Here is a 41,267-nt window from a genome sequence, read left to right as displayed (position 1 = left end):
TGGGCTGTTCGCCCATTAAAGCGGTACGCGAGCTGGGTTCAGAACGTCGTGAGACAGTTCGGTCCCTATCCGTCGTGGGCGCAGGAAATTTGAGAGGAGCTGTCCTTAGTACGAGAGGACCGGGATGGACGCACCGCTGGTGTACCAGTTGTCTTGCCAAAGGCATCGCTGGGTAGCTATGTGCGGACGGGATAAGTGCTGAAAGCATCTAAGCATGAAGCCCCCCTCAAGATGAGATTTCCCATAGCGCAAGCTAGTAAGATCCCTGAAAGATGATCAGGTTGATAGGTCAGAGGTGGAAGCGCGGTGACGTGTGGAGCTGACTGATACTAATCGATCGAGGACTTAACCTTATAAAGTTAAGAATTGATATGAATGACTTTACCTTCTGATTACATTATCTAGTTTTGAGGGAACAAAATTTTTTGCGCAAGCAAAATAATTATCCCTAATTAAATAGTCTGGTGGCGATAGCGAGAAGGTCACACCCGTTCCCATGCCGAACACGGAAGTTAAGCTTCTCAGCGCCGATGGTAGTTGGGGGTTTCCCCCTGTGAGAGTAGGACGTTGCCAGGCAAATGAAAGAACAGCTGATTAAAGTAAGCAGTTCCGATACTGTGGAGAAAAACTAAATTAACAGGTCAAATAACACACTAAAACGTACTATATTTAGCACTATAACCAACAGTATAAATTGTAACCAAAAACGCTTGAGCATTTTAATGCCCAAGCGTTTGTTTTTTATATGGCTTTGTTCAACTAAACTGCCGTTAGTTGAAGATGCTTTCTTTGTGATAGTATCGTATTATTTAAACTTCTTTGAATATATAAATTCTGTAATCGGAACTGTAACAAAAGTAAGACCTACCACAATAACCAGTGGATAATTGTCAATTTCATTGAAACTGCCTGTTCCTTCAGAAATAAATAGTATTAAACCAGATAAAATCATAAGAATATAATAACCTATTTTGGCACTTTGGGTTTTAATATGTCTATCTAATTCATCCTTCTCGCCACCACCTTCATGATCACCCCAATTCATCCAATTAAAAAAATAGCTTAAAGCTAAAAAACTAAAGAATATACCAGCTGAATCTACAGTTCCAAAGCTAACCCATTTGTATAAGGTCGAGCCTCCAATTGTTAGAAAAACAGCAAAGACTAAAATAGCGATAATACTTTGGGTTTTATTCATGACTTTTTCCCCCATTCATAGAAATAAATAATTCTTCCATTGCGACTCCTAAAGTCCTTGCGATATCAAATGCTAACTGCAAACTTGGGTCATATTTGTCATTCTCGATAGCGTTAATCGTTTGCCTACTTACATTACATAATTCCGCTAATTTACCCTGTGAAAGACTCTTTTTTTCTCTGTACTCCTTAATTCTATTTTCCATTTCATTTGCCTCCACATTTAGAAGGTGTAAAAAACCTTTTACACCTATATAATAAAATAAGGCAATGGATGTGTCAAACATACTTTACACACTCATTGCCTTAAACGTCTATATTTCATTTCTTTTTTTCTTGTACTATTCTGCCCGTTAGTTTAAGTACGTTCTTTCACAAACTATATATTCATTTTAACATAAAAAGGAAAAATCACATTGACAACAGCTATTGACATTATACTATTTGGGGTGCGTTTTGTATGCTAATTCAAGCGTTAATATCAAATAATAGTTGATATATATGGAAAGAAGAAGAGACCAATCATATGCGATTTGGTCTGTTAAAAGGTATGCTATTTCGTATGTTTCTCCACCGAAACGGAACTATTTATGATTAAAGGTTGTTCATTTGTTTTTTAGTAAAAATGGTTTGGCTTTATTTCCTTTCTACGTGGAATATAGTGAGCGCTTGAAGCTAGTTCGAACCTTCTCATAAAAAAATTAATAGTATCCTGAACACCCCCCGCGGGAACAGGGGGAGGGTCGGCTTACCCATTAACTAGTAGAAAAAAACCATAGTCACTGAACCCCATTCTCTACCACTAACTTCAAATCCTCTAAAAAATATGGCCAAAGGTTGGGACGTCGCCTCACAGCTAGAGGATGATAGGCGACGGTTGTCTTGTATCCATGGACAGTATGTATTTTGCCTCTTAACGATTTTACATCCACATCTGAATCTTGAAAGAAGGATTGAACAGCGATGTTTCCTAGGCAGACAATGAACTTTGGCTGTTTTGATTGGAGCTGTTGTTTTAAGTGATTCATGCAGATTTTCCTCGTTTGTTCTTTATCATAGGCTCGAATGGGTTTTCTTTTTAATATATAGGTTACATATAAGTCTTCGACCTTCAGGCCAACCTGGTTGGCGGCTTCTTGCAATGTTTGCCTCGTCCCACAGACGAACGGTTTATTGTCCCGGTCCTCCCGAGCTCCAGGGTTGTCTAATAAAATTAGAATAGGTGCTTCCGGTTTGCCTTCACCCCATACCATTCGGGAACCATGTTTATAAAGACCGCATTCAGTACAATTTTTCAGGTGTTCTGGTGTCGGCTCTTCTGGCCATAATGAGGCACAAAAATCAGGCATAAGATCTCCTCCTTCAATCACAGTGTAGCTATTGGTATTATGCCCAATATTTAGTTGCATTTGCTTCTCTTTCCACGAAGCATTTCATAGCCGTTTTCGTTTGTCTTGGGTTGTTGACCATACTTTTGTTGATTAAAAATATAGGTGGATATATACATAATTTAGTTTTTATTTTGTACTTCTAAATTTTAAATTTATATCTTGAACCTAACGTAACGTAATGTTTTATGATAAGGATAAGATAGGAATCATGAGAGGAGTAACGATATGACAAAGTCTTATTCCATTGGTGAGTTTGCAAAACGGACGGGTGTAACGGTTCGGACACTTCACTACTATGATGAGCTTGGTATTTTAATAGCATATCGAACAGAGAACGGTCGAAGGATTTATAATGACTCCCATTTTGCTACGATGCAAAAAATAGTCACGTTAAAATTTCTTGGATATTCATTAGATCAAATGAAAGAGCTGCTTATCCAAAATAGGTGGAATCTCGAGGAGTCTCTACAGTTCCAGAAAAAGATTATGGAAGAAAAGCTTAGACAAACTGAAAAAGTAATCACAGCATTGAACCATGCCATTCATCTTGCCGAAACCCAAGAGAATATTGATGCTAGTATTCTTGCTTCCATCATTCAAGGAATCCAATTTCAGGATGAGCACAAAGAGTGGTTAACAGGAATCTACACGAAAGAGAAGGTAGAAGAAATTTTTAGTATATCACCTGAAAAACAACAAAACTTCGAATCTGAATTTGTAGCCATACTCTCTACTTTAAAGGAGAAATGTGGAGGAGATCCTAATGAAGATGAAGTTCAACTGCTAATAAAAGAGTTAATGTCTATGCTCCAAGAGATTGTTGGTGAGGATTTGCATTCATTTTTTAAGAAAGCGGATGACTTGGGCTTAGGAGCAGAAGAACCACTACAACTGATGCCACTAACATCGGAGGAGGAAGAGTGGGTAAGGGCAGCGATTAAAATCTATTTAACTCATGTTGGGATTGAATTGGGAGGAGAACAATGATGAACATTAGTGAATTGTTGTTAACAATCGTCTTACTTTTACCTGGTGTTCTGATGATGGCTATTAATGAAAAGAAGTTGTACTGCGATCTGATACCAGACATTGAAACACCATCCTTTGGCCTGCGTTTATTAAACCATATCATTCTAGCTTTTCCGTTTGCATTAATAGGTTTGTTTTTCTATAAGAAGGTAGGTTTCCAGGTATTCTCCTTTGAAGGGGTGAGCGTCCTATCCCTTATCCTTAGTCTCCTTTGCGCTTTTCTACATGTGGTTGTTTACTATTTTTATTTTAAAAAGAATGTGGCAAGAGAAACGTATAAACAGGTTGAAAAAAGTAGGCGACAATTGGGGATTTGGACGCGGACCTTTTATGGAGGGATTGTGGAGGAGATGATCTTTCGTTTTGGTTTGATGACTTTTATTGTGTGGATTTGTAATCTCTTTATCTCAAATTCTGTGGTATCTATTTGGATTGGAAATATTGTAGCTAGTATTGCTTTTGCACTGGCCCATCTTCCGGCGGTCTATCAGATGAAAGTTCGTGTTACTAGACCGATGCTGATCTATTCTACTAGTATGAATCTACTCGTCGGTCTACTTTGTGGTTGGCTTTATTGGAAGGAGGGCCTTGCAGCAGCTATCCTTTGTCATATGCTGTTCCATTTAGTCTGGTATGTGTTTGAAAAGTTCGACAAGAATGCACAGACTCAAATCGGGAGAAATGGAGGGACTACTCGTCCGATTTAGATGTTATCTTAATTTTGGGTAGGTTAATGCCACTTTCTTTATCTTTCTGTTTTTACCATGTATCCTAGATATAATGACCAAATGGAGGATCTCATCATGAAGAAAATATTTGCGGATGTCATTCAATATCGGGGTTCACATTATGATTTTGGTTTTAACCAGGGAGAAAGGTTGAGGGATTCAATCCTCGTCCATAACCGGGAACGGCAATGGAAAGTACGAAAAGCGCTCTTTAGAATTGATGTGGACGAAACCGAACAAGTTTTTCAACGGCTGGCACCGATGATTTGGGATGAATTTTTAGGATTACAGGAAGCCCTGGAATGGCCGATGGAAAAGGTTTTACAAGAATTTGGCGGATACAGGGTAAATATGACCCGGTCGGGATGCTCGATTTATGTAGGTGAGGGGTACATGATTCGTAATTATGATTACCATCCAAAAACATACGATGGTCGCGCCGTCCTTTTTCAACCGGCGGATGGGGGATATGCAACGATTGGTCTGACTCAGAAAATCACTGGAAGATCAGATGGCATGAATGAAAAAGGTCTTGTGATGGGTTATACGTTTATGAACCGAAAACGGCCGGGAAATGGGTTTATCTGTCATATGATTGGCAGGCTTATCCTTGAACGTTGCGCTTCTGTTGAGGAAGCGGTTGATTTGCTAAAAGAGGTTCCGCATCGTGGTTCTTTCAGCTACGTTCTATATGATGCTGAAGCTAAGGTGCCCTACATCGTGGAGACATCGCCAAGACGAGTGGAAGTGCGGCAAGATTATGCTTGTACGAATCATTTTAAAATCATGACAGAGGAAAATCGTCATGTGCTGGACGATTCTAAAAAAAGAATGCAGATTATAGAGGAAAATCATGAACAAAGCGGTTTAAGCGGAGATGAGGCCTTTAAGCTTTTAAATGACACTGAAAAAGGGGTATTCTCCAAACTTTACGGCAGCTGGGCAGGAACGATTCATACATCGGCGTATTTTCCACAAACAAGGGAAGCTTGGATTGCGCTTGGTGGAGATCAGGAACCAACAAAATTTAATTTTTCCAAGTGGTTGGATGGGGAAAACCTCACGCCTAACAGAATTGAGGGGCTAGTTGATACCGATATTCCATTCGTGAATATGGAACCAGCCGACTGGTATCAAAAATAAACGTTCATCGTAACTATTAATATGAGGGAAACAATCTTTTAAAAGAGGTGTACATATGAAAACATTAAATGAATGGTTTAACCAAGGATTGACCACAAACGAATATATATCAAGCATGAAAGTGAACCAAGAGGGTTTACTGAAAGTGTATAATTCAAGTGAACTTGAGAAAGATCAAAAAGTGTTTCTAAATAGTCTTCAAGACAAGGGACTGAGGGCGTTAATTCTTACCGCTGACTGGTGCGGGGATGCGATGGCCAACATTCCTTTGTTCATGAGAATTGCCAATGAGGCCCTTATTGATGCGAGGTACTTTATTCGTGATGAAAACCTTGAATTGATGGATCAGTACTTAACCAATGGAAAATCGCGCTCGATTCCAATTATTGTTTTCATCGATCAAGACGGAGAAGAAGTGGCCAAATGGGGACCGAGGGCACCAGAAGGGCAAAAGCTGGCCGATGAATTATTTGGTTCTTTGCCAGCAAAAGGTACACCGGAATTTGAAGCAGAGTTTAAAAAGGCAATTCCAAACTTCCAGAAAAAATTAACAGAGGACAAGGACTTATGGGCGGCTATTGCGAGGGATATGATTGCGACGATAAAAGAGCAATTCGCTTAAACAATTAGTGGTTTGTTAAGGTAGTTTAATTCTCTGTTTTTATGCTTTATAAATTTGATTAGAGCAGAAATCAATAGTTAAGTTTACGAAAATCGGTATTTTTATAGAAGGAATGGTCCAATTTTCTAACCGGACCATTCCTTCTATTTATTTGCAAATACTACTGAAACGAATGCCTTGCTTTGAAGTAGTATTCGTTTGCTAATAAGTAATTTACTTGTCGATTTTCTCAGCTTTTTTTTCTATATCGGCCCAATAGTTTAGGAAGAAGCCTTTTTAAAGAAGGCTTTTCACATTGCCTAATTCACTGTAGGTACTACGGCGGCGAGGAACCCATATACATATAGAAAAAACGAATGGGAGTAGATTGATTGGAAAAACAACATTCCCGCTATCGTTGGGTTGTCTTTGGTTGTGTCTTGTTTACGTATTTATTTATGTCGAGTCAGCGAACGGCTCCGGGATTGATTACAAATGAAGTGATGCGGGATTTTCAGGTGACTGCTTCGACGATTGGATTACTGGCCAGTATCCAATTTTTTGTTTACACAGGTTTGCAAATTCCGATGGGAATCTTGGCGGATCGATATGGGCCTAATTTCTTTCTCATTATCGGCGCCTTTCTGACTGGGATAGGTACCATCATCTACAGTCTCGGCACCCATGAATATATCCTATTCTTTGCAAGGATTCTGACGGGAATTGGGGATGCAACGATCTGGGTGAACATGGTATTAATTTTGAGCCAGTGGTTTACTGCCAAGGAATTCTCGCGTTTCATTGGGTTTGCCGCGATGACGGGAAGTCTTGGTTTTTTATTGGCGACCGTCCCCTTCGCTGCTTATATTGATTTCCTTGGTTGGCGCCCAGCTTTCTTTTCCACTGGTATTTTATTATGCTTATGTGCGGTCCTTCTGTATTTTATTCTTGTGAAAAAACCAAACAAACCCTTATTTGAAAAGGGGGAAGTCAAGCGGGAAAAGACGCTTGTCTTGCTGCGGAAAATTGTTTCGAATCGACAAGCATGGGCGTTATTTCTTTGTCACTTTGGGCTAGTCGGCACGTATGTAGGGTTTATCGGTTCGTGGGCTGTTCCTTACGGGATGAGTATGTACGGAATGACTCGTACAGACGCGAGTGAGCTCGTTTTGATTGGTTTAGTTGGGGCGTTGATTGGTGCGCCTTTGGCTGGTTGGATTTCCAGCAAGTTAGGTATGATTAAACGCCCTTATATCTTTGTCCATCTTCTTATCGTCTTATGTTGGTCTACCTTTCTATTCACGAATGCAAATCCACCAGTCTTTTTTCTAACGGTGCTTTTCTTTGTGATTGGTCTTGCTTATGGAGCGAATGCGTTAACGTTCGCTGCTGTGCGCCAATCGTTTCCGGCCCATGAATCCGGCATCGCCACTGGATTTGCGAACACAGGTGGATTTCTAAGCGCCGTGCTGCTTCCAAGCATCTTTGGGGTGATATTGGATCATTTTCAGGGATACTACTACGGTTTCATCACTCCAGTCGTTTTCTCTATCATTGGTTTGATTGGCGTACTGATGGTTAAAGAGAAGCGTCAGGAGGAAAGTAACAGCCCAGGCTAATAGAATTTAAATTAAAAAGGTGGAAGCGTTCACTTTGGAATGTCGGTGTCTGAACCTCGACTCAGTAAAGCGTTGCTGTGCCGGGGATCAAGCACCGTCTGTGAACAGACAACCCCATACATACTATAGACCGAGGCGAAAACTCGGTCTATTTTCTATTGCAGCATCCGAAGGAAGCATAAGAACCGTCCCCTTGCTTCCTGTTATAATGGTGTGGTAAGAATAGCTAGGAACTTAAAAGGAGTGTGTTGACTATGGTTGGTGTTGAGTTGGATTTGGTTGTGAAGGATAGCTTAAAAGCTTTGGAATTATATGAAGGTATATTTGAGATCGAGCGTGTGGAGGTTTCAAACTTGCCTCGGGGTGAAAATGAAGCGGTGTTTACCTTATATGGCGTTCGCTTTCATTTATTAGATGAAAACCCAGAATTCCATTTGATTGCCCCTAGTCCTGACGACCCTAAAACGAGTTGGGTGAATGTGACTGTTCCAGACATTAAGGAGACCTATGAAAAGGCAATGGGGTTAGGGTGCACAGAGATTCAAGCGGTGACTGAACTCCCAGACTATGGAGTATCGAACGCGATATTCATGGACACCTTTGGTTATATCTGGATGCTGCATCAAGTCCATAAAGAGGTAAGTCATGAAGAACGGATCCAGCTTTGGGAGGAAAAAAAGAAGAATTCATAATGGGTGCGAGAGATAAGTACTCTAGCCATGTTTAAAATAGGAAGCGGTAACACATTCGAAAAAAGGAGGGAACTTTCATGAGTAATTATGGCAGTCTGCATGAAAAAGAAGGAAGACAAGTATTGGTTTTTGAACGCAATTATCCCTTTAGTCCTGAAAAGGTATTTCGTTTTCTAACTGAGCCTGTTTTCTTCACTCAGTGGTATCCATTTGCCACTGGAGAGATGGATCTTCGTGTTGGTGGAAAGATCAAGTTCGATGATGGGGAAGGGTCAATCTATGAGGCAGTTATTACTGAGTTCAATCCTCCCTATTCCTTTTGTTTTCTAGAGGTTGATGATTTATTAGAGGTCAGCCTACATGGAACGGAAGAAGGGTGCAGTTTGAGCTTTCGTCATACCTTTGATGACCCTGCAATGGCGATATATGTAGCTGCAGGATGGCATAGATGTTTAGACGTACTTGGTCAATTGATTCATGGTCGTACAACGGTATGGGAAGATAATGCACTTGAACTACGTGAATATTACCAAAAGAGTTTGTAGTAGCTTTATTTGTTAACTTACATATATGTCGTCCAGCACGTGTGTCTGACCGTAAAAGGGTACTGTGTCGGGCTAGATAAGTTGGACAGGTCCTTGTCCCAGTAGGTAAGTATTTGAATGAACATATATGCCGTTTATAGAAGTGGAGTGCGTTCAGGTCATTTTTAGGAGGAGAGGAGTACCACCAGTATAAGGGGAAGGAGTTCTCTCCTGATTAGTAGTTATAATAAACGCTTCTCATGTCCCAGTAGATTCTTGCTGGGATCATGAACCTGTCCCCCATTATTGAAAGATGATAAAATGAGATTAACGATAAGGAAGGGGAGAGTGACAAGATGGATCTATATAAAAATGAACAAATGCCAGTAAAAGATTATTTCAGAATCCGTGAGAATTCTGAGCAACTGTTTGAGTATATAGATGGTTTTGTCTATATGTCACCCTCACCATCTACGAGACATCAGCGAATATCGAGCAAACTTCATATCAAACTGGGCAATTTTCTTAGAGGGAAGTCTTGTGAGGTTTTTCATGCTCCGTTTGATATTGAACTAAAGAGAGAAAATATCGAAGGAACGAAAATCGTTATCCCTGATCTAACGGTCATCTGTGACAAAGCTGGCTTTACAGAATCACGCTATATCGGAGTACCTAATTTTATTATTGAAATTCTTAGCCCGACCAATCAATCTCATGATTTAATTACAAAGCTAAACATTTATATGAATTATGGTGTCCAAGAGTATTGGATTGTGAACCCAATGTTAAACTCTGTAACCGTCTATTCTCTTGACGAAAAAAGGATGTATGAACAACATGATATGAAAACGGAAAGTGGAAGAGTCAAATCGAAATTTTTATCGGGGTTTAGTGCGGATCTTCAAGAGATTTTTTAAAGACGAGAGGCACTTTACTTAATCGAGTAAGCATTGATTGAAGGTATCTGGAAATGTCAGTGTCTGCCCCCGGTGTAGTAAGAACCTATAAGAACCATTATGTTCATTGTCCCTAACGCCCTGCCGTTAAAAAGACTGGCAACATATATTGTAGTAGCCTGTCTAAGACGAAGGGAGGAGAATGAGCAATATGGACAGCAGACGCAGAAGAAAAAACATGGGCTATAGGTATTGAGGGCCTGGTCGCAGTGGGCCGGGGGCCCCGACGAATGAGGTAGATGCATGCTGTAAGTTGCATGATGATTGTTATCGTAGATATGGTCCATCGAGAAGATGTGATCATTTATTTCTTAACTGTCTCCAACCCAAGATACATCCATACAGCAGAACGGGAAGGCATGCGAAATTGTTTTACAACTTCTTTCGACTCAAAGATATGTTTCGCCTCTAGTAAACCTTAAATTCTTTTTCCTCTTCAAAATGAATAATAGCCACAGGGACAAGGGTCTCCCCTTGTCCCTAAAATGAATAAGTGTTCCGAGCATTCCATAATAGATACTCGTTTATTCCTAGTTCATTTCCGGCATGAATTTGGTCTTGTACTTCTTTAAGGCTATAGGGAACTTTCATGTCAAAGTCTTGATACCAAGGTCTGATTTTAGCTACGGTTTTTCCTTGTGATTGAACTTTTTTATTCTTTTCAATCGCGTCTTTTAGCCCTTTTTTTATCAGTTGATAGGGATCGGCCTCTGGATTAGCAATCCCGTAGGTTCCCTTGGCATAGTGCGAAGGATACATCATCGGAGAGATGACATCGACATGTTGAGTCATCGTTTCCCACTTTTGCCCGATGCCCATATCGTCTTTTACGGAAGTCGTCAGCCCAAACACATCCGCAGATATTGTCACGGTTGGTGTTTTCACTTTCGAGTAAGAGTATTTTAAAAAACCTCCAATTGCTGCCTCTTTTGTTTTAAACGGGGAAGATGCAAAAATCACTTCTTTATCGATGTTTTTATAGTCTGGAAAGCGTACATAATCCCATTGAACTTCATCAAAACCTAACTTGGTGACTTCTTGAGCAATCGAGATGGAATAGTCCCAAACCTCCTTGCGATGTGGATCCACCCACATGACCCCACTTTTATCCTTCCATAAAGTGTTGTTTTTGCTTTTTATCGCCCACTCCGATTTTTTCTTAGCGAGATAAGGGTCCTTAAATACCACAATTCGGGCAATCGTATAGATGTCTTGCTTCTTTAAAATTTGAACGACGGATGCCAAGTCTTGTATAGGGGCGTTTTGATCACTTTTGATTTCGTTGACAAGAGGCAAATCGGAATCATATGTGATCCTTCCTTCATCATCTTTTATATCAATCACCATCGTATTTAGTCCGGTATTCGCAACCAAATTGGTTAAATCATTAAATTTTGATTCGGTGCTAACCGACTTTGCTGTTAGATAAATGCCTTTAATTGGTTCAGTTAGGGAAAAGGGAAATAGCAAGTTTATGTTTAGCATCGTGACTAAAGATAATACGGTTAGAACCTTTATCATAAACATTCTCCTTTAGATTAAGAAAATTAATTATTTTTACATAGCTTCTGCCTCTTTTCCTATTCCTATGTCTGCGGATTCCTAACAAGTTTGCTTAATAGAACCTGAGGAAAGGACATAATCGAAAGGGATTAAAAAACGATTGCCTAAGATTAGAATGAAGAACCAATCACTAGGCAACTTTCTTTACACTTTCTTTATACTTTTCTAGTCAAATTATTTAAACCTAGCATTTATTCTATATCTATCAGCTTCGAAAGGATGATCGTGATGTCGGAAACGATTCTTAAAGCAAAAAATATTTCAAAGATTTACGGCAAGCATAAAGCACTCGATAAAGTATCGATTGAAATAAAACGGGGGATGATTTACGGCTTAATCGGGGAGAACGGCGCGGGAAAGTCGACGTTCATGCGCATCGTTATGGGGTTAATCACCATCGATGAGGGCGAGATTGAATTGTTCGGGGAAACGGGCACGAGAGGGTCGCAACAGGCACGTATAAAATGGGGCAATCGTACCTTTTGAATCCATAACAGAACAAACCGCAGAGTATATACGTAACATGGGGACAGATACCTATCTTTTAAGGAATTTGCATTCATGAACATTTTTTGTTATTCTTTGGGAGAATTATTCTTGTCTGTTCGGAGGGCTCGTAAAGTTTAAATACTTTTGGCCTGAAGACCTAAACAAGGATAGTCCATACACAATGCGTGCACAGCACCAAGGAGGAAATAATTAAATGGAACAAGGTACAGTAAAATGGTTTAATGCAGAAAAAGGATTTGGATTTATCGAGCGCGAAGGCGGAGACGATGTATTCGTTCATTTCTCAGCTATCCAAGGCGAAGGCTTCAAGTCTCTAGATGAAGGCCAAAAAGTTACATTTGAAGTAGAACAAGGTCAACGCGGACCCCAAGCTACAAATGTTCAAAAAGCATAACCAACATAGATTCAGAAAGGCTCTCTTTGAGAGTCTTTTTTTATGCGATTTTTTGCTTCCAGCTTCTTGGCTATGCAAATAATTAAAAATAGAAGCAAAAGGTCCGTCCCTTTGCTTCTACAATTGATTTAATCATCATCCCCGTCATCTGTTTCGATTTCTAATACGATTATCTTGCCGGTATAGGCATCGATCTCGATTTCGGCTTTTCTATTTCCATTCACAATTTCTATTTCATAGCTATGGCGGCCGTCGTCTTCATCCAATTCCAATTCTACGATGCTTCCAGGGAATTCTTCTAAAGCGATTTTCTTAGCTTCTTCATTGCTGATCACCGTCTGAGTGGCAGCATCATTTTTAGTTGTTTTTTCACCTTGGTCATCATCGCTGCCATTTACAGCGGTATCATTGGTGGGAGCTGCATTCTTATTGTTTTCGCCACTTTCAGCCTTATTTTCGCCTTGGCGGTCATCATCCTGGTTATTTCCAGCAGTGTCCGTTACGGTTTTTGGGGAAATCGCCTTTTCTTCAAGCTTTAATACTTCACCTGTGTCGGCATGAATTTGTAGTTCGTATTCCTTGTCTTCTAACATGACTTCAACCTCATAAAAGGTGATGTTATCGTCTCTTTCCAATTCTAATTCGTTGATCGTCCCTGGATACTGAGAAGTGACTTGTTTCCGTATTTCTTCCTTAGACAGTTTCGGTTCGGCATTGACAATCTCTGATTGAAAAGCGGTGAACCCAATGATACCTGCAATAGATAATGCTCCAAAAGCCATAATGATTTTTTTCTTCATTTTTATTCCCTCCTGTTGATATCTTACTCTCAGTATATCCAGGGTTTATGAAAGGAGGATTTGATCAAGATTAGAATTTGATGAGAAAATGAGAAACATTTTTCATTTACTCTTCGGTTAAAATTGGGAACTTCACGGTGAACGTTGAGCCGGAATGAAGTTCACTTATTACAGATATTTCTCCATCATTCGCTTCGGCAATGGATTTTGCTATCGCAAGCCCCAATCCAGTACCGCCGGTTTCCCTGTTCCTAGCTTTATCAATTCGATAAAAACGGTCGAAGATATGTTTCAAGTCCTGTTGTGAAATTCCTTTACCATAATCCTGAACTTCGACAACCGCCTTTCCAGCTTCCTCAAATAGCCGGACATCAATGGTGTCTTGACTATATTTCAAGGCATTATCCATTAATATATAAAACAATTGCTTCATCTGATCATGGTCTGCTTTCACCATCATCGTATGATTCTCTTTTTTAATCTGGATGTCTCTTTCGGTTATGCCATCAAAGGTTTTCACAATTTCATCGACGACCTTCACCATACTGACCGGCACCTTTGATTGAAGCTGTTTATGTTTTGCCAGTGACAGCATCTGCTCGACTAGCCTATTCATTCGGTTTGCTTCAGAATCAATGGCAAGGACGGACTCTTTAATTAATTCAGGATTTGCATTCGCTCTGCGCTCTAATAATTGGGCATAACTCTTAATGATTTGAATCGGGGTTTTGAGTTCATGGGAGGCATCAGAAACAAACATTTCCTGTTTTTCATAACTGACTTTTAGATAGTCAATCATCTGGTTAAAAGTGAGTTCCATCTCATGCAGCTCATCTTGTGATTGATGATGAATGTCAATCTTTTGCCACTTCCCATGGGTCATATTGTCATTCATCGTTTTGATTAGATTTTGTATTGGCAACAGCAAAAATCGGCTTAAGAATGAACTGCCAATCATAATAGGAATCAGGACAATGAGAGACAGGATGGTCAGCACATAAAATAAAATGCGCAAAGTTTCATGCAAGGAAACAAGTTGATTTGAAACTTGAATCGTCACAACATCACCAGCATAATCGCCTGATCTCCAAATAATCGGCTGTTCAACAACTGCTATGTCTGGCGCATCCTTCTTGGAAATCACTTGCTGTGATTCTTGCTGTGAGAATTTCCAGGGAAGGGTCGTATAATCCAGGGAACGGGTTTGCTCAATATATCTTACTTCATTTTCAAGAATAATCCGGATCGTCCCATTTGCAGGGAGGTAGGCCTCCAGCAATTCACTATGGTCAACATTTGGATTTTCATTTAATGCTTGAGTCACATCATGAATCACCAGTTCGAGTTCGTTCAGTTCTGTATTGGTGCTCACTTTGTAAAAGAAATAGTAAATTGACAGGTTCACAACCAAAATAGTCACAAGCATGAACAAACTTGAAGACAGCAGAATTTTAGTTTTCAATTTCATGAATGAATATCCTTTATCGTATACCCTATACCACGGACCGTTTGGATGTAGGCGGGATCAAAGTTCTTATCTATCTTTTTTCGTAAATAGCGAATATAGACATCAACTACATTTGTCTCACCGAAATAATCGTAGCCCCATACTTGTTCAAGAAGCTGCTCCCTTGACATTACAATGTTCTTATTTCTTAACAAGCAGACAAGTAAATCGAATTCCCTTCTTGTTAAGTCAATGAGAGTTGTTCCTCTTATAACTTCATGTCGATCTAAATGAACCTGCAGTTCTCCAATGGAGAGCTTACTCTCATTTTCCTTCTGTGTCTTTTTAGGTGTTCGAAGGTGAACACGAATCCGTGCCAACAGCTCTTCAATCTGGAAGGGCTTTGTAATATAGTCGTTCGCACCCAAGTCGAGTCCGCTGACTTTGTCGTGTATCTCATCTCTGGCAGTTAAAAGAATAATCGGCATACTTTCGTCCACTTTTCTAATTCTTCGTAGCACTTCTAGCCCGCTCAATTCAGGGATCATAATATCTAAAAGTACAAGATCCCAGTCTTTTTCCTGCATCAGACGAAGAGCATCCTTCCCATTGTCGGCAATTTCCGTTTTATAATTTTCATATTCCAATTCCAGCTGCAAAACTCTGCTGATTTTTTTCTCATCTTCCACAATTAAAATGTGAGGTTCACTCATGATATCACCTACGTATCCTGTTTTATTTCAATTCTCACGGAGCACCTTACTTTTAGATTCTATGATACACCATCTTAAATACCGCTTCCTACTTAAAGTACTAATTCGTCCTTCATCTTTAAAAACCTTTTACATTCCTCTTGTCGAGGGAACCCAAGGATAATGTTTTGTCCTACCATTAATTTTTCCTAATAGGTGTGTTGAGTTAAGTACATAAATAAATTGTTTAAAAAGAATGATCCGCAACTTTTAAAAATCCTTAACGTCTAATTGGTAAAAGGAGGAAATAAAATAAAAAAGGTTGGATCAATTCTTATGTTTATAAAATGGTTGAGGCCTCGATTTGTTAGGGGGAACAAGTAGATCTAGCGACCATTCAGTGAAGATGACAACTTCTATGAAAAAAGTCCGAGGTTAGTGCAAGGAGTAAATGATGCAAGGGATCCATCATGGGCATTACGCTACCGCAAATATTCACAGAATAAATAGAAAATCCGTGTTAAAGTAAGTAGCAAGGGGGAGTTTTATTTTGAAATTCAAATTGTTTGTTCTATCTGCCTCAATTCTGTTCATGTTAGTTGGCTGTGCCGAAAATACAGAAACGAAAACACAAGATGAAAATATACAAACGATGGAAGCTGTACTTAAAAATAATCTGACAGGCCCAAGTGAAGAATTGAAACAAATAGTGAAAGAAAAGGATTGGACGATACCGTTAAGAAAATATGAAGAAAAACTATATAAAGATTATTTTGCGGACGAATCGTCCTACGTTGCATTCGTAAATAGCTACGGTTCAGTATTAATGACTGAACCTCTGAGAAATAGTTACCAACTAAAGGTTAACAATATCGACTTTGAAAAAACTAAGTCTGAAGAGATAATTTATAATTTTTCAGTGGAAATACAGTACCAAAAAGAAGGCAGCGAAAAATCAGAAGTTGAAATCGTAACTGGACAAGCAAATTTAAATGAAGAGCATAAAATTGAGGATATGTTAATCCGAATCGGTGATTTTATGGTGTCCTTGGGGAATTAAAATTAGTTAATTATCAAGTGCCCATTCCCTTGCCATAGTCTGGTTAGGTTAATAACCTCATAGTTTATGTTAATTGCTTAGATTCTCAACTATAAAACTCCTTTTTCTAACTAGGGAAATGTTATCGTGAAAACAGGATAGTAATCAACGAAAAAAAGCATCATCTTAATTGTTGATGCTTTTTGTGTTTTTAATTTCTTTTTTTTATATAACTAAACAAAACAATAGTGATACAAATAGCAAAATAACTTAGGCTAAACCAAAAATCTGAGGGAAATATCAGCAATAAATAAGAAACGGGTTTCTGTCGGTCATTTAATGGAATCGAATGATGAGAGGTGGCAACGGTGAAACTAAATAAAAATGCGAGTTAAATAATGAAATTAATTAATCTATTAATCCATTATTCGGGTTGTGACATTAGCACTGCATTCATTGGGTCTAAATGTGCCGATTCATAGTGAAAAAAGCTGTCCCAAATTGGAAACAGCTCTCGCTTTATTCAATAATTTTTACTTTCACCTGTTTTCTTCCATACTGGACTGCATCGTCATAATCAGGGATAAAAACATCAATTTTGTTGCCCTTGATGGCTCCGCCAGTATCTGCCGCAGTTGCATATCCATATCCCTCCACATGTACTTTGGAACCAAGTGGAATAACAGTTGGATCTACGGAGATGACTTTTGCATCTGGGTTTTCTAGTAGATTGATACCGGTGCTGGTAATACCGGAACAGCCTTTGCAACTAGCTGTGTAGGCTGTTGCTTCTACGGTAATTTCCTTGCTTACTGCTTCTTTCTCAGCTGGAGGTGTGCTGGCTTGAACCTCTGGCTGCGGTGCTTCTACGGTATTAGTATCAGTTTTAATTGACACAGCTTGTGAGCCCTTCTCTTTTGTGGTTTCCTCTGGTACCTTATTTTGGGTTGTCAGTTTTGCTTGGTCATCGTTCGTCTTGGACGTTTCGTCTATTATCCTATTCGTTTGCCCTTTTGTGGAACTTTCACCATCCGGATAGATGGTTAAATTCAAACCAGGGTGAATGAGATCAGAAGTAAGGTCATTCGTGTCCATTAAATGACCGACCGAAACCCCATTTGCCCGCGCAAGATCCCAAAGCGTGTCGCCCTTCTTAACCGTTACACTTTTAAAAGGTGAGACTTGAAGAACATCATTTGGATGGATTAGATCACTAGATAGATTGTTCCATCGTTTAATAGCCTCCACCGTTACACCATATTCCTGTGAATATCCCCATAAAGTGTCGCCCTTATGTACAGTGACTTCCTCCGCCTGAGTTGTCGTTGCAGCTGTCGCGATGATTGTCGCTGTTGCAATTAATGATACCAATTTTTGTTTCATTCTCTTTGCCTCCCATTGGCTGTTCTCATCTTGGGACAAGCTTACCATAGTAGTCTTACAGAAAAAGAACAGGGAGATATTAATTCATTTACGAGAATGACAAGTTGATAACATTATTGCAGAATATGCGACTAAACACCTATCCCCGGTACAATTTGTGAAAGTCACAATACTTCAAGAACCTGAGATTCGCAAAAAAAATGACCCCTAGTTTTGATATAATAAAACTATCGCTGTAAATAAGTGGCTAGCCCTAAGAAAACAAAAACAACACGGGATAGGGAATCTAATCAAATCCCATAAAAATAAGTCTAAATATTCAATGATTTATAGAAAAAACACTACTTTCATCTGTTGATAGTTTGATATGTTTGCATTGGGAGGGGAAGTTACATGAATAGTTTGGGGTTTGAGCAGGAAAAAGCGCAGCATCGAACGGAGCTTCTACAGGTAAGATATTGGATGACTCCTAGTCCTTATTGCCTTTGGGAGAAAGACACGGTTCAGAAAGCTGCCGAGAAAATGGACGAGCTCCGCGTTGAGGGGCTGCCGGTTGTTGATGAAAGCAATCGTTATTTAGGGATGGTCACGTTAGGAACGATAATAAAGGTACTTGTAAAAACAAAACAACCCGAATCTCCTGTTAGCAGAGCATTGATTGCGACACCGGCCTACGTGAAACCGGACGATTCCATAATGGATGTTGTTTCACACTCTGAAAACGCAATGCCGGTTTTGGACAAGCAAGAAAGACTTGTAGGCTTAATTACCATCCGAGACGCCCTCGATGGATTCTTCAAATATACATATAAATTAGAGCAAAGACAAAATACAGTAGATGCCCTTCATGTCATTTTAGAGAGCGCTTACGAAGGCATTGCTGTAGTTGACGAACATGGAGTATTGCTTGAATTTAATAAGGCCTATAGTCGGTTCACAGGGGTGAAAAGCGAAGATGCAATCGGAAGGCATGTCACGGAAGTCATTGATAATACTAACCTCCATGAGACAGTTAAAACCGGAATCCCTGAGCGGGGGGTCCTGCAGACGATACAGGGGCAGGACATGATTGTTCACCGCATTCCAATTTGGCAGAATGGTCGTGTTACCGGTGCGATTGGCATGCTAATCTTTGAAGGGGTAACCGATGTCTATCGAATTTATGAACGCCTACAAGAGGAACATCGGAAGAAAGAACCAAAGATAGAGCTATTAAGCTTAAAAAAAGAAAAGGACAGCCGCATCACGATTGACGAGATTATCGGGGAAAGCGATGGCATCTTAAAGGTGAAGAGGGATGCACGGAGGTCGGCGCGAACCCATGCAACCGTCCTCATTACCGGAGAAAGCGGAACAGGGAAGGAAATGTTTGCGAAAAGCATTCATCATTTAAGCCCATTTTCGACAGGCCCGTTTATTAGTGTCAATTGTGGTGCAATTCCAGAACATTTATTTGAATCAGAACTGTTTGGATATGAGGAAGGTGCTTTTACAGGAGCTCGAAAGGGTGGAAAGCCAGGTAAATTTGAGTTGGCCCAAAATGGGACAATCTTTCTAGATGAAATTGGTGAGATGCCACTAGTGATGCAAACGAAGCTGTTGCGCGTTCTCCAGGAAAGAGAGGTTGAAAGGGTCGGCGGAATCAATAAGTATCAAATGAATGTTCGCATTGTTTGTGCGACGAATAGAGACCTAAAAGAAATGGTCAATCAAGCTGAATTTCGTGAAGATCTGTTTTATCGTTTGAACATTATTCAGCTCCATATTCCGCCGCTTCGCGAACGGAAGACGGATATTCCCATCCTCTTGGCGCATTACCTGAAGGAGGTTTGTGGAAAGTATCAGGTTCCCGTGAAAACTTTCACGTCTCAGGCAGTAGCAATCTTTCGCAACTATTCATGGCGAGGAAATATTCGCGAGATGGTTAATTCCGTGGAACGACTTGTCACTATGGTGGACGGAGATGTGATTGATGTGCAACATTTGCCTGTATCCATGAGAGAGGAGTCTTTCACATTGGAAAAGAATTCAACCGGCCCTTCTTTAATAGAAGTGGCACGAGATGATGTCTTCAAACGTGAAAAAGAAGTCATTATTCAGGCGTTAAAAAATGCTGGGGGCAATAAATCAAAGGCAGCGGATGTTCTCGGCATTCACCGCACAACGCTATATCAGAAGCTAAAAAAACATGGGATTCATTAACTCTTTTTTTTACTGTATGTGTAGTGATTAAACTACAACATCCCTACAACTGTAGTGTAGTTACTACACTTTGAAACAGTAAAAATGTTTATTTTATCACTTTTTCAAGTTGGCACGCTTCTTGCAACTATAAAAAGTGATAAATAAACAAGGGGTGAAAACATAGGTGGAGAATTTTGCAATTTTACGAACACCAAAAACAACCTACTATGGCCGCAACGCCTTTCAAAATGTAGGGACGGAAGCAGCTCTTAGGGGAAAAAAAGCGCTGATCGTCAGTGACAAGATTATGGATAGCCTTGGTTATATAAAGGAATGCCAGCAGCTGTTGCAGAAAGAAGGAGTTCAGAGTGAGGTATATCTCGGCGTAAACTCTGAACCGACAGATCAGTACGTGGCGGAAGCTTTAAATATCCTTAAACGTGAGCAATGTGAGCTAGTAATCTCTCTTGGCGGGGGAAGCTGCCTGGATACTGCTAAGGCAATCGCTGTTCTGGCGACAAACGATGGGTACATAGGCGATTACATGGGTGGGAAGAAAATAGCTGAAAACAGTCCGGTCCCACATATAGCCATTCCAACCACTGCAGGGACTGGGTCGGAGGCAACCGATGTAACTGTTATCACAAATACATCGAATGATGTGAAAATGATGATTAAACAACCTGCCTTTATGCCCGATGTGGCCATCGTGGACCCTTTATTAACGCTGTCGTCTCCGAAAAATGTAACGGCAGCAACAGGGGTAGATGCATTGAGCCATGCGATTGAAGCTTATCTTTCGAAAAAGGCGCACCCAATGACCGATACGCTTGCATTATCGGCGATGAAGTTAATTATCGATAATCTTTTAACCGCTTACAATGATGGGGAAAATGTCGATGCACGTGAAGCAATGTCTCTGGGCTCTTATCAAGCAGGAATGGCGTTTACAAATGCCTCTGTTTGTTTAGTTCATGGGATGTCCAGGCCAATTGGGGCACTATTTCATGTTCCACACGGAATCTCCAATGCAATGCTCCTACCCGCGGTTCTTGAATTTAGTAAAGACGCCTGCACGGATCGCTTAGCTGATATCGGTAGGATTTTTGACCGGAAAAATGAAACCCTTTCCAATCTTGAGGCAGCAGAAGCGGCGGTTCAATCTGTTAAGGCGCTTTGTCTCCAATTAAATATCCCTAATCTAAAGGGATGGGGGATTGACCAAAAAGCATTTGAAAATGTAGTGGAGAAAATGGCATTTGACGCAATCGACAGCGGAAGCCCGGGTAATAATCCTAGAGTGCCAACGTTCAATGAACTAGTTGAACTTTACCACAATTGTTATGCTTACCAGTTCAGTACCGAGGAGAAGGTTTTGTAAGTTTCGATGGGGGAACGGGGGAAATAAAATGTTAGGGATGCTTGGTCTGATTGCTTCACTTGGACTGTTAATGTATTTGACGATGAAGGGGATCAATATTATTGTCGCGGCAATCATCAGTGCGATTCTTGTGGCAATAACCGGTGGTTTAAACCTTGAAACGGCAATGACGGAACACTATATGACTGGATTTACGGGGTACTTCAAGTCATGGTTCTTAATCTTTCTGTTAGGAGCAATATTCGGAAAAATCATGCAGGAGACCAAAGCCGCGGACAGCATCGCAAACTGGGTCAAAGATACGCTTGGACCTTCTCGTGCTGTATTCGCTGTCGTAGCAGCAGCTGCTGTTATGACTTATGGTGGAGTAAGCTTGTTCGTTGTAGGCTTTGCTGTTTATCCTATTGCTGTTTCGTTATTCAGAGTGGCGAATCTTCCGCATCGTTTTATCCCAGCCGCGTTGGTGTTTGGGTCGATCTCATTTACGATGACCGCACCAGGTTCTCCAGAAATTCAGAACCTGATTCCAACTGAATTTTTTGGAACAAAACCTACAGCAGGAGGCATCATTGGGGTATTGATGGCTCTAACCATTATGGTGGTTGGCGGAATTTTGCTAGGGAAAATGGTTAAAAAGGCTGTTCAAAATGGCGAAACCTTCTCGCTGCCAAATCAGCCGGCTACAAACGAAACAGCAGCAGCTCTTGCGGAAGAGGAACTAGAAGCGCAAAAGCCTCAGAATATGGGAAAAGATACTGAGCTCCCAAATATTGTTTTTGCAATTCTGCCGCTTGTTTCAGTCATCGTATTGTTAAATACGATTTCAAACTTCACCTCTTCAACAGGGGCGGCACTTATTTCATTAGCAAGTGGAATTTTCCTTGCTTGTGTATTGATGTTTAAATTCTTGCAGGATTTTTGGTCCGCTATGGCAAAAGGGTCACAGGATGCGTTAGTTGCTGCTGCGAATACCTGTGCAGTAGTTGGTTTCGGAAGTGTAGCAGCCCAAGTAGCAGCGTTTAGCACGGTGGTCGATGGTCTTGTGAATCTTCCTGGACCTCCATTAATGGGATTGGCCATTGCAGTTACACTTATTTGTGGGATCACTGGTTCCGCTTCAGGCGGCCTCGGGATTGCCTTGCCAATTTTGTCACCTATGTATTTAGCCCAGGGACTTGATCCTGGTGCCATGCACCGTATTTCGGCACTTGCATCAGGTGGCTTGGATTCACTTCCGCATAATGGCTATGTGGTGACAACCATTCGTGCGATCTGCGGGGAATCACATAAACGCTCTTATGGTCCCATTTTCATCCTGAGCGTGGTTATGCCAACGATTGTATTGGCCTTGGCAGTTTTACTTTATTCCATATTTTAAAACCGATTAGCAATTTTTAAAAATGAAAGGGGAAATAAAAATGACAACAACAACTACTCAAACACTAAAGAACTTTATCAACGGACAGTGGATTGAATCACAAACAGAAAAATATGATATCGTGCCAAATCCGGCAACAGGAGAAGAGCTTGCGCGAGTTCCAATCTCCACGCGTGAAGATTTAGACGAGGCGGTACAAATCGCGAAGGAAGCTTTTAAAACTTGGAGCAAGACACCTGTACCAAAACGTGCTCGTATTCTATTTAAATATCAGCAATTATTAGTAGAAAATTGGGATGAGCTTGCAACATTAATTACCAAGGAAAACGGAAAAAGCTTTAAAGAGGCTTACGGCGAGGTTCAGCGCGGAATTGAATGTGTGGAATTCGCAGCTGGAGCACCATCTTTGATGATGGGAAAACAGCTTCCTGACATTGCAACAGGAATCGAATCAGGCATGTACCGTTATCCAGTTGGTGTTGTTGGTGGGATTACCCCATTTAACTTTCCAATGATGGTTCCTTGCTGGATGTTCCCGCTTGCAATCGCTTGCGGTAATACATTTGTGCTTAAGCCATCTGAACGTACACCAATCCTTGCGAATCGCTTAGCAGAATTGTTTACAGAAGCAGGTCTACCAGACGGAGTCTTTAACATTGTTCATGGGGCGCATGATATCGTGAACGGATTATTGGATCACGAGGATGTTCCAGCGATTTCCTTCGTAGGCTCACAGCCTGTTGCAGAGTATATTTATAAAACTGCAGCCGCAAATGGCAAGCGCGTTCAAGCGTTAGCAGGAGCAAAAAACCATTCAATCGTTATGCCAGATGCCGACCTTGAAGCTTCCGTAAAAGAAATCATTGCTGCTTCCTATGGCTCTGCTGGGGAAAGATGTATGGCATGCTCTGTTGTTGTCGCTGTCGGTGATGTGGCAGATCAATTAATTGCGAAGTTGAACGAAAAAGCAAATGAAATCACAATCGGTAACGGTTTGGAAGAAGATGTGTTCTTAGGTCCAGTTATTCGCCAGGAAAATAAGGAAAGAACAGCAAACTATATTGAAGTCGGCGAGCAAGAAGGAGCTACCCTCATTCGTGATGGCCGTAAAGATGAAGCGTACCATAAGGAAGGCTACTTCATTGGACCAACCATCTTTGACAATGTGAATCCTTCAATGAGAATTTGGAAGGAAGAAATCTTTGCACCGGTTCTCTCAATTGTTCGCGTAGATAGTTTAGAAAACGCAATCGAATTAACCAATAAGTCAGACTTCGGAAATGGAGCTTGCCTATTCACAGACAGCTCTAAAGCGGTTCGCTACTTCAGAGAAAATATCGAAGTTGGTATGCTTGGCGTGAACATCGGGGTTCCAGCACCAATGGCCTTCTTCCCATTCTCCGGATGGAAGAACTCATTCTATGGAGATCTTCATGCAAACGGAACAGACGGAGTTGAATTCTACACAAGACGCAAGATGTTAACAGCACGTCACTAATATTATCTTTTTTAGAGCAGGCGCAGATTGTGCGCCTGCTCTTTTGAAATGAACATAAAGTAGCCTTGTATCCCCACTCTCTGCTCTGACACTTACAATAAATAAAGGGAAAAATTCCCCTTAAATAGCAAATAACATTGCAAATGGCTTAAATAAGGGGAGAAATTCCCGCTACTTGTTCGAGAAACGCGAAAAGGGAGGCATTTCTATCTGATAGCGGGAAAATCTCCCCTTATATCACACGAAAAGAGCTCCCTTCGGCATTTAACGGTAAAAACTCCCGTTATTTTACTTTCGCTAAGCCTTCTTATTTGGAGTACTACATTAAAATAAACATTTCGACAATCCCAGCGATACCTATAAGGATTAAAAATATCCCGCCAATCCTCGAAACCCAAATATAAAAAGTCGATGGTTCCCTTGCGTCCTTTGATTTCCAGCTCTCTGTTAGATCCCAAAGCACGGCGGGGATTGCTACCATATAGAAACCAACGAAAATAAATAGAATGCCAACTATAAACATCATAGTGCCACACCTCTTAACTTGTGGAATCTCTCATACGAGTATGTAAATTTTAAATAATAAGGTAGAATGATAGCTAATTAGATCACTAATCCATTGAATTTGCGATCTCTATTAAATCATCTATCGTCATTTCCGTTTCTGTCACATCAGGGGGAAATAGTAACGCTAACTCGTGATAACTTCCATCCTCGTTCCCCCATCGTAAACTAAAATCACCAACCTTTGCCACAATTCCGTTATCTAAAGTAACCGTTTCACTATTTTTTTCATTTGTATAACTTACAGAATCTCCATACATGGTGTTGAGCAAAAGTTGGGCATGATCTCCAGAATAGATGAAGTTAGTAAGAATAATCTTTCCATTCGGGTCATTCGGAGGGTCGCTAGTATATCCAAAATCAATTACATGAAAAGACTCAGGTAATTTTGAAGGGACGACTAAATTCTTTCTAATTGCTTCAGGAAGTTCTTCAATCCTTTCAGTAATTGCTTCAGGATAATTAGCAATCACCTCTTGCGATTGATTTACTTCATTAGAACAAGCAGTAAGTAGGCCAATAATCATCACTACTAAAAGTGGTAGGGCATGTTTCAAGAGGTATCCCCCTTATTGTTTGAATAATAAATATACGAATAGTGGTAATAAAAAGTTTCTTAATTTTTTTTACCGTTAAAAAAACAGCTTATAAACCTACTTAAATCAGTAGCTCGCCGCTAAAGTACAACCATCCAAAAAGGTCGCTTGAAAATTTTTTTATTTGCAAACACTTAGATTTATCGTACAATTAGTGAGACAAATGAATATTCGTTTCGCACTAGGGGTGCTTTATTGCTGAGAGGCGGGTGAAATTCCTGCTGACCCTCTGGACCTGAACTAGGTAATACTAGCGTGGGGAAGTGCAAGTGGCGTCTTCTATTTATTAGATTTTAATTAATTTTGACTATCACTGCATTTTCCTATTTGGAGAATGCAGTTTTTTGCGTTCTTGGGAGACTAGGCACCCCTAATATCTAAGGCGAAACGGACAAATAAAAGTTTAGGAGGAAACAAGTATGCAAGGTTTAAGTTGTGGAACAAGTAGAATCGTAGGGTGTCGTTTTTCAATTTATCCGATGACAGATCGTTTTGTGGATGTGATTTTAACGGCATTAAATGAGGTCGATACAAGCAAGGTTTGGATGGAAACGGATGATGTAACGACATGTATTCGCGGACGTAGTGAGCATGTCTTTGATGTGGCCAAGGCGATTTTTATCCATGCGGCCAAAACGGGGGTACATACTGTTTTTAATGGAACGTTTTCGGTTGGTTGCCCTGGAGATACCGAGGGGGATAGCTATATGTCAGAGAACGATGAGCGCTTGAATGAAGAAGCTTCTAGCAAAGAAAAGGTAGAGGTGGCGACTCAATTTGCCCTTTATCCGATGAACAATCCAGACTATATGCAAGTCATTGCTGACCAGGTGGAGGTGGCCAAGGATCACGGCACGTTCACGAAAGGTGTTCATTATGCGTCCCGCCTTGATGGAGATGCCAATGATGTATTTAAAACCCTTGAGCAGTCGTTTGTGAATGCGTCTAAAACCCATGAACGAAGCCATGTGACGATGACCGCAGCGATTTCGGCGAACAGTCCATCAAAGAAAGACAAATAACATCTATTAGTGGGCTCTTCCTCCTTGCTTGTGTAGGGGGGAAGGGCATTTAAGTGGGGATTAACCACGATTGTAAAATACGAAAATACATTTTAAGGAGATCTACGAAATGACAAATAAATGGAATTTGCGTGAAATTGTTTTAATGGCAATCCTCGGTGTTGTATTTGCCGTCATTTACCTCTTCTTTTTCACCGTAGGTACGGGTCTTACTAACGTTTTAACACCATTTGGCTTAGGACCATTTGGATATGAAGTGATCTTTGGGATTTGGTTTATCGTTTCGATCATCACGGCCTATATCATTCGTAAGCCTGGGGCGGCCCTCATCTCCGAAACCATTGCTGGGGGTGTTCAAGTGTTAATGGGTTCACCAGCCGGTCCGATGTTAATCGTTTCCGCCTTAATTCAAGGACTTGGAGCCGAGACGGCTTTTGCTGCAACAAAGTATCGAAATTTCTCTACAGGTGTTCTCGTAGCTGCGGGAATTGGTGCAGCAGTATTCAGCTTTATCTGGGGCTTGTACCATTCTGGATACCTTGCATTATCTCTTCCGCTGCTTAGCTCGATGCTAATTGTTCGGGTGATTAGTGGGGCTTTGATTGCTGGTTTACTAGGGAAATGGATTACGGAAAGATTAGCAGACACGGGTGTCTTAAGAAGCTATGCGTTAGGAAAGGAGTGGCAGTCCAAACGTGAGCATAAAGCATCATAAGCGACTCCTCTCTGTCGAGAATTTCTCGTTTGGCTATGACTCTGACAAAGATCATATTTTAAAAAATCTATCATTTACTATCCATCAACAAGAAACGATTCTTTTGATTGGACCAAGCGGGTCGGGAAAAAGTTCCCTCTCTCTTTGCTTAAATGGCCTTTACCCTGAAGGAATAGAGGGAAATGCTAGAGGTGATATTTTTTATAACGGAACAGCTTTAAGTCATTTTAAAAAGGGAGAAATCAACCAAGAAATTGGGGTGGTGTTTCAAGACCCCGAAAGTCAGTTTTGTATGGTGACGGTCGAAAATGAGTTAGCGTTTACGTTAGAAAATATAAAAACACCACGAGAAGAGATGAGCGGGAAGATTGACGACATTTTACATGCTGTTGGGCTCACCGAAGAGAAACATCGCCCAATCCATGAATTATCAGGCGGGAAGAAGCAAAAGGTCGCCCTGGCTTCCGTTCTGCTTTTAAATCCAAAGTTATTAATCTTGGATGAACCGACAGCAAACCTGGATCCAGCTTCGCGCTTTGAATTGATTGAATTAATCTATTCGTTAAAAAAAGAGCGGAAATTTTCCCTGTTCATCATTGAGCATCAGTTAGATGATTATCTTCACATGGTGGACCGGGTAATCGCCCTTAGTAGGAATGGAAACATTCTGTTGGAAGGGACTCCCGAGGATGTATTTTACAACGAAGCCGACCTGTTAAAAGCAGAGGGGGTCCATCTCCCGAGAATCGTTGAAACCGTTCTTGATCTACATGATGGAAAGGTGGATGAAACCAATCGTCCTCTTTCTGAAACAAGCTTGGTTGCGTGGATGGATGCTACTGGTGAAACGATGATTCCCTCCCGTAAAAACAGTCCCCCATCCGACCAACGTGCTAATGAGTTGGGTGAGGTTTTATCTTTAAATCATGTCTCGTTAGCTCGGGGAAAACAATCCATTTTAAAAGAAATGAATCTTTCTCTTTCCTCCGGAGAACTCATCGCGATTGTAGGGAAAAACGGGGCAGGAAAGTCGACGTTATTGCAGGGAATGTCCGGGTTATTAAAGCCCAAAAGTGGAAGTCGTTTGCTGTTAAATAAGAAGTACGAAGCGTGGTCTGAGCGGGAAATGAGACAGGTAATGGGGTATGTGTTTCAAAACCCTGAGCATCAATTGATTACCGATACGGTTTACGATGAATTGGCGTTTGGAATGAAATTAAACGGTGTAGACCAAGATCAAATCGAACATAACGTGACTCGGTTGCTCCAACGTTTCCATTTAACTGCTCATAAATGGAGCAATCCCTTTGCCTTAAGTGGTGGGCAAAAACGCCGTCTTAGTGTGGCGACGATGTTAGCGGAGACACCAAGGGTATTATTGTTCGATGAACCGACATTTGGCCAAGATGCACAAACAACCGCAGAATTGATGAACATGATTCAAACATTCCAACATCAAGGGACAGCGATTGTTTTTGTGACCCACGATATGGATCTTGTCGATGCTTATTGTGAAAGAGTGTATGTCGTTGGCGACGGGACAGTGGTTTTTAACGGCCAACCGGATGAACTATGGGAGAGACCGGACATTGTCCAAGAGGCGAAACTCAGACTCCCTTTCCGCGTGAGAATCAATCAGTTACTTGAAAACACCAAACAACAAGGAGCTGAGCGGGCGCATGCTAACATCCATTAATCCAACTATGAAGGCTTTTGCTGTCTTGATTCCGGCACTGCTCCTAGCCGTTACATACGATCCGCTGACACCGTCTATTTATTTAGTATTTACGATTCTAGTAACCTTTCTATTCAGCAAAGTGGCATTCAAGCGCTGGTTAGTGATTTTTTCACCGTTTCTTCTATTAGCGGTAAGTTTTGCCTGGATGACGATGCTCCATCCTAGCGAGGCTTTTTCAGGTGGGGATGTTTTATTTTCGATTTGGTCGTTTCAAGTCACTTCAGAAAGCTTTTGGGCGGGAATCTCACTAGGGTTACGTTCCCTTTCGTTTGCCGCGTTGTCCTTATTGTTTATTTTAACGACGGACTCAACGAAGTTTATGTTGAGTTTAATGCAGCAATGTAAGCTGCCGCCGAAATTAACATTCGGGATTTTAGCGGGTTATCGCTTTCTCCCGACATTTCGTTATGAGCTTCAAGTGTTAAGGCAAGCCCATCGCATACGCGGGGTAGGGAGAGCAAGGGGAATGAAGGAACGTTTGCATCAGTTTCGCCGCTATGCGATTCCGCTTTTAGCCAATGCCATCCGCAAAGCGGAACGAGTAGCGCTTGCGATGGAATCAAAAGGCTTTACCGGAGAACCCAATCGAACCCATTATCACGAAATGACCATCCATAAACGTGACTGGGTGTTTGTCAGTGTTTTCTTTGTGATGTTCTTTGTGAGTGTGTTTTTGTCTTATCAGCTTGGGTTTTTGAATATTTTTGGGAAACAATTTTGAGGAGTTAAAGTAGAAGTGCCAGGCACCATCCAGATTCTGGATGGTGCCTGGCACTTTTTAAATTTAGGTGTGTACAGGGAAGTCAAAATTCGAAATTTGTTTATATAGACCTCGTCCTTCCATTCACCTTACATAGTACGATTGAGTTAGTACTGCCTATTTATCTCCGATGGCTGGATGTTTTTTTGCCACTATCTCCCTCTTTAAAAACTTCAATTTTAATATCCACTTTGCTCCTTTAAAATTCCAGCCAATACTTTAAAATTTCACATTAAAATGTTTACTACCTTATAAAGAGGATTTTTGTGCCCAGTATAAGTAAATTCGGAGGGATGACAATTTATATTTATTTCGATGATCATGAACCACCACATTTTCATGTGCGAGGGAATGATAAAACTAGATTGAACATCATTACTGGCGAATATTTGAAAGGGGATAAGCTCCTTCCTAGGAATAAAGAACGTGATATACACATTTGGCTTGAGAAGAATAGAAATGATATTATGAAGCCGTGGGAGGATTGCAGAAGGGGAGTCGTTCCCCAAAGCATTCCACCGCTCTATTAGGGAGGTGTAAAAAATATGCGTGAAATTTTGAAGGCGAGACCACTTCCAATCCTTGATGGATGGCTTATCTGTGAATTTGATAATGGGGAAAAGCGACTTGTAGATATTAAGCCATCGATGGAAGGGGTACTAGAGAAATTACATAATCCCGAGGAGTTTAAAAAGGTTTATATTGATAAAGATGCCGGAACTGTAGCTTGGCCAGAGGATCTCCATATTGACCCTGATACTTTGTACAGTCGAGGTATTGAAATCAAAGAAGTTGAAATCCTTAGCAAATCATATAATGAATTAAAACAAAGTGATGAATGGAAAGATATCGTTTAAGGGGGAAAAGGGTTTAAAGTCCTTTTTTCAAGGGAATTCATTTTAGTTGAAGCTGGAACGATTTGGGTAGTGCTAGGCATCGAAATGGGAATAAACGGAGTTTTTCCGGTTATTTTCGGAATGGAGCTCGTTTTGGGGAAAATAAGGGAAGATTTTCCGCTTATCCACTAATAAACCCTCCTTTTTAACGTTTTTCGAGTGAATAGTCGGAATTTCCCCGGTTATTTAAGCCATTTTCAATGCTATTTCCAAATTAAGCGGAATTTCTCCGTCTATTATTGTTACGTATCAAAGAAGGTAATTAATCAAAGCGATAAGAGCAGGGCATATGTGCCCTGCTTTTTTCCACTTTCATAAGAAAGGAACAGGCGCCAGGCCCCCCACCAAGTAAGAAGGGATCTCCTCTATAGTCAAAAGGGAATGCTCGTATGTAATCAGGAGGATGTTTTTTTAAATGAAATTGCGACTACGGGTGCAGGACTTTCCGGTAATTGACTTGGGATGTTGATGCTTGTGAAGTTTATACGCATATTAAAAAAAAGCCTTATCCAACTAGAGTTGGCTGTATTTCAATTCAAATAACTACCTCTACTATTAATTTATAAGTAATTAAAATAGTAGAGCGAAAATACGTTCCAAATAAAATGAGTGATTATAGCTGGAACCACGGACTTAGATAATTTATATACAACCCCAAAAATCATCCCTAATACGAATCCGAATACTGGGTATTCTGCATGCAATAGTCCAAATAAGATGGAAGAAATGAATAATGCTATAAAAAAACGGTAACTTCTATTCATCCAAATGGATAAGGGTACTCTAAATAGCAATTCCTCAAAAACTGGAGCTATGATTACTATGCCAATAATTAATGAGGCTAACTCGAAAGGATCTAACATCACGGTACGTGAAGCACTACTAGTTAATAAATTGAATGTTGATGATAAACTACGATTAAAAATGATTAAATTGGCGGTAAAGATGGTTGAGAATGCGATTAAGATTAGAAGATAAGTTCGGAAGTTATTCAAAACGCTAAAATTAAACGCTTCCTTATATAGTTGTCTTGACTTTGGGAACATACAGATTAAACCTATAAAAGCACCATATATGATTATTTCCCAAAATAATGAAAAACTTTGTATTTGCAACCGTACTCCCCCAATACTAATTTTTTCTTATTATATCAATTTCTCTTCAGTTGGTTAAAGAATATTGATCAATCTATTCTATAAAAAGTAAATAAATTCCTTTTATTTATCATTAGTCTTATTTTATTGAGTCTTTTTCTCTTTTTAGTATTTTTTTAACTCTCTTGATTAAACTAAATCCATGGTCATGAAGGTTTTCTAAATTCCTCCCAACTGATCCCGTTTTTTGGAGGAAAAATTGATCTCCATTATCGAATTAAGTTTTTTTGTTGACAATTTCGTGAATTTGGCATAAAATTTAAAATTAATAATCGATAGACGCTTTTTTACCTTTTTAATCATTTAGGGCTTTAGCATTCTTTACATATATTTCATATATGGACTGGATGAAAAGGTATCTAAAAGATAAGATTGGAAGAATTACGTAAATCGATGCTCGCTCGTTCATACATACCCCGTTTCTTTTTTAGGAAGGGGAATTTTAAACATATTTTCAATTTCATAAAAAGGTAGTTCTTTAAAAAACTCTTAATTGAAGTTAGTTAAAGGGAAACCGACAATTTTCAAAAGCTCCAATGATTTTATTTGATCATTGAAGTTTTGAAGTTGTCGGTTTTTTTTATTTTATAAACTTACAAACTATGACTTTTAGAAACTATTTCTAAAGGAAAATTTAATGTTTTATCGCTGTTTGGAAAGGAGATTGTTTGATGTTAGGTTCTTTGAGTTCGTCTTTATTATTATCTGTATTTCTTATAATGCTAGTTCTTTCTGGGATTAGTGGTTTGGTGTTTTTGCACCCACGAGTTCCGTTGAGGTTTGTTCGCATTCATATTTGGATTGTTGCTATCCCTCCAGTGGTTGCCTTATTGGCTGTCGCGAATACTCGTTTGAATGAGGTGGTGGGGCCTTGGTACTTAGATACATTAGCTTGGTTGATGGCGTTCTTTGTACTATTCATCGGTTTAATCATTCAGCGTTTTTCGGTGCGTTACTTGATGGGAGATCGCTCTTATCGTAAGTACTTTACGCTGTTTACCTTCACAACAAGTGTGGCTTCGATTGCCTGGTTAAGCGGGGATCTCCGTTTTATGGTTTTCTTTTGGGGCGCTACTCTTCTTGGGTTAGTCTTATTGATTAACTTAAATAGTGGATGGAAAGTGGCGAATCAAGCTGCCAAGGTTTCTGGTCGCTTATTTACCTTGAGTTGGGTGTCATTAGTAGTCGCGGTGTTTTGGCTTTTTCAAGTCACAGGGCAGTGGCAGTTATCACTTGCTTTAACAAGTGAAAGCTTGTCTCAACTTGGAATGTGGGATAAAACAGGAATTAATTTATTGATTGTATTAGCGGTGATGATTCCTGCAGCTCAATGGCCTTTCCAAAGATGGTTAATTGAGTCTGTTGTTGCGCCGACTCCGGTTTCTGCGATTATGCACGCAGGTTTAGTGAATGCCGGTGGGATTATGCTCACGCGATTTTCCCCGCTTTTTAATGGGGAGATTGCTTCGATTGTGTTACTGATTCTTGCAAGTATTTCTGTCTTGATTGGATCTGGAATTAGTTTAGTCCAGGTTGACTATAAACGGCAGTTAGTAGGTTCAACGATGGGACAGATGGGGTTCATGCTCATTCAATGTGCCTTGGGTGCCTATATCGCAGCGATTATTCATCTGATTTTACATGGGTTGTTCAAAGCGACCTTGTTTTTACAAGCTGGTTCAGCGGTACGTCGTTTCGAAGTATCGAAAAGTGTTTCTGAAAGGTCATCTTATTTATGGATCATGGCAGGAAGAGCTTTAGGCTTACTAGTAGGAGTCGCTTTTTGGCTCGTAGCTCCTGGAGAAGGATATCGATTAATCAGCGCGCTTATTTTAGGGTGGTCATTGTCCGTTTCTTGGACCCAGCTCGTCGCTTTTGGCGAGGGGAGAATTGGTCGAATCGCAGGTTTTTCCTTTTTAGGAGGCGCTGCCGTCATGTATTTTCTCATTCATCAGCTTTTCTATGAGTGGTTGCATACAACCATTTATCAAAGTGTTCAACCGCCAATGTTCGTTGTCATCGTCGTCATTTGTCTCTTGCTATTTGGCAGTGCGTTAGGTGCGTGGGTTGCTCGGAATCGTTCTTCTGTTTCCTTCGCAGTCCTCTATCTTTGGTTAGTGCGATTAGGTGAAGCCAAACCAAAGTCAGTAGAAAGTCATCCAAACTACCTTAAACATTATTTATCACAAGGAGGTAATCAGTGATGGGCGTAGCATCAGCAGTAAGGAAAGAAGATTATAAAAAGAATACGAGACCTATTATTCTTGAAGAAAAGGATTTGAACGTTTTAGTAGAGTCTGCCAGCCAAGTCATTGCGCCGCTATGGCCAATTGGTTCCTTTGCAGCACGTAATCCGTGGTTGGGACTTGAAAAGCTCTCGTTTGATCAAGTTGCAGTTGGATTAAAACAAAATCGTGATGTGGACATCTATCCTGGTGCTTCGATGATTCTTTCCGCCAAAAGAAAAGGAGAAATTGATGAAGCAATTTTAAATCTGGAGCTACAACGCTGGCTTGATTCACAATCCTTTACGATTCCGCGGGACGTGGCTGAGCGCTTCTGTCAGGCGGCACTAAAGCTAGAAGAATTACCTTCTGAACTTTTATCATCACAAGAGGTAGAGAAAGTAGTCGAGGGATTTGATGGACTGAATACCGAGGGCGTCGAGGCTTTCTCGATGCAACCAATCAGTGCGCAGATTGAGAATCAAGATCATGAAAAACTAATCCATCTTCTCGACCACCATATCATCAAGTGGTGCAAATTATATCTCGATGACTCCCAGGCAGGCTGGACGATGCCAAATCGGGAGGAAGGTTTCTTTCGTGCGTGGCAGCGTCTCGTTCGATACGATCCGGCGCTTACTAAAAATGAGCGTGAAAGGTTGAAAGATTGGCCACTAGAGGCAGAAGAGGCTTTAAAAAAGGCAATATCCAGACTAAAAATCACTGAATCAGACATCCAGTCTTATCTGGAAGGCCACCTTATGTCCTTACCTGGGTGGGCAGGGATGATGCTCTACCGTTCCCGCCAATATAGCCAGGAACAGTCACTCTTAACGGAATATTTAGCCGTTCGACTTTCCTTGGAATGGGCGTTGGTAAAACCTTATTTGCCTTTAGGGAATCAACCAACTGAGGAAAAGGTTTCAGTGACTCCGCTTTTAGCCGCTTGGATCCATTGGGGAGAGCTGAGCATCGAGGAATGGTCACAACTGTCAACTGCTGAACAAAATGAATATTTATTATTTGCTTATACATTTGATGAGAAGCTTTGTAGGAAACTTTGGTTAGAAGCTTGGGAGCAAACATACACCGAGCGGTTGAGTCAAAAGCTTCTTTCGAAACAGCAGGAAATCAATTATAAAAAAGCTGCACTCGCTCAACTTGCCTTCTGTATTGATGTAAGGTCCGAACCTTTTCGTCGTCAACTTGAAAAACAAGGTCCAATTGAAACGATTGGAATCGCTGGTTTTTTTGGCTTGCCCATTGCAACGAGTGAACTTGGTAGCAATCATAGTCATGCTTCATTACCGGTCATCTTAAAGCCTCAGCACAAAATAAAAGAGTCAGCGGATGAAAACGAACTTCAATCCTATCAAGAACGGAAGCAAGCGGTGAATTCGTTAAGCTATACGTTTAAAACGATGAAGCAGAATGTCCTTCCGAGTTTGCTTTTACCTGAGTTAAGCGGGCCTTGGCTTAGTCTACAAATGGTGGCACGTAGCTTTGTGCCAAGAAGTGCAAACCGCGTGATTCGTAACATTCGTGAGACTTGGTTGCGCAAGCCAAATACAGAACTTTCACTAAACCACACTCATTGCTCAAAGGCGGAGATTCCTGTTGGTTTTACCGAAACCGAGAAAGTCAATTATGCACGCCAGGCGTTAAAAATGATGGGGCTAACAGAGAATTTCGCACCTCTCGTTGTCATCTGCGGACATGGTAGCCAAAGCATAAACAACCCTTATGCTTCTGCTCTCGACTGTGGTGCTTGCGGTGGAGCGGCAGGTGGATTTAACGCTAGGGTATTGGCTGGATTATGCAATCTTCCAGAGGTGAGAAAAGAGCTTGCTGCTGAAGGAATTGATATCCCTAAGGACACCGTTTTTGCAGCCGCTGAGCATAATACAACCGTTGATGAATTAGATTGGCTGTATGTTCCTGAACTATCCGAGACGGCACAAGAAGCCTTTGATTTTATAGAAGGAGTTATGCCGAAAGTAAGTGAAAAGGCGAATGAAGAGCGTTTAGCTTACTTGCCGAATGTTCAATCTCAGCTTAAAAATCCGCAGGCGGAGGCGCACCGTTTCGCCGAAGACTGGAGTGAAGTCCGTCCAGAATGGGGATTGGCACGGAATGCCGCTTTTATTATCGGCCCACGTGAATTAACTCAAGATTGTGATTTGGAAGGGAGAGCGTTCCTTCATAATTATGATTGGAAGCAGGATAAAACTGGGGATCTCCTAGCGAATATCATTGCAGGACCAGGAACGGTTACTCAATGGATCAATCTCCAATATTACGCTTCAACGGTTGCACCACATTATTATGGAAGCGGAAATAAAGCAACCCAAACCGTTACCTCAGGCCTAGGTGTGATGCAGGGCAATGCAAGTGACTTATTAACCGGACTGCCTTGGCAATCGGTGATGCAATCCGATCACGAAGCATATCATTCTCCGCTTCGGTTGCAGATTGTCATCCAAGCACCAAGCAAATATATCGAACGATTATTAAAGAATGATTCATCCTTCCGAGCAAAAGTTCAAAATGGTTGGGTTCGCCTTGCAAGTATTAATTCACAAGGACGTTGGAGAAACTGGTAATACTTAATCAACCTTATTAGTGATATGTGATTCATTTCATCAAAGGTGTTTTCGTAACGATTGTTGTTAAAATCCTAAAGCTGGTTTTAACGTAGAATAACCTATTTCGTGCGACATAACGAAGTTTGCACCTCTTTTCTCACGCTAAAGCTTTATGAGAGACATGGGGATAGATTTCTATTTAAGTCCTGAGTCTAACAATGTGAGAAAAGAGCCTCATCAATAGAGAAGGGTGGATACGATGAATTCAACTAAACATAATAAAGCTTTAGTTTTAACAGATATGGAAAGTGGCTGGGGACCGATCCTGCAACAAGTGACGGATATTCAATTAGAAAATATGTTCATGATCCATAGCGACGGAACCGTCATCTCCCATCCTTATGGAGATATTATGAGATCAATCGTCCTAGCTATTCATCAGGAAAATGTCGAAGAAATCTTTGTTGTTGGAACGAAAGAGAATGGGACATCTTCGGTGAATGATCACGTTCTATTTGATTCAGTAAAAGATAAAATAAAAACAATAGACTATCTTTTTCAAAATTGCATTCCTGAGTTTTCAGGTGGATCGGTCAAGGAATGGCTATATGGGAAAGAAAATGGTAGAGACCAAATTGAAGAAAGTGTGAACATCATTCGTCATCACCCACTAGTGCCAGAGCATGTTGAAGTGAAAGGGTTCCTTGTAAATAAAGAGGGGGAAATCTCAACCGTTGAACATTCACAAATGAAACAGCTAAAGCAGCGTCAAGCATAATAATAAGAACAGGTTCTTGCCCCAGAAACAGATATCATTACTTTTTAAAAAGACCTTTATTTCTCGAAAATAGTTCCAATATGGTTCAAATGCTGTTTTCATCTATATTTAGGACCCCGTTAATAGTAAACAGGGTCTTTTTTGTGCTTAAAAAAGATAAGGTATGGCACGTGTGACAGTTTTTAAACAAAGTTTAAGGAATGTAGGTTTGGGTTATAGGTTGTAGAAGGAAAGGGAAATTGGGTTTCATCGAGCCTTATTTGATGCTAAACTTACAACGTATGACTAGGGACGGTTCTCTTGCTTCCTTTTTGGAAGCAAGAGAACCGTCCCTAGTACATATTCTTCCTTGTTAATGTGAAGAATTTTATTAAAAGGTATTAAACCATGGTAGGTATTTATTTAGGTATAACTGGAGTAGCAATCATGCTGGGTCGGGGTGAGAGGAGTGGTAGTTTGGATAAAATAGAGAGGAAGAATATCGATCGTAAATTGAATGAAATAACCCAGCATTTTCAATCGTTATATGAACATCATCCGGATGCCATTTTCTCTATTAATTTGAGTGGTGAGTTTACGGATGTAAACCCTGCTTGTGAAAAAATCTCGGGTTTTACATCTAACGAATTAATGGAGTTATCGTTTCTTGAATTATTGATCCCAAGAGACCAAGAAAAAGTGATTTCATACTTTAAACGTGTTTTAAACGGGCATTCTGAACACTATGAATGTTCAATATACCATAAGGACGGAAGCATACTTGACCTTAATTTAATTAGTATCCCAATTATTATTAATCAGAAAGTTACCGGTGTTTTTGGAATAGCAAAAGATATAACTGAGATCAATAAGCTTGAACAAGAGCTTCATGCAACTCAAGAGGAATTAAAAAACATTATTCATCAACAACTAGGATTCATTTTTAAATATAAAAAAGTGGATGATCAATTTATATTCACTTTGGCGGATGGTCAACTGTTAACTGAAATAGGCTCTAATGAACTCGTTGGCCAATCGGTTGAAAAAGTGTTTGGGAAATCGATTGAAACATCTCGTATGATTGAAAGTTTTCAAAAAGCATGGGAAGAAAAGAAGAGTGTATCCCATGAAGGAAAGATTAAGGATATCTATTATATTAGTCGTCTGACACCTCTGGTTAAGGGGGATAAGGTCACCGAAGTGATTGGTAGTTTCGTGGATATTACGGAATTAAAAAATGTAGAAAATACCTTATCGTTGAGTGAAGAGCGTTACCGAAGTGTTGTTGAGATTTCGCCTAGTTTAATTGTTATACATAAAAATGGAAATATTTTATATGTAAATCCATCCGTACTGAAGTTAACTGGTTTCGATTCTGTCGATCAGTTAGTAAATCTTCCGATTACAGAAATAATCCATCCAGTAAGTCAAGGATTGTTTCATTCTAGAATGAAAACGTATAAAGATGACGTTGAAGATAAGTACGTCGAATATCAATTCATTTTACCAAATGGAAGAGAAGTTTATGTTGAGGCGATTGGTAAGGAGATCACTTATAATGGTGAAAAGGCTACTCTTTCTGTTGGAATTGATATTACAGAACGAAAAGAAAAAGAGAGACTGTTAAGAAAGAGTGAAAAGCTTTTAGCAGAATCCCAAAGAATGGCAAACTTAGGTAGCTGGGAAATGAACCTACTAGAAGGGAAATTATATTGGTCTGAAGAAACGTATCGGATTTTTGGAGTTTCTCCAGAAGAATTCACACCCAATGTTGATACATTTTATCAGTTTATTCCCCACGATGAAAGAGAGTATGTTTATGAGGAAAATGAAAATGCACTGAGAGGGAAACCTTTTTCTATTGAGCACAAAATTATTCGTGCCGATGGAGATGAAAGGTATGTGACTCAACAAGCAGAAGTTTTCTTTAATCAAGCCGGACAAGCTACTTATATGATCGGTACAATTCAAGATATTACCGATAAAAGAAACGTTGAGAATGAATTAAAACGAAGCGAAGAAAAATTTCGTTCAATGGTTCAGTATGCAAGCGATATCATTAGTATTGTTGATCAACATGGTGTTATTTTATATCAAAGTCCTTCAAGTGAACGAATTTTAGGTTTTAAACCAGAAGAAATTATCGGACTTAGAGGTTTTAATAATAATCATCCAAATGAAATCGAGAAAGCAGAGAAGGTTTTTAATAAAGTATTAAACAATCCTGGAGTACCGATTCAAACCGAACTGATGTTACGCCATAAAAACGGTTCATGGTTATATTGCGAACAAACATCGACTAATTTACTAGATAACCCAAATGTGCAAGGAATTGTAGTCAATATAAGGGATATTACTACACAGAAGAAATACTTTTCACAATTGGAGCATTTAGCCTATCATGATGAACTGACAAAGCTGTTAAATAAACGAGGATTAAATGATTTGCTTTTCCGTGAAGTACAATCATCAAAAGAAAATAACTTACGATCCTCCATTCTTTTTCTAGATTTAGATAATTTTAAATCTGTAAATGATAACCTCGGACATGAAGTGGGAGATCAATTACTAGTTAGGATATCCGAGCTGCTAAGAGAAGTAATAGGAGAGATAGGGACGGTCTCGAGATTTGGTGGAGATGAATTCGTCATTTTGCTTAAGGACATATCTAATGTAAATCATGTGATAAAAATTACCGGAAAAATAATTGATTTGTTTAGGCAGCCGTTTATCATTGACCAGTACCAGTTTTACATCACTACAAGTATAGGAATTGCGATAGATCAGGATGATTCTGACGATGGGCAATCTCTTCTAAAGAAAGCTGATATAGCTATGTATAAAGCAAAAATATCAGGGAAAAACACGTACCGGATCTTTGATAATGACATGAAAAAGAACAACGAGAGAACGTTCATTATCCAGAATGATTTAAGAGACGCAATTAAAAATAATGAGTTTGTTTTATATTATCAGCCACGAATTCGAACAGAGGACTTAAAAATCATCGGTGTAGAGGCGTTAATTCGTTGGGTTCATCCAAAACTCGGATTGATTTCCCCTGGAGAATTTATTTCAATTGCGGAGGACTCTGGGTTAATCGGAAATATAGGAGAATGGGTACTTGAAACAGCATGTAAGCAACTAGCGGCTTGGAGTAAAATGGGGTGTAAAGACTTAACAATGTCCGTCAACTTTTCAGCTCTTCAATTTTTGCAAGTGAATTTACAAGAGACTGTTAAGACAATCATTAATAAGTGTAATGTTGACCCACAAAAATTAGAAATAGAAATAACGGAGTCTGCTGTCATTGATCAAGATGTTGGCTTACAAGAAAACATAAACAAATTAAAAGAAATCGGATTTCAAATAGCAATAGATGATTTTGGAACAGGCTATTCTTCATTAGCCTATATTAAAAAGTTCCAAGTCAATACAATCAAAATTGACCAGTCCTTTTTGATCAACATTATTGAAGACAAAAGTAACGAAATAATTGTTTCAGCCGTTATAAAACTTGCACAGGCACTTGGGCTAAATGTGGTAGCAGAAGGTGTTGAGACTAGTGATCAATTTCACAAGTTAAAAGAAATGGACTGTAAAGAAGTACAAGGATTTTTCTTTAGCAAGCCATTACCAAAAGAAGAAGTTGAAAAGAACTTTTTAATGTAAACTGGGGACGGTTCTTATGCTTCCTTTTAGGAAGCATAAGAACCGTCCCTTTGCTTCCCCAAAAAAGCATTAAGTCATCTTAATTTAAATCATCTATTCTTCCTGTTATGATAATAATAAATTATTTTGTAATAACCTCTTGTATGGGGTCGCATAACTATACTAGTCAACACAACAAGCTCCACCAACTAGTAAATTGAGAAGAAAGAAGTGGTAATTCTATGCCAATAAACAGACCGACAAAATCCATCAAAGATATATCTTTTTCCGTCCTTGATCTTGCATCCATTGTGCAAGGTGGGACGCCTAGCCAATCCTTCCAACACTCAATAGAGCTGGCACAGTTAACGGAAAAACTAGGCTATAAACGGTACTGGTTAGCGGAGCATCATAATATGCCTGGCATAGCAAGCTCTGCAACATCTGTCGTCATC

The 41,267-nt window shown here is 40.0% G+C and carries 38 protein-coding genes, 2 rRNA genes and 1 riboswitch (1 of these 41 cut by a window edge); of the genes, 29 read left to right on the top strand and 11 right to left on the bottom strand.

Annotated elements, in window-relative coordinates; translation table 11 throughout:
• Together BMX30_RS09565 and rrf are read left to right on the top strand one after the other, a co-directional pair.
• Positions 1-353: ribosomal RNA gene (locus tag BMX30_RS09565) — 23S ribosomal RNA — on the top strand; the annotation flags it as partial.
• A 107-nt stretch (positions 354-460) separates the two neighbouring features.
• Positions 461-576, top strand: a 5S ribosomal RNA gene (gene rrf / locus BMX30_RS09560).
• A gap of 229 nt (positions 577-805) precedes the next feature.
• Here rrf and BMX30_RS09555 read toward each other — a convergent pair.
• The 3 genes from BMX30_RS09555 to BMX30_RS09545 all read right to left on the bottom strand — a co-directional run bounded on the left by BMX30_RS09555 (position 806) and on the right by BMX30_RS09545 (position 2,546).
• Complete coding sequence (locus BMX30_RS09555) at positions 806-1,198, bottom strand: DUF2178 domain-containing protein (protein ID WP_090744235.1); 393 nt, start codon at positions 1,196-1,198, stop codon at positions 806-808.
• Positions 1,191-1,403, bottom strand: coding sequence for a helix-turn-helix transcriptional regulator (locus BMX30_RS09550; protein ID WP_090744281.1), 213 nt, complete (start codon positions 1,401-1,403; stop codon positions 1,191-1,193). Before BMX30_RS09550 ends, BMX30_RS09555 begins: the two co-directional genes overlap by 8 nt.
• Positions 1,404-1,976: 573 nt before the next feature.
• Positions 1,977-2,546, bottom strand: a complete 570-nt coding sequence (locus BMX30_RS09545) for a uracil-DNA glycosylase (protein WP_090744232.1) — start codon at positions 2,544-2,546, stop codon at positions 1,977-1,979.
• Between the two features lie 267 nt (positions 2,547-2,813).
• Between BMX30_RS09545 and BMX30_RS09540 the strand changes: the two genes are divergently transcribed.
• The 8 genes from BMX30_RS09540 (at position 2,814) to BMX30_RS09505 (ending at position 9,841) form a co-directional block, all read left to right on the top strand.
• Positions 2,814-3,575 (top strand): MerR family transcriptional regulator, encoded by a 762-nt coding sequence (locus BMX30_RS09540; RefSeq protein WP_090744229.1) that lies wholly within the window; start codon positions 2,814-2,816, stop codon positions 3,573-3,575.
• Positions 3,572-4,324, top strand: coding sequence for a CPBP family intramembrane glutamic endopeptidase (locus tag BMX30_RS09535; RefSeq protein ID WP_090744226.1), 753 nt, complete (start codon positions 3,572-3,574; stop codon positions 4,322-4,324). The genes BMX30_RS09540 and BMX30_RS09535 overlap by 4 nt, the downstream gene beginning before the upstream one ends.
• 96 nt (positions 4,325-4,420) lie before the next feature.
• The gene (locus tag BMX30_RS09530) at positions 4,421-5,488 is read left to right on the top strand and encodes a C45 family autoproteolytic acyltransferase/hydrolase (RefSeq protein WP_090744223.1); all 1,068 of its coding nucleotides are present in this window, start codon (positions 4,421-4,423) and stop codon (positions 5,486-5,488) included.
• A gap of 55 nt (positions 5,489-5,543) precedes the next feature.
• Positions 5,544-6,110 carry a thioredoxin family protein gene (locus tag BMX30_RS09525; RefSeq protein WP_090744221.1) on the top strand — a complete coding sequence of 189 codons (567 nt, stop codon included), beginning with the start codon at positions 5,544-5,546 and terminating at the stop codon, positions 6,108-6,110.
• Positions 6,111-6,481: 371 nt separating this feature from the next.
• Complete coding sequence (locus BMX30_RS09520) at positions 6,482-7,708, top strand: MFS transporter (RefSeq protein ID WP_090744218.1); 1,227 nt, start codon at positions 6,482-6,484, stop codon at positions 7,706-7,708.
• A 254-nt stretch (positions 7,709-7,962) separates the two neighbouring features.
• Positions 7,963-8,400 (top strand): VOC family protein, encoded by a 438-nt coding sequence (locus BMX30_RS09515; RefSeq protein ID WP_090744215.1) that lies wholly within the window; start codon positions 7,963-7,965, stop codon positions 8,398-8,400.
• 77 nt (positions 8,401-8,477) lie between these two features.
• On the top strand, positions 8,478-8,945 hold the full coding sequence (locus BMX30_RS09510; RefSeq protein ID WP_090744212.1) for an SRPBCC family protein: 468 nt from the start codon (positions 8,478-8,480) through the stop codon (positions 8,943-8,945).
• Positions 8,946-9,280: 335 nt separating this feature from the next.
• A complete protein-coding gene (locus BMX30_RS09505) occupies positions 9,281-9,841 on the top strand; it encodes a Uma2 family endonuclease (RefSeq protein ID WP_090744210.1) in 561 nt (186 codons plus the stop codon).
• Between the two features lie 519 nt (positions 9,842-10,360).
• On the opposite strand, the gene BMX30_RS09495 is transcribed toward BMX30_RS09505, so the two are convergent.
• Entirely contained in the window at positions 10,361-11,401 is a 1,041-nt protein-coding gene (locus tag BMX30_RS09495) for a putative glycoside hydrolase (RefSeq protein ID WP_244532549.1), read from the bottom strand.
• Between the two features lie 270 nt (positions 11,402-11,671).
• On the opposite strand from BMX30_RS09495, the gene BMX30_RS09490 reads away from it, so the two are divergent.
• Positions 11,672-11,929, top strand: a complete 258-nt coding sequence (locus BMX30_RS09490; protein ID WP_244532548.1) for an ATP-binding cassette domain-containing protein — start codon at positions 11,672-11,674, stop codon at positions 11,927-11,929.
• A gap of 217 nt (positions 11,930-12,146) precedes the next feature.
• Positions 12,147-12,347, top strand: coding sequence for a cold-shock protein (locus BMX30_RS09485; RefSeq protein ID WP_090744205.1), 201 nt, complete (start codon positions 12,147-12,149; stop codon positions 12,345-12,347).
• A gap of 128 nt (positions 12,348-12,475) precedes the next feature.
• Here the strand turns inward: BMX30_RS09485 and BMX30_RS09480 are convergent, their stop codons facing one another.
• The 3 genes from BMX30_RS09480 to BMX30_RS09470 all read right to left on the bottom strand — a co-directional run bounded on the left by BMX30_RS09480 (position 12,476) and on the right by BMX30_RS09470 (position 15,307).
• Entirely contained in the window at positions 12,476-13,147 is a 672-nt protein-coding gene (locus tag BMX30_RS09480; RefSeq protein ID WP_090744203.1) for a PepSY domain-containing protein, read from the bottom strand.
• Between the two features lie 106 nt (positions 13,148-13,253).
• A complete protein-coding gene (locus BMX30_RS09475) occupies positions 13,254-14,615 on the bottom strand; it encodes a sensor histidine kinase (RefSeq protein ID WP_090744200.1) in 1,362 nt (453 codons plus the stop codon).
• Positions 14,612-15,307 (bottom strand): response regulator transcription factor, encoded by a 696-nt coding sequence (locus BMX30_RS09470; protein ID WP_090744197.1) that lies wholly within the window; start codon positions 15,305-15,307, stop codon positions 14,612-14,614. The genes BMX30_RS09475 and BMX30_RS09470 overlap by 4 nt, the downstream gene beginning before the upstream one ends.
• 529 nt (positions 15,308-15,836) lie before the next feature.
• On the opposite strand from BMX30_RS09470, the gene BMX30_RS09465 reads away from it, so the two are divergent.
• A complete protein-coding gene (locus tag BMX30_RS09465; protein WP_090744194.1) occupies positions 15,837-16,346 on the top strand; it encodes a hypothetical protein in 510 nt (169 codons plus the stop codon).
• A 498-nt stretch (positions 16,347-16,844) separates the two neighbouring features.
• Here BMX30_RS09465 and BMX30_RS09460 read toward each other — a convergent pair whose 3' ends face one another.
• On the bottom strand, positions 16,845-17,708 hold the full coding sequence (locus tag BMX30_RS09460; protein ID WP_090744191.1) for a LysM peptidoglycan-binding and 3D domain-containing protein: 864 nt from the start codon (positions 17,706-17,708) through the stop codon (positions 16,845-16,847).
• Between the two features lie 393 nt (positions 17,709-18,101).
• Here BMX30_RS09460 and BMX30_RS09455 point away from each other — a divergent pair, with 393 nt between their 5' ends.
• The 4 genes from BMX30_RS09455 (at position 18,102) to BMX30_RS09440 (ending at position 24,149) form a co-directional block, all read left to right on the top strand.
• A complete protein-coding gene (locus tag BMX30_RS09455) occupies positions 18,102-19,910 on the top strand; it encodes a sigma-54-dependent Fis family transcriptional regulator (RefSeq protein WP_090744189.1) in 1,809 nt (602 codons plus the stop codon).
• A 166-nt stretch (positions 19,911-20,076) separates the two neighbouring features.
• Positions 20,077-21,273 (top strand): iron-containing alcohol dehydrogenase, encoded by a 1,197-nt coding sequence (locus BMX30_RS09450; protein ID WP_090744186.1) that lies wholly within the window; start codon positions 20,077-20,079, stop codon positions 21,271-21,273.
• Between the two features lie 28 nt (positions 21,274-21,301).
• A complete protein-coding gene (locus BMX30_RS09445) occupies positions 21,302-22,651 on the top strand; it encodes a GntP family permease (RefSeq protein WP_090744183.1) in 1,350 nt (449 codons plus the stop codon).
• Positions 22,652-22,691: 40 nt separating this feature from the next.
• Entirely contained in the window at positions 22,692-24,149 is a 1,458-nt protein-coding gene (locus BMX30_RS09440) for a CoA-acylating methylmalonate-semialdehyde dehydrogenase (RefSeq protein ID WP_090744179.1), read from the top strand.
• 319 nt (positions 24,150-24,468) lie between these two features.
• On the opposite strand, the gene BMX30_RS09435 is transcribed toward BMX30_RS09440, so the two are convergent.
• Positions 24,469-24,675, bottom strand: coding sequence for a DUF6199 family natural product biosynthesis protein (locus BMX30_RS09435; protein ID WP_211482065.1), 207 nt, complete (start codon positions 24,673-24,675; stop codon positions 24,469-24,471).
• A gap of 85 nt (positions 24,676-24,760) precedes the next feature.
• A complete protein-coding gene (locus BMX30_RS09430) occupies positions 24,761-25,270 on the bottom strand; it encodes a hypothetical protein (protein ID WP_090744177.1) in 510 nt (169 codons plus the stop codon).
• Between the two features lie 212 nt (positions 25,271-25,482).
• Positions 25,483-25,588: riboswitch (TPP riboswitch) on the top strand.
• Between the two features lie 140 nt (positions 25,589-25,728).
• On the opposite strand from BMX30_RS09430, the gene BMX30_RS09425 reads away from it, so the two are divergent.
• From BMX30_RS09425 to BMX30_RS09400, 6 genes are all read left to right on the top strand, one after another.
• Positions 25,729-26,331, top strand: coding sequence for a YkoF family thiamine/hydroxymethylpyrimidine-binding protein (locus BMX30_RS09425; protein ID WP_090744175.1), 603 nt, complete (start codon positions 25,729-25,731; stop codon positions 26,329-26,331).
• 109 nt (positions 26,332-26,440) lie between these two features.
• The gene (locus tag BMX30_RS09420) at positions 26,441-27,046 is read left to right on the top strand and encodes an ECF transporter S component (protein WP_090744172.1); all 606 of its coding nucleotides are present in this window, start codon (positions 26,441-26,443) and stop codon (positions 27,044-27,046) included.
• A complete protein-coding gene (locus tag BMX30_RS09415; RefSeq protein WP_090744169.1) occupies positions 27,027-28,742 on the top strand; it encodes an ABC transporter ATP-binding protein in 1,716 nt (571 codons plus the stop codon). The genes BMX30_RS09420 and BMX30_RS09415 overlap by 20 nt, the downstream gene beginning before the upstream one ends.
• Positions 28,726-29,505, top strand: coding sequence for an energy-coupling factor transporter transmembrane component T family protein (locus BMX30_RS09410; RefSeq protein WP_090744166.1), 780 nt, complete (start codon positions 28,726-28,728; stop codon positions 29,503-29,505). The genes BMX30_RS09415 and BMX30_RS09410 overlap by 17 nt, the downstream gene beginning before the upstream one ends.
• A 332-nt stretch (positions 29,506-29,837) precedes the next feature.
• Entirely contained in the window at positions 29,838-30,074 is a 237-nt protein-coding gene (locus BMX30_RS24245; RefSeq protein ID WP_139195389.1) for a DUF4160 domain-containing protein, read from the top strand.
• A 15-nt stretch (positions 30,075-30,089) separates the two neighbouring features.
• Positions 30,090-30,401: a DUF2442 domain-containing protein gene (locus tag BMX30_RS09400; RefSeq protein WP_090744161.1), complete on the top strand. Its 312-nt coding sequence runs from the start codon at positions 30,090-30,092 to the stop codon at positions 30,399-30,401.
• A gap of 599 nt (positions 30,402-31,000) precedes the next feature.
• On the opposite strand, the gene BMX30_RS24240 is transcribed toward BMX30_RS09400, so the two are convergent.
• Positions 31,001-31,303, bottom strand: a complete 303-nt coding sequence (locus BMX30_RS24240) for a CPBP family intramembrane glutamic endopeptidase (RefSeq protein ID WP_425283748.1) — start codon at positions 31,301-31,303, stop codon at positions 31,001-31,003.
• Here BMX30_RS24240 and BMX30_RS23900 point away from each other — a divergent pair.
• The 6 genes from BMX30_RS23900 to BMX30_RS09370 form a co-directional block, all read left to right on the top strand.
• Complete coding sequence (locus BMX30_RS23900) at positions 31,263-31,418, top strand: hypothetical protein (RefSeq protein WP_244532547.1); 156 nt, start codon at positions 31,263-31,265, stop codon at positions 31,416-31,418. The two genes, BMX30_RS24240 and BMX30_RS23900, sit on opposite strands and share 41 nt — an antisense overlap.
• An 847-nt stretch (positions 31,419-32,265) precedes the next feature.
• Entirely contained in the window at positions 32,266-33,798 is a 1,533-nt protein-coding gene (locus tag BMX30_RS09390) for an NADH dehydrogenase subunit 5 (RefSeq protein ID WP_090744153.1), read from the top strand.
• On the top strand, positions 33,798-36,422 hold the full coding sequence (locus BMX30_RS09385) for a DUF2309 domain-containing protein (RefSeq protein WP_090744151.1): 2,625 nt from the start codon (positions 33,798-33,800) through the stop codon (positions 36,420-36,422). The genes BMX30_RS09390 and BMX30_RS09385 overlap by 1 nt, the downstream gene beginning before the upstream one ends.
• A gap of 241 nt (positions 36,423-36,663) precedes the next feature.
• Positions 36,664-37,182, top strand: a complete 519-nt coding sequence (locus BMX30_RS09380; RefSeq protein WP_090744149.1) for a carbonic anhydrase — start codon at positions 36,664-36,666, stop codon at positions 37,180-37,182.
• A 456-nt stretch (positions 37,183-37,638) separates the two neighbouring features.
• Positions 37,639-40,833: a PAS domain S-box protein gene (locus BMX30_RS09375; RefSeq protein ID WP_170843836.1), complete on the top strand. Its 3,195-nt coding sequence runs from the start codon at positions 37,639-37,641 to the stop codon at positions 40,831-40,833.
• Between the two features lie 221 nt (positions 40,834-41,054).
• Positions 41,055-41,267, top strand: the start of a protein-coding gene (locus BMX30_RS09370) for an LLM class flavin-dependent oxidoreductase (protein WP_090744143.1). 795 nt of this gene lie beyond the right edge of the window; the window shows 213 of its 1,008 coding nt (coding positions 1-213); its start codon is at positions 41,055-41,057; its stop codon lies off the right edge, out of view.

The sequence above is a fragment of the Mesobacillus persicus genome, assembly GCF_900109925.1.
Classification (GTDB): Bacteria; Bacillota; Bacilli; order Bacillales; family Cytobacillaceae; genus Mesobacillus_B; species Mesobacillus_B persicus.
The sequence above is the reverse complement of the archived record's forward strand: the minus strand, read 5'-3'. Positions and strand labels throughout refer to the sequence as shown.

Excerpts from the sequence above, each read along its gene's own strand:
- BMX30_RS09440 (WP_090744179.1), top strand. The coding sequence starts at position 22,692 with ATGACAACAACAACTACTCAAACACTAAAGAACTTTATCAACGGACAG.
- BMX30_RS09485 (WP_090744205.1), top strand. The coding sequence starts at position 12,147 with ATGGAACAAGGTACAGTAAAATGGTTTAATGCAGAAAAAGGATTTGGA.
- BMX30_RS09480 (WP_090744203.1), bottom strand. The coding sequence starts at position 13,147 with ATGAAGAAAAAAATCATTATGGCTTTTGGAGCATTATCTATTGCAGGT.
- BMX30_RS09555 (WP_090744235.1), bottom strand. The coding sequence starts at position 1,198 with ATGAATAAAACCCAAAGTATTATCGCTATTTTAGTCTTTGCTGTTTTT.
- BMX30_RS24240 (WP_425283748.1), bottom strand. The coding sequence starts at position 31,303 with ATGTTAGATCCTTTCGAGTTAGCCTCATTAATTATTGGCATAGTAATC.
- BMX30_RS09530 (WP_090744223.1), top strand. The coding sequence starts at position 4,421 with ATGAAGAAAATATTTGCGGATGTCATTCAATATCGGGGTTCACATTAT.
- BMX30_RS09425 (WP_090744175.1), top strand. The coding sequence starts at position 25,729 with ATGCAAGGTTTAAGTTGTGGAACAAGTAGAATCGTAGGGTGTCGTTTT.
- BMX30_RS09410 (WP_090744166.1), top strand. The coding sequence starts at position 28,726 with ATGCTAACATCCATTAATCCAACTATGAAGGCTTTTGCTGTCTTGATT.
- BMX30_RS09380 (WP_090744149.1), top strand. The coding sequence starts at position 36,664 with ATGAATTCAACTAAACATAATAAAGCTTTAGTTTTAACAGATATGGAA.
- BMX30_RS09550 (WP_090744281.1), bottom strand. The coding sequence starts at position 1,403 with ATGGAAAATAGAATTAAGGAGTACAGAGAAAAAAAGAGTCTTTCACAG.
- BMX30_RS09400 (WP_090744161.1), top strand. The coding sequence starts at position 30,090 with ATGCGTGAAATTTTGAAGGCGAGACCACTTCCAATCCTTGATGGATGG.
- BMX30_RS09420 (WP_090744172.1), top strand. The coding sequence starts at position 26,441 with ATGACAAATAAATGGAATTTGCGTGAAATTGTTTTAATGGCAATCCTC.
- BMX30_RS09470 (WP_090744197.1), bottom strand. The coding sequence starts at position 15,307 with ATGAGTGAACCTCACATTTTAATTGTGGAAGATGAGAAAAAAATCAGC.
- BMX30_RS09545 (WP_090744232.1), bottom strand. The coding sequence starts at position 2,546 with ATGCCTGATTTTTGTGCCTCATTATGGCCAGAAGAGCCGACACCAGAA.
- BMX30_RS24245 (WP_139195389.1), top strand. The coding sequence starts at position 29,838 with ATGACAATTTATATTTATTTCGATGATCATGAACCACCACATTTTCAT.
- BMX30_RS09495 (WP_244532549.1), bottom strand. The coding sequence starts at position 11,401 with ATGATAAAGGTTCTAACCGTATTATCTTTAGTCACGATGCTAAACATA.
- BMX30_RS09490 (WP_244532548.1), top strand. The coding sequence starts at position 11,672 with ATGTCGGAAACGATTCTTAAAGCAAAAAATATTTCAAAGATTTACGGC.
- BMX30_RS09525 (WP_090744221.1), top strand. The coding sequence starts at position 5,544 with ATGAAAACATTAAATGAATGGTTTAACCAAGGATTGACCACAAACGAA.
- BMX30_RS09390 (WP_090744153.1), top strand. The coding sequence starts at position 32,266 with ATGTTAGGTTCTTTGAGTTCGTCTTTATTATTATCTGTATTTCTTATA.
- BMX30_RS09385 (WP_090744151.1), top strand. The coding sequence starts at position 33,798 with ATGGGCGTAGCATCAGCAGTAAGGAAAGAAGATTATAAAAAGAATACG.
- BMX30_RS09510 (WP_090744212.1), top strand. The coding sequence starts at position 8,478 with ATGAGTAATTATGGCAGTCTGCATGAAAAAGAAGGAAGACAAGTATTG.
- BMX30_RS09540 (WP_090744229.1), top strand. The coding sequence starts at position 2,814 with ATGACAAAGTCTTATTCCATTGGTGAGTTTGCAAAACGGACGGGTGTA.
- BMX30_RS09460 (WP_090744191.1), bottom strand. The coding sequence starts at position 17,708 with ATGAAACAAAAATTGGTATCATTAATTGCAACAGCGACAATCATCGCG.
- BMX30_RS09435 (WP_211482065.1), bottom strand. The coding sequence starts at position 24,675 with ATGATGTTTATAGTTGGCATTCTATTTATTTTCGTTGGTTTCTATATG.
- BMX30_RS09515 (WP_090744215.1), top strand. The coding sequence starts at position 7,963 with ATGGTTGGTGTTGAGTTGGATTTGGTTGTGAAGGATAGCTTAAAAGCT.
- BMX30_RS23900 (WP_244532547.1), top strand. The coding sequence starts at position 31,263 with ATGCCAATAATTAATGAGGCTAACTCGAAAGGATCTAACATCACGGTA.
- BMX30_RS09535 (WP_090744226.1), top strand. The coding sequence starts at position 3,572 with ATGATGAACATTAGTGAATTGTTGTTAACAATCGTCTTACTTTTACCT.
- BMX30_RS09505 (WP_090744210.1), top strand. The coding sequence starts at position 9,281 with ATGGATCTATATAAAAATGAACAAATGCCAGTAAAAGATTATTTCAGA.
- BMX30_RS09445 (WP_090744183.1), top strand. The coding sequence starts at position 21,302 with ATGTTAGGGATGCTTGGTCTGATTGCTTCACTTGGACTGTTAATGTAT.
- BMX30_RS09455 (WP_090744189.1), top strand. The coding sequence starts at position 18,102 with ATGAATAGTTTGGGGTTTGAGCAGGAAAAAGCGCAGCATCGAACGGAG.
- BMX30_RS09475 (WP_090744200.1), bottom strand. The coding sequence starts at position 14,615 with ATGAAATTGAAAACTAAAATTCTGCTGTCTTCAAGTTTGTTCATGCTT.